Origin of the sequence: Rhodococcus sp. ACPA4 (genome assembly GCF_002300185.1) — a bacterium.
Taxonomy (GTDB): domain Bacteria; phylum Actinomycetota; class Actinomycetes; order Mycobacteriales; family Mycobacteriaceae; genus Rhodococcus_F; species Rhodococcus_F globerula.
This window is the reverse complement of sequence record NZ_NSDY01000001.1, coordinates 3,293,653-3,349,980: the sequence shown is the minus strand read 5'-3', so window position 1 is coordinate 3,349,980 and position 56,328 is coordinate 3,293,653. Positions and strand designations below refer to the sequence as shown.

Below are 56,328 nucleotides of genomic sequence, written 5' to 3'. Positions count from 1 at the left end.
TTTCTCCGTTCGCGGATTCGCTCATGCCCACGGCTCATTGCCGAGGATGGTGGTGCGGTGCATCGTTCGCTCCGACTTGGGGTCGTAGGGAAGTGCGCGGTGCAGCATTCCGGTGTTGTCCCAGATGACTACGTCGTCGACCTCCCACGTATGGCTGTAGGAGAAGCGCTCCTGAGTGGTCCATGCGAGCAGTTCGTCGAGGAGCGCCCGGCTTTCGTCGGGCTGCATTCCGACGACGTGGTCAGCCGTTGCGCCGAGGACGAGTGACTTGCGTCCGTCGCGGTGTTCCCAGACCAAGGATGATTCATGGGTGGGCAGACGGCGCCAGGATGCAAGTTGCTCGTCCGTGGGGTTCGGCTCGATAAGTCGCTGCGCAGCTTCGAAGCTGTGTACGACGCGAAGATCGTCGTAACGCTTACGTTCCTGCTCCGGCAGGTTCTCGTAAGCCGCGTAGGTGCTGGCGAATTCGGTGCCACCGCCAGTCATGGCCACGTGCCGTGCCGTCAGCATTGTCGCCTTGGCCGGCACGTCGTTGGTGGTGTCGTCGATGTGCCAATTGAACGTGCCCCGAAGGTATTCGGCCGACGGGTTCTTGGCCGGGTCGAGCGTGACCTTGAAAATTTCCTTGCCCGCGGGGGCCAATACCGGTCCGAGCTTGCGGCTGAATGCGACCTGAGCCTCGTCGTCGAGGTGCAAACCGCGGATGAGCAGTACCCCGCGCCACTTCAATGCCTCCAGGCATCTCGCAACTACAGCCTCGTCGTCCAAGCTGTCGATACCGATGACCTCTACGCCCAATGCCGGGCTGAGCGCCTTAGTCTCCATCAGAAGAATCTCCCTTCAATTTATGAGAACCATACTCTCGCCTTCATGATGCCCGCAAGAGTCGAAGAAGGGCAGATCACTCGGGTGGAAGTCCGGCGATCGGGGAACGCGGTTCGTTCCTGTGGGGCTATGCGAGAGTCTGTCTGATTGCTACAATTCCCGGAGCGAGAATGCAGTATTCTCATTTGTGAGAATGACGTATTCAAATCAGAGGGAGGCGAGATGCACTCGATGGATATCAGGAGTGACCTCCTGATTTACCGCGTACCTGCTCTCGCTTGAAGTTCTGAGCGATTTTCACGATTACGGGGAGACTGGCATGTCATACATCGCTTCGATAGGGACGTACCTACCGTGCTGGGGAACGTCGGATTCCCGCGTGCCGGGTGACGACGAGGACGCGATTACTCTCGCGGTCGAGGCCGGCAGAGCGGCGTGTAGCACCAGCACCTCCGTAGAACACGTCATTCTGGTGAGCCGGGATCTGCCGCTGCTGGAAAGCAGTAATGCCGCGGTTCTGCTGGCCGGACTCGGACTCGATCCAGAGCTGGAGGTGGTCGAGCGCCTCGGCGGCGCACCCGCAACGCTCGACGCCGTCAGTAATGCTCGGCCGCGGACACTGATCATCGGCGTCGACCTTGAACCGGCAGGGGCAGCCGCCGTACTGACGTCGGACCACGGACTGCGAGTCCGCACCGCTGCTCGGGTGTCGCGCAGCCTTCCGGTGCGTACTCGTAACTCCATTGGCGTTGTACATGATTACGGCGATCCGCGGTTGCTCAAGGAACGCGGATTTGTTGCATCGCTGTCAGCTGCGTGGGTGGATGCACCGGTTGCGGTAGCCGGTGTCGAGCACAAGCAGGCCACGACGTTGTGCGCGGCAGAGCCGGTTCGGCTACCGACACTCGGCGCGAGTTCGGGTCTGTTTGCCCTTGCTGCCATGGTCGATTCGGGAAGCACCGGATCGCTCGTCGGTGTCGAGCAGGCCAGCCTCTCGGGAGTCCGGGTCGCGGACGGCACTGCTGAGGTACACCGCCGGGAGCCCGCGCCGCGTCCCAAAGTGGAAGGCCAGTTCGTGCCGGGCGCCGATATTCCGATTTCGCTGGCAGCCTATGAGCGTGCCTTCGACGCAAAAGTCCGGTGGGAAGCGGGAAAATACGAGGACAGCGACGACCTGGACTTTCCCCCTCGCTATCGGGTCGACAACGACGGCACATTGCAGACGGACTACACGTTTGTGCCACTACCACGAACCGGGTCGGTGTATACCGAAGTAACCGTGCATGTTCCGGTTCCCGGACTGAAGACTCCCTACTCCTTGGTGATCGTGGAACTCGACGACGTCGACGTTCGAGCGCTCGTCAAGGTGACCGGCGTCGAACCGGGAACTGTTGATCTCGGCGATCGTGGCCGGATGGTTCTACGCCGGGTGGCGATCCGCTCCGGGGTGCCGGACTACGGATACGCATTCGAACCGGAAACAGCATTTCTGATCGAGCAGGAGGCGGTATGAGAAACGTGGCGATAGTCGGCGCGGGGATGACACCCTTTGCCGAGCATTTCACCCTGGGTATCAAAGACCTGTTGCCCATGGCGTTCTCCGAATGCGCCGCCAGTATCGACAAGGGCTTGGACAAGTCCGATCTGCAGGCGGCCTGGTTCGGTGCGATGGGAACTCCAGACGGCTTTCCGTCCGGCATTCTCGCGGACACTCTCGGCCTGGCAGACATCCCCGTAACACGCATCGAAAACTCCTGTGCAACAGGCCATGATGCCGTGCGCAACGCGCTGTTCGGAATCGCGTCCGGTGCCTTCGACGTCGCAGTGGTCGTAGGAGCGGACAAACTCCGCGAGAGTGCGTCCAAAGACATGCTGTGGGAGTGGGAAGCTATGGCCCGCGACATGGCGTGGGATTACCCGCTCGGTCTGGTGGCTCCGGCCGGCTTCGCCTTGCACGTGCGTCGCTACCTGCACGAATCTCCTGCCACCCGGGAGCATATGGCCATGGTGGCCGTCAAGAATCATCTTCACGGCGTCAATAACCCGAAGGCCTGCAAGCGGTTCGAGATCACCATCGAGGAAGCTCTGAACGCACCGACCATCGTGACGCCGTTCAGTGCCTACGATTGCGCTCCACAGAGTGACGGCGCGGCAGCGTTGGTGCTGGCGGCAGAAGACGTCGTGGAGAGATACACCGATCGTCCGGTCTGGATCCGCGGCGTCGGCTTGGGCCTGGATTCCGTCATGCACCAGCACAAGCGTGACATGACGTCGTTCCCCGCCACGGTTCGCGCTGCGAAGCAGGCCTTTTCGATGGCCGGCATGACCCCTTCCGACGTGGATGTCGCAGAGGTACACGACTTCTTCACCGGCATCGAGTTGATCAGTTACGAGGATCTCGGCTTCGCCGACCGGTTCGAGGGGTTCAAACTCATCGAATCGGGAGCTACCGGAATCGGCGGCTCCATACCGGTGAATCCGAGTGGAGGTCTGATCGCCAAGGGGCACCCGCCGGGAGCAACCGGTGTCGCGCAGTGCGTCGAGTTGTTCGAACAGTTGCGCGGTGATGCCGTCAATCAGGTTGACGGTGCCCGGATCGGTTTGGCACACAACGTCGGTGGACCGACAGCCGTTGCAGCAGTGACCATTTTGGAGGGGCCGAACGTCTGACAGTAATAAGTACCGAGAACTTCAGGCAGTGGGCGAGCGTCGAGCGACGCTCTCCCGCTGCTGCCCAGAAGGCGACGCGCGAATCACCGACATGGTGTGTGAGCGCGTCGTCAATGGTGCTCTTTTGCAGTGCAACTGAAAGCTGATCGACTGTGTCGATAGCTCGAGATTTGCCGTAGCCGCCTGTGTTCACACGCCAGGCGGCTGGTCTTGTTGTCGTGGCCCGTGTCGGGCGTTTTCACCAGTGGCGCCGAAGATCTCGATAATCGTCTGTGTGTTTCTTCCTTCCTGGGTACTCGATTCCGGTGACGTGGGCATTCATCGACGTGCGGACCTGCGCAGAACCATTTTCCTTGACACTTTGCGCAATAGTGTCTAGTTTTATGATCGCTCAGCCAGGTGCCGCTCAGCCAGATTTACTGCGGCAGGGTTTGCCGTTGCAAGCCGAGCCCGGGTGGGTTGATCTCCGTTCCGCGCATTTCTCGAGGGGGTAGCAGTGTCCGTGGGTGACGTGACGGAATTTTTTCTGGGCCGGCGGCGGGCGCCGATTTTACCGATTGCCTTGCAATAGACACTGATTCATTGCAGTGATCGAGGTGGGGTCGCGCTCCTGGTGTCGATTCGCCTTGTGAGAGTCGGTGTTTCAGTGTGTTCGACGGGGGAAATACTGTAATGCGCACTCGGCGACGAAGGTTCGGTACCCACTGTGATCTTGACCTCATTCGGCAACTCGTGCTAAGAAGGTGCTCAGCATTTTAGTGTGAAAGCTGAGATCCGCACAGGTGGTCATCATCTTTCGGGGGCAATGCTCAGTTCGGAAGGTGGAAGATCACTCGGTAGCGGTGACGGCAGGTTCGACGCAATGCGTGCCCACTCTCGTATGCGGCGGCGGACTGAACTTGTGGGCGAACGGAAAGTGGAAGATCCATGGAGATCCCAGATCGAAGTTTTGGCCAGAAGCGTTCTGCATCAAGTGAAATCACGAGTTGGATGCACGGGTATACGCGACGGCATCCCGTTGCCGCACTGGAAACGGTTGGTGGACAATGCGTTCTCGGGCTTCGTGCGATCCAGTACTTGGTGATCGACATCGCGACATTCCGCTTTCCAGTAGCGGAGTTCGTGCGTCAGACGGCCTTCATGGCGTCGGCATCCGCCGTTCCGACTCTGTTTGTCGCTATACCGATCGGCGTGACATTGTCGATTCAATTCGGCTTGCTCGCCGGACAGGTCGGTGCGACATCCCTGGCGGGCGCTGCCAGTGGCCTCGCGGTGATCAGACAGGGCGCTCCGATGGTCGCTGCATTACTCATGGCATCGGCAGCGGGATCGGCGATATGCGCTGACCTCGGATCTCGCAAGATCCGCGACGAGATCGATGCGTTGGAGGTCATGGGGATTTCGGTGATCCGCAGGCTTGTGGTGCCCAGGCTTGTAGCGGCGATTACGGTTGGTGTTGCACTGACGGGGCTCGTCTGTTTTGTGGGATTCTTTTCCGGCTACCTGTTCAACACCTTTGTCCAGAACGGCACTCCCGGCAGTTTCGTGTCGACATTTGCATCCTTTGCCACCGTCGGTGATTTCTTCCTGACGATGATCAAGGCAGTGCTCTACGGCGCGATCGTGGCAATCGTCGCCTGCCACAAGGGACTTACCACTCGCGGTGGACCCGCCGGCGTTGCCAACTCGGTCAATGCCACAGTGGTGGCGTCGATCTTGCTCCTCATGGTCGTGAACGTGGTCCTGACACAGTTGTACGTGTTGATGTTCCCGCGGACGGGTTTCTAGATGGCATCGCGGTATTACCCGCCGGGTATGAGGTCAGCGGTCAAGGTGGTCTCGGCGCAGGCAACAGTTGTCATGCGTCTGGGTCACATGGTCACCTTTCTGGGCCGGGCACTGGCCGCAGTTCCCTGGACCTTGAGGCATTACCGGAAGGAATTTCTGCGGATTCTTGCCGATGTCACATGGGGCAACGGTTCGATCGTAGTTGGCGGCGGAACGGCGGGTGTGATCATCGTTCTGGGTGCCGCGGCGGGGGCGATCGTGGGAATCGAAGGCTACAACGCGTTGCATCTGCTCGGTTTGGAGCCGGCGACCGGGATGATCGCGTCGACCGCAACAACGAGGGAACTGGCACCCATCATGGCGTCGTTGGCTTTTGCCGCGCAAGCAGGATGCCGCTTCACAGCGCAACTGGGTGCGATGCGGATCTCGGAGGAGATCGACGCGATGGAAGCGCTGGCGATCCGTCCTATCCCGTATCTCGTGACAACGAGGCTGATGGCATCCGTGGTTGCGGTGGTGCCGCTGTATCTACTCTGCCTCGCCTTGAACTACGTTGCGGTGAAGGTAGTCATCGGGCTGTCGGGTGGGGTGTCGACAGGTACCTACGAGCACTACTTCCGCCTGGTTCTCAGCGCGACGGACATCGGTTACTCGTTGGTGAAAGCTGTTGTCTTCGTGATTATTACCTCTACCATTCAGTGCTACTACGGTTTCTTCGCGTCCGGTGGCCCACAAGGGGTAGGGACTGCCGCCGGCCGAGCGATGCGCGCCAGCATCTCCGCGATGATTGTCGTCAATCTGCTACTGACAGTAGCGTTCTGGGGCATCGGGTCCGGGGCAAGGCTCGGTGGGTAGCTGATGCCGATACTGTTCGAAGCCGACGGCCGAGGCCCCTCTGCGACAACACTTCTCCTGCACGGTGTTGGCGCGCTGATGGTCGTGGCGCTGCTGATCACCGGGCTGATCGCGAAAATGAACGGCGTCTTCGACAAGGCATTCGAGGTTACAGCGGTTCTTGCCGATGTCGGTGACGGATTGCCTGCGCGTTCGGATGTGAAATTTCGGGGCGTGCTGGTCGGAGTGGTGAACAGTGTGGATACATCGAGCGGCGGCGAGTCGAAGTATGTCGACATCGCTCTGAAACCGGAGTACGCGGCCGGGATTCCGGCAACCGTGACGGCTCGTGTTGTGCCCAGCAACGTCTTTGCCGTGTCGTCCGTTCAGTTGGTCGACAACGGGAGCGGCCCCCCGCTGTCGCCCGGCGCGGAAATCCCGCAAGACGAAAGTCTGTCGACGGTACAGTTGCAGACCGCGTTGACAAAACTCCGTGAAATCGTCTCTGCTACAGCACGTATCGGGACGGATCGCACACTCGGAATGCTCGCGGCCGTTGCGGCGGCAACAGACCGTCGGGGCGCCGATATCGTCACTGCGGGTGAGCAACTCCGCCGAATTGCCGCCGAACTCGGTGAGTTGACCACACCGAACGGTGAACCTTCCAGCTTGGGTGCGTTGTCCTCTGCCATCCGCGGTCTCCAAGAAGCTGCACCCGACCTTCTTGATGCCGTACACCATTCCGTCGTACCCATGCGGACCTTGGCGCAGAAGGATGCCGCGTTGACCGCGCTGCTGACTGCCGGTTCGACAACACTGTCGGAAGTCGGTTCCGTTCTCGACAACAACACGGACAAGATCGTCGCTATCACCACACAACTTTCACCGGTTCTCAGCGTAGTTGCCGACGGCAGTACGGAATTCGCGCCCATCGTCACGCGGATGAAAGTCATATCCGACAAGTGGTTCAGCGAGTTCTGGCCGGTGGGTCAGCAGAACGCGACGGGAAAATTCCTGTTCCAATTCACACCGCACAAGATGTACACCCGCGCCGATTGTCCCCGCTACGGTGAGTTGGCCGGTCCGAGTTGCGCGACTGCGCCGGAGACCGCCGCGCCACCTGTGGTAGCTGACGGCGTTGCCCGTCAATTCGACTTTGCCCCGACGTCCGGAGGGAATGTCGGTCCGGTCGGAAGTGCCCAGGAGAAGGAACTTCTGGGCGATCTTCTGGGAGGCGAATCGACCCCTGCCGACGAGTTCATCCTCGGACCGTTGGCCCGGGGCAACACCGTGCAGGTGACACCCGAACCCGACGTGCCACTCGAACTCGAGCAGGGGATCCGATGAGCTATCGAAAACCCTTGATCGGAATCGCCGTGTTCCTGCTGATCTCCTGTGGCCTCACATGGACGGTGTTCGTCACACTGCAGCGCGGTGTTCAGGGCGAGACGAAATCCTTTACCGCGGTCTTCACCGACGTATCGGGATTACGCGCCGGCGACGACGTGCGGATGGCTGGGGTTCGGGTGGGGCGCGTCGATTCGGTCAGTCTCGACGGAACGCTTGCGCGGGTGGCTTTTCGGATCGAATCGGACCAAGCGCTGTACGGCAACACCAAAGCCGCGATCACGTATCAGAACATCATCGGACAGCGCTATCTCGGGTTGTCCCTCGGTGAGCAGGGGGAACCTCGAGTTTTGGTGAGTGGGGACGAGATTCCGGTGGAGAACACGGAACCATCCTTCGACATCTCGATTCTTCTCAATGGTTTCGAACCGCTGTTCAGCGTGCTCGATCCGCAGCAGATCGACAATGTCACAACCGCGATTGTCAGTGCACTGCAAGGTGATTCCGGATCGATCACCACATTGGTATCCGAGACGTCGACCCTTGCCGAGTCGTTTGCCGGCCCGGACAAGATTCTGGGCGACATCATCGTCAATCTGGACGGCATCGTTCACAGCCTCGCACTGCAGAGCACCAACGTCGACACGATGATCACGCAGGCACGGACGATCTTCGAACAGCTGGCAGCCAGGCGCGGCGAAATGGTCGACTCGTTGGATTCGATCGCGCTCGTTGCCGATCAAGTAGCAACACTGTCGAGCGACGTCGCCCCAGACCTGAGCGAGTTCCTCACTCGGGAACCGGGTTTCGCCCAGCACTTCCTGGACAACAAGGACACCTTCGGATACTTCGGTTTCAACTTACCGCCGATGTTGAAAGGGCTTGCGCGAGCGAGCCAGGACGGAAGTTACATCAACACGTACCTGTGCAATCTCAATGTCACCCTCGTCCCGGCGATCAGTGCCGTGATCCCCGCGATCGTTGCGCAGTCGACGCCCGGTGGTCAGATTACCCAGTCGAAGATTTGCAGGTAAGCGAAAGATGATCAGAGAAGCCACATCGAATTACACTCGGAGACTGCGTAAGACCCTCGAGGATCGCAGTGCACTGGGGATCGGGGTCTTGACGGTGGCAGGTCTTGCCATCGCGATGGTCGTTGCCCTCTGGGTTACATCCGCAGGAATCGGCAAGGTCAGCCTCGACGCCGAATTCACTCAGGCCGCCGGAGTCAGCGCGGGCGACGCGGTCACCATCGCGGGTGTTCCAGTGGGAACCGTCGATGGTGTCCGACTCGCAGGAGATCACGTTGTCGTGACCATGCAGATCGACGAGGGGGTCTCACTGGGAGCCGGTACCGCAGCCTCCATCAAGTTGACGACGTTGTTGGGATCGCGCTACGTCGAGATCCGTCCCGGCGGTGACGGTGACATTGCCGATCATCGGATCGGGTTGGCCAACACCGAAGTTCCCTACGATCTGCAGCAGACACTGGATAATGCGACCACCACATTCGAGCAGGTTGACGCGGAGAAGATCGGGCAAACACTTACCACGTTGTCCGATCAACTGGAGGGCACACCTGCGCTCGTACCGCAGGTACTCGCGAACATCGAGAACTTGTCTTCGGTGCTGGCCGAACGGCGCGGACAGATCGGTTCGCTGCTGACCAGTACAAGTGAGGTGACAACTGTAATCCGCGGGCAGCAGAACAGTCTGGGTGAGTTGGTGCGCAACGGCCGTGACGTGTTGGCTGAAATCAACGCCAGACGGGAAGTAGTCGACCAACTACTCGTATCGACCACCGCACTCGTAGACCAACTGCACAACGTCGTTGTCAATGACAGTCCGGCAATCGACGAACTGATCAACAATCTGAATGGCCTGCTCCAAAGCCTGAGCAACAATGACGATCTGCTGCGCAACACATTGGAGATCCTGCCGGTTCCGTTGCGCAACTTCGCCAATACCTCCGGGACCGCCAACGAAGTCGATTTCACGGCCCCCGCTGGGCCTTTCATCGACTCGTGGATGTGCGCTGTCAGCGGCCATGCAAACGAGATGAACTTGCCGCCCTATCTGAAGGACTGCAAATGAGATCTCTCGTATCGATAGCGAAGGTCGCGTTGGTGGTTGTTCTCGCTACTGCCGGTTGTTCGGGTATTCGCAGCGCAACCTCGATGGACAATACGATCACCGTCACGGCGCAATTCGACAGTGGCGCAGGACTGTACGAAGGGAACTCCGTCTCGGTTCTCGGCGTCCCGATCGGTTCGGTGACCAGCATCGTCCCCCGCGGCACCGTGGTGGAAGTAACGATGAGCCTCGACAGCGGAGTCAAGATCCCGGAAACTGCGCAGGCAGTAACTGTGTCGACGTCGGTGTTGACCGACCGTCACGTCGAAATCACTCCGCCATATCGCGACGGCCCGGTGATGACGGACGGTGACATCATCCCGATGGACCGAACAAAGACTCCCGTCGAATTCGATCGACTGATCGCCATGGCGGACAAGATGGCGATCGAGTTGCAGGGCGATGGAGAGGGTTCCGGCCCGGTCGCTGACCTACTCGGGATCGGCAGCGCGATGGTCGACGGGAACGGGCAAGCCATCAAGTCGTCACTGAGCCAGTTGGCGTCGGCGCTGCAACTGGGTAGCGACGGCGGCGCGCAAACACAGAATGCCATCACGACTGTTGTGGACAATCTTGCAGTCTTGACTTCCGTTGCCGCGAACAATGATCAGGACATTCGTGAATTCGGTTCAGCCCTGGCGCAAGTGAGTGATCTGCTCGGTGAGGCGGACTTGGGCTCGGGGGACACCGGTACCAAGCTCAACGAAATCCTTGTCGAGGCAGATAAACTTCTCGCGGCCAACCAGGGAACTCTGCAATCGACAGTGACCAACGCAAACACCGTGGTGACCGCATTGGCCGACTATCGGCGTGAACTTTCTGAATTTCTTACTGTCACCCCACTTTTGATGGACAACGCTTACAACGCAATCGATCAGGAGAACGGCGGTGCGAGGGTGCACGCTCAGCTGGAAAAGGTCTTTCTCGACGGGCAGTTGGTCAAGGAGATCTGCAATGTCCTCGGTCTGCGTCAGCTTGGCTGCAGTACGGGAACACTCGAAGATTTCGGCCCGGACTTCGGGATCTCCGGGATGCTCGAGGGCTTGGCGGGGTTGCCGCGATGACGCCCCGAGGGTGGCGGGTTGTTTCCGCCGGGGCATGCGCCGGTCTGATGCTGTCCACGGCAGCGTGTGGTGTGGGGCTCGAGAGTCTCCCGTTGCCGGCACCTGGAGTTTCCGGGGACTACTACACGCTGTACGCGGTCTTCGACAATGCACTCAATCTGCCCGCCCAAGCGAAGGTGAAACTCCAAGGCGCAGACATCGGCGAGGTCGAAGCGATGAGAGTGCAGAACTACGAAGCGATAGTCACGATGCGGATCAAGGATGGAATCAGCCTGCCGGTCGGGGCCGGCGCGGAATTGCGGTCGGCGACACCGCTGGGAGACGTGTTTGTCGCAGTGGAACCCCCGCTTGGACCTGCGTCGAACGGTGCTCTTCTGTCCGACGGAGACAGCATCCCGATTGCGTCGACTTCGTCTGCGGCGACGATCGAAGAACTCCTCACCACATCGTCGTTCTTGATCAACGGAGGCGTCCTGCGCAACCTGACGAAGGTTGTCAACGGGCTCGGAGAAGCTGTCGGCGGACGAGGTGAGGAAATGGCGGACCTGATCGGTGAATCGACCGCTCTGATCGGGACACTGTCGAGCCGGAGCAACGAGATTCGTGAGACGCTTGCGTCGACCAATCAGCTTCTCGTGACGGTGTCGGAGCAGCAATCGTCGATCAACGACGCGATTTCGGCAGCCGGTCCCGCGCTCGGCACTCTGAACGCCAACACTGCGCAAATGCTTGATCTGCTCGCACAGGTGGCGCAGGTAAGTAGTCAAGTGGGAAAGTTCCCGTCGGTGAGCGGTACCGGCGCAGGCGGGATGGTCGCCGACATCAACACAATCGCTGCAGAACTCAACGACGCGGCAACCGATCCCAACGCGAGCCTCGCAGCCGTCAACAGGCTTTTGCCGCCACTCCTCAAGATCACCAACTCGACGTCCGCCCATGTCAATGCCGACCTGGAACAGCTCGCTATCGGGGCGATTGCGGATCCGAACCATCCCGCTGACCCTGGCAGCCGACTTCCGGATTCGAGCGACTGGGATGCGCTGGTGGGAACGATTACCTACACGCTGATGCGGTTGCAGGGCAGAGTGCTGGGGACCGGCCGATGAACAAGCAGATCCCTGACGGTGAGGGTGAGATGGGCCCGGTTGCGCGGCTGTCGGAAGTCCCCGCGGCAGCTCTCGTCGGCGCCGTCCGCTTCAGTAGCGCTCACCGACTCACAATGTCGGTGGTTGCACTCGCCGCAACGCTGGTTGTCGGCGTGGTGTACCTGACCTTCGGGGTCTTTCACCTGAGCCCGATCAGCTCGAAGATTACCGTGCGCGTGCATTTTTCGATATCCGGCGGGCTGCTGCCGCAGCAGGAGGTGATGCTCCGCGGAGTTCCTGTGGGAAAGGTGAATTCGGTCGAGTTGACCGACAGTGGTGTAGTTGCCGTCGCGGAGATCGACGGGGGTGTCGAGATTCCACTGGGCGGTGAGGTGCGTGTGGCGGGACTGTCGATGGCAGGCGAACAGTATCTGGACTTCAGGCCTACCACCGACAGTGGTCCGTATCTTGTCGACGGATCGGAAATCTCTTCCGACGAAACGTCGACCCCGGTGCCGCTGGCGTCCATGTTGGGAAACCTCGACGGCATGCTGGCCCAAATCGATCCTGCCGAACTCGAGATGATCGTCGCGGAACTCGGCGTCGGACCGGAAGGGCCGAAGAAACTGTCGGCGATACTCGACGGCGGCGCCTTCCTCGTCTCGACGCTCGATTCGGTATTACCGCAGACGGCAACCCTTCTGCGCAGCAGCAAGGTTTTGCTCGGCACACTTGGTGACAGCGGCCCTGGGCTGCGCAGTACTGCGAGCAATCTGTCGGAACTTCTGCTCGGCGTCGAAGCGAAGGACACGGGGCTTCGTGAGTTCCTCGACGGTACGCCGTCGACTCTGAAGTCGATTGACGCGCTCATCGCCGACAACTCGCCGACAATGGTTCAGCTCCTCGGCAATCTGACGACGGTAGCCCAGATGGCCTACTTGAACGTACCTGCGCTGCAAGAGTTCTTCGTCCCGACATACCGTCAAGGCTCCACACTCGAAGCACTCACATCTGTTTTTCACGACGGTGGAATCTGGGCGTTTGTCAACATCTACCCGCGCTATTCGTGTGACTACGACTTGCCACGTCTACCGGCGACGGTTCCGGATTTCCCGGAACCGTACCTGTACACGTATTGCGACAACGAGGACCCGTCGGTGCTTGTCCGCGGCGCTCGGAATGCGCCACGTCAACCAGGTGACGACACCGCCGGCCCGCCTGCCGGTGTTGCACCCGACACGCGAGCGTCGCCGACACCGATTGGGCCTCAATCGATTCCACTTCCCTATGGAGGTCCTGATCTCGAACAGAGTCCACCGGGGTGAACGCGGAAGAGCAGTTGAAACAGGAACATCGCAGCAGAGGAGAAGGAAAAATGAGCGAACGCGGTTCGACGACAACAATCGACAAGGCTGCAGATCTGGACCCGGAAGTAGACGAATCCGCAGCGGAGGGCAAGAGTGATGTGGGGTCGAGCGACACGGAGCCGGAGGTTCGCGTTCGCCGACGGGGGAGAGTAGTCGGAATCTCTGTGATTGCAGCCGTGGTGGCCATATCACTGTCCATGGCAGCAGTTTTCGGTTGGAAGCTACACGAAGCGCGCGCTGTCGACTCGGCAGCGGCCGCCGCACTCGATGCGGCGCGCCAGTACGCGGTGACTCTGACAAGTGTGAGTTCGGATTCGCTCGATCAGAACTTTGCGGCCGTACTCGACGGAGCCACCGGGGAATTCAAGGACATGTATTCCCAGTCCAGTGAACAGTTGAAGCAACTGCTGGTCGACAACAAGGCCGCAGCTCAGGGAGTTGTGATCGATGCCGGGATCAAATCGGCGACCGCTACGGAAGTCGAGGTCCTGTTGTTCATCGACCAGACCGTCAGCAATACCGTCGCACCTGATCCGCGGATCGACCGCAGTCGAGTCGTGATGACGATGAACCTGGTGGACGGTCGCTGGCTCGCCGGCAAGGTGGATCTACCGTGACACCGCGAGCGGGGAGCGGGGATGCCACTTGGACGGCCCCGCTCCGCACTCATTCACGTTCGGAGAGAGCAGCTCTGGGACATTGTGCAATCGACGTGCGAACTCGGTCTTCGGCGTCGTGCGGTACCTGGCCGGCAGTTACTTCCAATTCCTCGTTGGTGTCGAGGGCAAATACTTCCGGCGCGTTTTCCACGCAGAGTGCATTTGCCTCACACAGATTCTTGTCGACGACGACGCGCATCCGGAGTCCTCCCTGATCAAGTTCACGGCTCGAATCCATGCCGTGTTGCACTGAGTGCGCGAACGAAATTGGTTCCAGCGGATCGGAACGCATACCCGCGTGAATGTAAAGTCATCCACCACCTTGGATACTGTACCTTCGCAGAAGAGATTGCAAGCCCCAAAAGGGTTAGGGCTGTGTCTAATTCGTGTCTTCGAGTCGTTCGCCTTCGAGTCGAACCAAATACTCCTCGACCAAGGCGAAGGTCTCCGCGTGCCCACCGAAAACGCCGAGTGACTCTTCCATCACGAGTACGCGTGACAAGCTTGTGATCAATACCAGCGCTGCGGCAGGCGGGCATGTTTTCGGATCGATACCATACTCCTGCAACACATTTCCCATTATTTCGAGTTGAGCTGCGCGGAATCGCTCGGAGTAGTCGGCGATTTCCGCCCGGATGACTTTCCGATGATTGGCGAGGGCGACAAACTCCATAGTGAAGGCGGTGCCCTCCGCTGCGATGCTGAACTCCCACAGTGCTCTCAGGGGTTGTGGCGATTTCAGTAGTTCGGCCTGACGCTCGAGACCTTCTACCGCGCGGCGACGAAACAGTTCGAGAAACAGATCGTCCATCGTGCGGAAGTAGTAGTACACGAGCGGCGGCTTCAACCCGGCCTTCTTTGCGATGCGGCGAGAGCTGACCGCCGCATACCCCTCTTCCAGCATGACTTGTTCTGCGGCGTCGAGGAGGAGTGCTCGATTTTTTGCATCAGGTGCGCCGATTCTGCGTGGCGAAGTCATCCGTGGCTCCCTAAGCGTCAAAGGCTGGTCATGTGAACGGTTCTCGCTACAGCCTAATGCGAAGAAAACTCCGCTAGACCATTGCCTACACCCTAAGCTACGCATATGCTCAGCATTATGTTGATCGACTGATCAGCATTTGCCAGGCGACGTCGACAATTCGGCTCGCCTAGATGCCCGTCGACCCCGCCCGTCCCGAGGGTGCGCTGCCTTCCGACACACGTGCCCAGCCCCAAAGACGTCAATGCCCTGCTTTCCGACACAGGAGACCCGTAATGACTGAAATCGATCAGGTCGACTTCTTCACCGATCCGTCGATCGTGGATGATCCGTACCCGTACTTCGAATCCCTACGCGCGCAGTGTCCCGTCGTGCGAGAGCCACACCACGGTGTTGTTGCCGTGACGGGGTACGACGCGGCGACTGCTGTGTACCGCGACTCCGAGGTGTTCTCGTCGTGTGTTTCGGCAACGGGCCCCTTCCCCGGGTTGCCGTTCGAACCCGAGGGTGACGACCTCGGCGCTCTGATCGAGCAGTACCGCGATCATTTCCCGCTGCACGAGCATCTGGTGACCATGGACATGCCACAGCACGCGGCGCACCGGTCGTTGTTGAAGCGACTGCTGACGCCCAGGCGTTTGGCGGAGAACGAAGAGTTCATGTGGCGGCTCGCGGATCGCCAGATCGACGAGTTCATCGCCCGGGGCTCGTGCAACCTCATGAGCGACTATGCGCAACCGTTTGCGCTGCTTGTCATTGCTGATCTGCTCGGTGTACCGGAAGAGGACCATCAGGTATTTCGCGTGACGCTCGGCGCGCAACAGGCGGGCTCGATCGACGAGTCCGAGGCCTTCACGAGCAATCCGCTCGAGTTCCTGGCAGAGCGATTCACGTCGTACATCGAGGACCGTCGACGGGAACCGCGCGACGATGTTCTGACGGCCATCGCCACAGCCAAGTATCCCGACGGCTCGACTCCGGAGGTCGTCGATCTCGTGCACGTCGCGTGCTTCTTGTTCGCTGCCGGCCAGGACACGACGGCGCGGTTGTTGACCGCGTCCTTCCGATTCATCGCCGAGAATCCCGAACTGCAGCAACTGCTTCGCGACGAACCGGAACGTATACCCAATTTCGTCGAGGAGACACTTCGGATGGAGGGTCCGGTCAAGAGCGACTTCAGGCTTGCGAAGAGCCCGACAACTGTTGGCGACATGGATGTTCCGGCCGGGACCATCGTCATGATCTTGAACAGTGCGGTGAACCGTGATCCGGAAAGGTTCGAAGAACCCGACACGTTCGACATCGAACGGCAGAATGCGCGCGAGCACATAGCTTTCGGTCGAGGAATACACGCGTGCCCGGGTGGTCCGCTGGCCCGCGTCGAATCACGTGTCAGCATCACTCGACTTCTGGATCGACTGAAGGACATTCGGATTTCCGAGGCCGAGCACGGACCAGCTGACTCGCGGACGTACGAATACGAACCGACATACATTCTGCGGGGCCTCAAGGCGCTGCATCTCGACTACACCCCCGCGACGGAATCCTCGTCGGCGGAATCCGTGATGACTGAAACCCACTGACTAGCACCCACTGACTAGCACCCACTAACTAGCACCCGTTGACTGAAACTCGTTGACGAACAAGGAGAACAACATGACTTCATCCATTCAGGGGACCTCCGCGAACGACCGTGTGGCGGTCGTGACCGGCGCTGGATCGGGTATCGGGCTGTCTGTGGCTCAGGCTCTTTCGGAGCAGGGTCACCGAGTTGCATTGTTGGACAGAAATATCGACGAAGCGCAACGTGTTGCCGAGAAGTTGAGTGCGGACGGCACCGAGGCCATGGCATACCAAGTGGATGTCACCGATCGTGTTGGTGTCAGGGCTGCCATGGACGCGGTACGCGGTGAACTCGGCCCGATCTCGATCATCGTCACCAGCGCGGGTGTGGAGACGTTCACACCGGTAACCGAGATCAGTGCGGAGGAGTGGGACCATATCGTCGCGGTCAACCTCACCGGAACCTTCACCTCCATTCAGGCAGTTGTTCCCGACATGATCGAAGCCGGGTGGGGTCGAATCGTCACCATCTCGTCGTCGAGCGCTCAGTCGGGCGCGCCGAACATGGCCCACTACGTAGCGTCCAAAGGTGGGGTCATCGCACTTACTAAGGCACTGTCCTTCGAGCTTGCGCCGCAGGGGATTACCGTCAACTCGATCCCGCCATCGATCATCGATACCCCGATGGCTCGTAAGTCCGAAGCGGACGGAGATTTTCCCGGCGTCGACGTCATCGCGAGTATGACGCCGGTCCGTCGTGCCGGATTGCCCAGTGATGTGGCTGCGGCGTGCGCGTTCCTCTGTACGGACAACGCGGGCTTCATCACGGGACAGCTCATCGGTGTCAACGGAGGTTGGTATATGTAAATTGTCCGTTTCCTGGTTTCTTTTCCAGTGGCACAGTACGATTCCGTTCAGATTTCGACTTACTCGACCCTCGCTCGTCGGAGATCCACCGGCCACGGGGTTCGGTCCGAATCCATTTAGGCGCGCTGCCTCTCCCACCCGTGGCCTTGGCACTCACGCCGCCGGCGTCCGCCGGTCTCTTCAGCCTGTATCGGTCGGCCCGTGGGGCCAAGTAACGAGGAGGAACGGTTGAAACTACAGCGAATACTTGTTGCCGTCGCGGCGACAGCACTTCTTGTCAGCGGGTGTAGTGGCCGCGAGAGCGGCGGTGGCGAGAGCAGCGAAAGCGGTGGTGAGGGGGCTACCGCACAGTCTGCATCTGGCGACTTCGGTGATCTCCAGGACGTGTGCCAATCCGGGGACGCACAAAGTGCAACGGCCCAAGGTGTCACTGCTGACGAGATCGATGTTGGAGTCTTCTCGGACATGGGATTCACAAAGAATGCCGAATTCGAGGAAGCCGCAGAAGTTTTCACGTCCTGGTGTAACGACGCCGGAGGTATCAACGGTCGTAAAGTGGTCGCTACCACCCGCGATGCGAAGCTGATGGAGGTTCGTCAGCGAATGGTCGAAGCCTGCCGTGACGACTTTGCGCTCGTCGGTGGTGGCGCCGCCTTGGATGCTCTCGGCGTCAAGGACCGGCTGACGTGTATGTTGCCGAGTTTCCCAGCTCAGGCCGTCCAAGAGCGTTCTGCCGGAGCTGATCTCGAAGTCAGTGCGTCTCCCGCAAAGATCCCGGGGTATGACAATTACAATGGTTTCCGAACCTGGGTGGTGAACGAGGCGTATCCGGATTCGAAGGGTGCGGTGGGGATGATCAACGGCGATTCCGCTGTCACCAAAGCGATTGCGGGCGTTACCGCTGAGACACTCGAGGCCGCCGGTGCCACGCTGGTCTACAACGAGCTGTATCCGGCGATGGGTGTGTCGGACTGGACTCCGTACGCGCAAGCAATCAAGAGCAAGGGCGTCAAAGGGTTGATCTTCATGGGTGAGTTCGGTCAGTTGGCCAAGCTCGAAGAGGTCCTCACCAACATGGACTACAAGCTCGACTGGATCGATGCCAACAATAACGCCTACAACGCGTCGTTCATCGAACTGCTGGGGAAGTCCGCTGACTTCCAGAACAACCTCGTAGATCTCAGTGGTGTGGCGCCGTTGGAAAGTGACGAGCCTGCGGTGGCGGAGCTCGAGGCTCTGTACGAGAAGTACGCACCGAATGCGCAGATCACACTCCCGGCGATGCGGGCGATGTCATCGTGGCTGCTGTTCGCGAAGTCGGCTGCCAGTTGTGGCGACGAACTTACCCGTGCTTGCCTCTACAAGGCAGCGACGGCCGAGACTGCTTGGACCGGAGGCGGTTTGCATGCCGCAAACGATTTGGCGAATCCGATTCCTCCGCAGCCGTGCTTCAATGTCGAACAGGCCACGTCGGACGGTTGGCAGGCAGCAGACTTCAATCCCGACAACGGTCTCTACCGCTGCGATATCCCGGCTCGCAAGTTGGTCGCCGACTTCGGCACGCCGATGACACTGGCAGACGTCGGTATGAGCATGGGCGATTTCGAGTAATGGAACAATTCGTCACCTTCGGGATCGTCGGTCTGAGCACGGCCGCGATCTACGCGATCATCGGCAGCGGCTTGGTGGTCACCTACACCACCACCGGAGTGTTCAACTTCGCACACGGCGCGACCGGCATGATGGCGGCATTCTCCTACTGGCAGCTCAGTGTCGGGTGGGGTTGGCCGGTGTGGTTGTCGGTAGCCACCGTACTTCTGGTTCTTGCACCGGCTTTCGGGCTTCTCGTCGAACTGTTGGTGCGGCCGGTTCAGGCTCTCGGCGAGGCCGAGAAGCTGGTGATGACGATCGCGTTGCTGAGCGGTCTGATTGCGCTCGCCCGATGGATCTGGAATCCGAACAAAGCTCGCTCGCTTCCCAGGTTCTTTGCCGAGCAGAACTCTTTTCACATCGGGTCAGCAACAATCAGTTGGCATCAAGCCTTGACACTGGTGGTGGCGATCGCCGTTGCGGTGTCTCTGCGAATACTGATGCTGCGCACCCGAACCGGAACCGAAATGCGAGCGACCGTCGATGACCGTGCCTTGGTGGGACTTACCGGGGCAGATCCGGTACGGGCCAACCGGGTTGCTTGGATTCTGGGAACCGTGTTGGCCGCAATCGGAGGTATCCTCATCGCTCCGATGGTTGCGCTCGACGCGACCCAACTGTCGCTGGTCATCGTCAGTGCTTATGCCGCAGCGATATTCGGTCGGTTGAAGAGCCTGCCCATGACATTTGTCGGCGCAATTGTCGTGGGCTGCATGGAGGCGTATCTGACCGGCTACCTCCCGCAGAATCCGTACCTCCCAGGTCTGCGGCTGGCGGCGCCGGCGATATTGCTGTTGCTCGCGCTGTTGCTCTTTCCGCACGGGCGACTTCGAGGACGCGACCGTCACCTCAGTGCGGTTCCGCTACCGAGCGTTCGAGGGACGTTAGTCTTCGCCGGGGTGATCGTCGCGTTCGGTCTCGTCTTGGCCACAGTGCTGGGTGAAGGTGATCTGATCACCTACGGACAGATCTTCGCGTTCGGCGTGATCGCGTTGTCCTTCGTTCCACTTGTCGGTTACGCCGGTCAGATATCACTTGCGCAGTTGACCATGGCGGGGGTGGGTGCAATTGTCTGTGCACGCTTGGGCGGAAATGGGCAGTGGTGGGCACTTTTGGCGGTGATGGTCATCGCGGGCATTGTCGGAGCGGTCATCGCGATCCCCGCGCTCCGGCTCAATGGTGTCTACCTGGCACTCGGGACGGCGGCCATTGCGGCCGTCTTCGACCGATGGATATTCACGATCCCGTCCTTCGAGGTGTTCGGAGTCGAGATCGTGCTGTTCGACCAGGGCTCAGTGGATTTGGTCGGCCCACGACTGTTCGGATTAGACGTGAATACTCCGGCAGAACTGACGGTGTTCTCCGCGATCTGTCTTGCCCTCGTCACGATCGCCGTGGCCGCGTTGCGCCGCGGGCGACTCGGCCGCCGGTTGATTGCGCTGCGCGACAGTGAGGCTGCCTTCGCGACCCTCGGGGGCAGTCTGCTGTTGACCAAGATGCTGGTGTTTGCGCTTGCCGCTGGTATTGCGGGGCTTGGTGGGGCGCTGTACGGAATGCAACTGATGTCGGTCACCGCCGAACAGTTCAGTTTTGTTGCCGGGCTGGGTATTTTCCTGATCGCTGTCGTGGGTGGCCTGGGAGTTGTGGGTAACGGGCTCTTCACGGGCACGATGATTGCCGGCCCGTTGAACGCGATCGTGGCATTGTGGCCGGCGGCCGCCAACCTCGTGCAGACGCTGCCCGCTGCTGCCGGCCTCGCTTACAGTTCCGGAGCGGTCGACGACGGAGTTGTGCCGAGCTTGCGCCGGCGCTGGGAATCGGCTCTCCGGGACCGCCTTGTAATAGCGGTCTTGCTGGGTTGGATTGCAGCGCTGTGGGTTTTGCGTGTCAATGACGTCGTCAACGGGTACGTACTCGTGGTGGGCGTAGTGATCGGGGCATTGGCCGCCCGCAGTTGGGCCGAAGCGCGGCATCGTCAGGTTCCGGCGGAGCCGGAAATTCCGGTGGAGTTGTGGGGCATATCGCGCCCATGGACCGCCGAAGACGGGGAGGTGCTCAGTCGTGAAGTCGCAGCTCGAAGTTGAGGACATCACGGTGATGTTCGGCGGTCAACGCGCGCTCTCCGGGGTCTCGCTGAAGGCGGAGCGTGGTCACGTGACCGGACTGATCGGACCGAACGGGGCAGGCAAGAGCACGCTGTTCGACGTCATTTCCGGGCTCCGCAAGCCGGCCACGGGAAAGGTGTTTCTCGGTGGCCGCGACGTGACCAGAGCCGGGCCGTCCCGGCGTGCGAAACACGGTCTGGCGCGGACGTTTCAACGACTGGAACTCTTCGGCCGACTCAGCGTCCGCGACAACCTCCTGGTTGCCGCGGAACTGGGGTCGCAGCGACGCAAGGCCGGATCCGTCGCCGACGACATCATCGATCGACTCGGATTAGGACTGGTTGCCACGACAACCGCGGACTCCTTGTCCACCGGCATGGGTCGCCTCGTCGAGGTGGCCAGAGCAATGGCCGTGAATCCCACCACCCTTTTGCTCGACGAGCCCGCCGCAGGTCAGGACCGCGAAGAAACAGAGCGGTTCTCGCTGATTTTGCGCTCTCTGGCGGAGGAGGGGATGGCTGTCCTGCTTGTCGAACATGACATGGAATTGGTGATGAACGTGTGCGACCAGGTGTATGTACTCGATCTCGGGAAGATCATCTCCGTCGGCCCGCCCGAACTGATCCGCCGCGACGACGCTGTTCTGGCAGCGTATCTGGGGGGATCATGAATCCGATCCTCGAATTGCGCGGTGTGCGAGCGCGTTACGACGAGATCACGGTTCTGCACGGGATCGACCTCAGTGTGGCGCCTGGTCAGATAACTGCCTTGCTGGGGCCCAACGGTGCCGGGAAGACGACGACTCTGCGAGTCGCTGCCGGAGTTCATCCGATCACCTCGGGGCAACTGATGGTTGGCGGACGCGATGTCAGTGGGATTCGTCCTCGGGATCTGGCCAGATCCGGTGTCTGTCTGATCCCGGAAGGCCGTGGTGTGTTTCCCAACCTGAGCGTTCGGGACAACTTGCTCATGATGACGTTCACGGGTCGCACGCGCGAGGAAATCGAGGAGATCGCGTTTGCTCGGTTTCCGATCCTCGCCCAGCGCGCATCGCAGACGGCAGGCACACTGTCCGGCGGTGAGCAGCAGATGCTCGCGCTCGCCCGCGGTCTCGCGACGGACCCCGCTGTCCTTCTCCTCGACGAGTTGTCGATGGGGCTCGCGCCGTTGATCGTCGGCCAACTCTACGAGCAGGTCGCCCTGATTGCCAGAGCGGGTGTCGCCGTACTGGTGGTCGAGCAGTTCGCGAACACCGTGCTCGAATTTGCCGATCACGCAGCGGTTCTGGTGCGTGGCCGGATCCAGAAGCAGGGCAGCCCAGATGGCTCACTGCGCTCCGAACTAGCTGCCCTCTACCTTGGGAGTGTCACATGACCGCGACTGAAACCCGCGCCGACCGCTTCACTCGCGAGTTGGCCGAACAGAAAATTCCCGATCCCTCCGCCGGCCGATCCGCCCTTTGGCTCAGGTTGGGACTGGTGCTGATGGTGATCGGTCCGGCCTTGGGTATCGCGTCGTACTTTCTCTCGCACAACACTTCCGATCCCTTGGTGCAGCGCGACGCGATCATTCTTGCCCTCGTCGGGATTTCACTCGGCGTGAGCGGGTCGGCACTGTACATCCGCTATTCCATTACCGGATTCCTCAGGTTCTGGATGGCCAGGCAGTCCTACGACCTGAGCCTGGTGGGAGATCGACTCTCCGAGCACGATATTCAACCCTGACAGCCGCAGCTGCCGTTGTTCCTCGCGGCGGTTCGGTGCGGACGGGCGCGTCCGTGAGCTGGTGAAAGTTTTTTGCAACCACGGTGTTCCGAAACATCGTGGTGGAAAGCCCATGGTGGGTGGAACCCGTCCGCCCATCGGAGAGGATCCGTCATGCGCAATTCGGTAATTCGTCGAGTCGTGGCCGCCGCCGGTTTTGTTGCCGTCGTGGCCGCCACGGTCACAGGCTGCAGCAGTGATTCCGACAGCGACACCGCTGACACCACAACAACTTCGGCAGCGGCCTCGAAGGCTTCGGGCACGTCGTCTGCGGGGACCACCGCGGCGGCTGCGGCCGACGACGCGACGACAAAGGAGATCACGGACGTCTTTGTCACCTTCTTCAACGGAACTACTCCGCCCGCGGATCGTGCCGCTCTGGTCGAAAACGGTGACGTGTTCCTGCCGACTCTCGAAGCGCTGACGGCCAATCCGCAGGCCACGGCAACCACTGCAACGGTGCAAGGCGTCGAGGCCACCGGTACGAACGCTGCCGTCAAGTGGACGCTTCTGATGAACGGGGCTCCGGTTCTGCCGGACCAGTCCGGTGAAGCGCTAGAGCAGGCCGGTGAGTGGAAGGTGTCGGCCGCGACGTTCTGCACGCTGTTGGCGATTCAGGGCGGCGGGGCGCCGGTTCCCGGTTGCTGATCGCCCACAACGATGCGACGTCGACGCCGGTAGCACCGGCGCCGACGTCGCATGCACGTGCACGCCAACAGATGTCAGCTCAAGTATCGAACCAGATTTTGTGCGACACAGGCGGGCCGCTCGGACCCTTCGGCGGTGATCGTGACGGTGCGCTCCACTTGGATTCCGCCGTCGATGTCGGTGACGGATGTGAGCTCCACTGTTCCCCGCACCCGGCTGTCCACCAAGACCGGGCTGATGAACCGCACTTTCCCCAGTCCGTAGTTGAGCGCCATGCGGGCGCAACTGACGGCCATCACTGTCTGAACTATCGGTGCCAGCAACGACAGTGTCAGGAATCCATGCGCGATGGTGGCGCCGTACGGTCCGTCTGCAGCACGGTCCGTATCGACATGTATCCACTGGTCGTCGTCGGTGGCTGCCGCGAAGAGATCGATCCGTTTCTGATCGATCGTGATCCAATCACTGGTGCCGATCGTTGTCCCGACAGCGGCTCGGATATCGTCGAAGGTGGTGAAATCAGTCTGGTCCAAACCACTCTGGGTGCTCAACCGGCCAGCCTGAGTTCAACGGGGTTCAGTCGCAGATCGCAGATGTACGCGAGTTCTGCCGCGATCTCCGGTGAGAGGCCGCTCTGCTCTTCGACCTCCAGGATGCTGTGGAGGCGACGGAAGAATTGATCAGGCGTGATCCCGAATTGGACAAAAATGTCTTCGGCGGGTCCGCCGTTCCAATGCCGCCACTTCAGGGCGAACGTCAATATCGCATCATGGTCGTTCATTACACGCCTCCTCAATTCAAACGTGAGTTCGGTTATCTCAATTGGTCTTTCATGACTTTGCCAGTCGCATTGAGTGGCAGTGCGTCGAGGAACTCGACAGTGCGTGGAGCCTTGAACCCGGCCATCCGCTCGCGGCTCCAGGAGAGTAGGTCTTCCGCTGCCACAGGATGTTTGGTGACGACAAAGGCTTTGCCGACCTGCCCCATTCGTTCGTCGGGAACGCCGATCACGGCAACCTGATCGACTGCCGGGTGTTCGAGGAGGAAACCTTCGATCTCGGCTGGATATGCGTTGAACCCGCCGACGATGAACATGTCCTTCTTGCGGCCGACGATACTGAGCCGTCCCTCGTCGTCAAGCTTTCCGAGATCGCCCGTGTGCAGCCAACCGTCCGTGTCGATCGCTTCGGCGGTTGCCTGCGGATCGTCAAGGTATCCCTGCATGACGTTGTATCCGCGAATCAGTACCTCGGAATCATCTGCGATTCGCAATTCGATTCCGTCACATGGTGTACCGACGGTAGTTGCTATCTGCTCGAACGAGTCGCCGGGGCGCGACGCGGTTGCCGTTCCCCCTTCGCTCAAGCCGTAACCCGTCATGATGGTCTGGAACGGAAGTTCCTTTGCGACCCGGCGGATGAGTTCTACCGGAATGTCCGCCGATCCGGTGACCGCAGCACGTAGTGACGACAGATCTCGGGTGTTGGGAGCGGACAGCAGTGACTGGTAGAGCGTCGGCGGTCCCGGGAGCATGGTGATCTTCTCGGTCTCGACCAGTTCCAGTACCTGATCCACGTCGAGAACGGCTACGGGCAGGATGGTGGCGCCGCGAATCAACGACGCGACAACGCCTGCTTTGTAGCCGAACATGTGGAAGAACGGGTTGACGACCAGGTAGCGATCGCCTTCCCTCAGGTCTGCGAGATCGCACCACTCCGAGAACATTCGCAGTGTCTGGTGATGGTTCATCATGACGCCCTTGGGGCGGCCGGTCGTTCCCGACGTGTACATGATGTCGGCGATGTCGTCGCCGCTGATCTCGCATTCGAAAGGTGCACCGCTGGAGAGGAAATCCGACTTCAAGTCGATGACCGGTACGTCATCGGGTGCGCTGTACCCCCGGCCCAGGAACCCCTTCTGGACGAGTACGGCTTTGGCGCCGCTCCGTCGGATGATGTCGGCGGCCTCGTCGGCCTTGTACCGCGTGTTGACGGGAACCAGCACTCCGCCGGCGGTCAAGATACCGAATGCGGCGATGATCCATTCGGCGGAGTTGGGCGCCCAGATCGCCACTCGATCGCCCTTGTCCACGCCGATCGAGGCCAGAGCGCCAGCGGCCCGGCGGACCCGATCAGCGAGTTCGACGAAGGTGATCCGGACGGGCCCGTCGACGACCGCTTCGGCAGTGCCGAAGCGGTCGGCCGCACTCAGGACCATCTCAGGGATGGTCTGCCACTTCACAGCGAAAGGAGCCCTGCAAGGTTGCCGCCCATGATCTTTGCCTGATCCTTCTCGTCCAGGTGCCCGAGCATGTCCGCGAAGTGCCGCGGCTCTGCCAAGCCCTCCGGATGCGGGTAGTCCGAGCCGAAGAGCACTCGGTCGACTCCGACGAGATCGATCAGATCGGTCACGCCCTCCTCGTAGAACGGGCTGACGTGGACCTGGCGCTTGATCGCAGCGACGGGATCCTGCATACCGAAGCCTTCAGGTGCCTTCTTGAAGGTGTCGGCGAGGCTGTCCAGAAGTGGTCGCAGCCAGGCAGATCCACTTTCGATGACCGCAAGCTTGAGGTCAGGGAAGCGGAACAGTGCGCCGTGGCAGACCCACGATGCCACGGTGTCCTGTACGGGACGCCACTCGTTGACCATGCGGAACGTGTTGGTCTGGAACGGCAGCATCTCGCCGTCCGTGCCTTCCCACTCGGCGTCGAAGCGCGCGTATCCGCTGTCCGACGAGTGCATCGCGACGAGGAGGTCGAGCTCAACGACGCGCTTCCAGAAGGGGTCGAACTCCGGCATGGCAAACGAACGAGGGCCCTTGAATCCGGGGACGGGTGCTGGGCGCACGAGAATAGCCCTTGCGCCGCGCTCGGCAACCCACTCGAGTTCTTCGAGTGCCTTGTCGAGGATCGGCAGGCTGATCACCGGGGTGGTGAAGATGCGGTCCTTGTAGTTGAACTGCCATGTCTCGTACAGCCACTCGTTGAGTGCGTGCACAACAGCGTGAATCAGGTCCGGATCGTCACGCATCCGCTCTTCGACCAGGCTGGCGAGGGTCGGGAACATCAGCGTGCGGTCGACGCCCAACTCGTCCATGAGTTCCAGGCGCGGGCCCGGCTCGCTGAAGGCGGGGATTGCCTTCATGGACTTACCGAAGATCTCGCGACGGCTCTTGCCTTCGGGGTTTCCGTTCTTGAAGTACTCCTCCATGGAACCCGGGCGTGCAACGACGCTGAACGTGGGGTTGGGGATGTACTCACTGATCTGTCCGCGAATGGCGATCTTGGTGCGTCCGTCGACCTCGACGTACTTGATGGCGTCCTTGTACTTCGCCGGGAGGTACTTGGTGAGGGCCTCGGCAGTCTCGTACAGATGGTTGTCTGCGTCGAACAGCGGGTAAGGCAGGTCCTTCGGGGGCATGAGATTCTCCTTTGCGTTTGATGAGAACACTATTCTCTTTTTTAAACGGTCGCAATATCCTGGCGGACCAAAAACTTCTGAATCTTGCCGCTGGCCGTCCGGTGGAAGTCGTCCACCTGGTGCAATTCCTCCGGCCACTTCTGTTTTGCGACGCCGGCTCGGTCGAAGTGAGCGCGGAGTTCGTCCATCGTCGGCAAGCTGTGGCCGGGCAGCAGGCGCAGCACAGCGGCAACGTGTTCGCCGAGGCGCTCGTCCGGGGCGGATACCGCTGCGGCTTCGGCAACTCCCGGCATCGAGAGAAGGATTTCCTCGACCTCGAGTGCGCTCACGTTCTCGCCGCCACGAATGATGATGTCGGACTTGCGGTCCGTGATTGTCAGGTAGCCGTCCTCGTCGATTTCACCGATGTCCCCGGTGTGGTACCAACCGTCGGCGTCGAATGTCGCGTCGGTGAGCGCCTGGTCGGTGTACCCGATGCAGAGATCGGGTCCACGGCTGAGGATTTCTCCGTCATCGGCAAGCCGGATCTCCGCGCCCTCCATGACATTTCCGTCGGTGAACAACCGCTTGTCTTCCGGGGCAAGGTGGCTCGATCCCGTGATCGACGGATGTTCGGTGCTCCCGTACGAACGGAAGACGGTGATGCCGAAGTCGGCCAGTCTTCTCGTGACCGCCGCGGGGACGGACGAGCCGCCGAGTCCCGCATATTTCATGCACGCGAGATGTTCCGGCGTGAACTTCGGATGATCGAGCAGGCTGGTGAGGAAGTAGGTTGCGCCGCCGCCGACGGTGAGTTGATCGCTGGTCATCAACTCCAGTGCCTGTTCCGGATCCCACGCATCGGTGAGGTTGATCGGGGAGCCGTCGACGACTGGAATGAGGAAGGCATTGACCATGCCGATGAAGTGACCGACCGGGGCCGACGTGAGTTGCTTGCCACGGTCTTTCGGGTACAGGCCCAAGAGCTGGCGGGTTTCGTGCCCGAGTGTCTGATGGCTGTGGATGACGCCCTTGGGAGCGCGCGTCGTGCCGGAGGTGAAAGCGATGAGCACGGCGGAAGTGGGGTCTGTGTCGATGTTCTCCGCCAGTGGTACATCGCTGAGCAGATCTTCGAAATCACGTCCGACAACTCCGACGACGGGGATGTTCGCGCACAGATCCGGCTGGTACTCGGTGCGCCCGAACTTCTCGGCCGTGATGAAGACCTTCGGCTTCGTCTCGTCGAGGATGTAGGCAACTTCCTTGCGGCCGTAGAAGTGAACGATAGGAACAACCGTTGCGCCGAGGAAGGTCGAGGCCCAGAAGACCGCTGCTGCTTCCATCCAGTTCGGAAGCTGGAACGCGACGACATCACCCGCGCCGACGCCCCGTTCGCGCAGGCCGCCGGCCAACCTGCGTGCCACCAGGTCCACGTCGGCAAAAGTTCCGGTCCACGGACGGATCTTCGAGTGGATACGAAATTCGGTGTCGGGGGCGGCAGCGAGGCCTCGGGTGAGCATCGTGCCGATCGTGTCCTGAGTCCACCAACCCTCTTCGAGGTACCGGGTGGCAAGCGTGGTGGGAATGTGCCGCATATGAGCTCCAATGCAGGTAACCGGGCCGCTCCTAGGCCGAACTGCGGCACGAGACGGGAGCGGTCGAACTGGCTTCTGCCAGTCGTGAATATGTTATTCTCACAAAACAAGAATGCCAATATCGTAACGGAGAACATCTTGGTTATCGTTGAAATGGACGGCGAGTTGGCGATCATCACCATCGACCGTCCACAAGCACGCAATGCCATCGCGCCGGAAACGATGGACCAATTGGACGAGGCACTCGACTCGGTTCGCGGGGCCCGCGCCCTGGTGATCACCGGCGCTGGTGATCGTGCGTTTGTCTCCGGTGGCGATCTCAAGGAACTGGCCAAACTTCGGACGCTGGAACAGGCGGCGGACATGGCCCGGCGGATGCGGTCGATCTGTGACCGCATCGCACAATTCCCCGGACCCGTCATCGCTGCCTTGAACGGGCATGCGCTCGGCGGCGGCGCCGAAGTTGCCGTGGCGGCAGATATTCGAATTGCCGCGCACGACATCAAGATCGGCTTCAATCAGGTGAGTCTCGGAATCATGCCCGCGTGGGGTGGAGCCGAGCGGCTTGCCGCACTTGTCGGGCGCGGTCGGGCATTGATGCTGGCCGGTTCCGGAACGATCATGGGTGCTGCTGACGCGGAATCGCTCGGACTCGTCGATCGCGTCCTGCCCCGAGAATCCTTCGACGAGGGCTGGCGCTCACTGGCGAAGTCTCTTGCCAACGCTCCGGCCGAGAGCATCAAACGGGTGATGTCCGGGGTTGCTCCTCCCGAAGCCATCGACGCTTTTGCGCGCTTGTGGATTACCGACGAACACTGGGCAGCAGCAGACCGGGTTATGAACCGCAACAAGTGAACTGAAATCCTACGAGTGCGTGCGAATCGGTGCCGCACTTTCCGACCAGTTACGGACTCCACATGACTTTTGTGATCACTCAACGATGCTGCAACGACACCAGTTGCGTAGCGGTGTGCCCGGTCGACTGCATCCGTCCGCGGCCCGGAGACCCCGGATACACCACCGCTGAGATGCTGTACATCGATCCGGACACCTGCATCGACTGCGGGGCATGCGTCGACGCGTGTCCGGTGGATGCGATCTACTCCGAATACGATCTCAGTGAGTCGATGAGTCGGTACACGGAGATCAATGCGGCGTACTTCGAGCAGAATCCATTGGACACCGATGACGTTGCATTCCCCACTCCGCCGAAACGCCCGTCAGCGGATCTGCCTCGAATACGTGTTGCGATAGTCGGATCCGGTCCGGCAGCGTGCTACTGCGCTGCCGAACTGCTGGCGCGGGGATCAGTGGAGGTCGAGATGTTCGACCGCTTGCCCTCGCCTTGGGGGTTGGTGCGCAGTGGAGTTGCGCCGGATCATCAGGAAACCAAAGGCGTCGTGAGTGTCTTCGGGTCTTCGTTCAAATCGGAGTCGTTTCAGTTCTACCTCGACGTCGAAGTGGGCAAGCATATTTCGCACGACGAGCTACTGCGGCACCATGATGCCGTGATCTATGCCGTTGGCGCCGCAACCGATCGCAAACTGGGCATCCCCGGAGAATCATTGCCCGGCAGTCATTCCGCGACGGAATTCGTGTCCTGGTACAACGGGCATCCGGACTTTTCGGATCGTGAATTCGACCTTTCGGGGGAGCGCGCGGTTATCGTCGGAAACGGCAACGTGGCACTCGATGTCGCGCGTGTTCTCACGTGCGATGTCGACGAACTCGCAAGAACCGACATTGCTGACCACACGTTGGACGCCCTGCGCAACAGCAATATCCGTGAGGTTGTTGTTCTCGGACGACGGGGCCCACTCCAGGCCGCGTACTCCGCCCCGGAGTTTCTCGCGCTGGGTCACCTGAACGGTGTCGACGTCGTGATCGACCAACAGGACGTCGTGCTGGACGCGGCAAGCGCAGCAGCCCTGGATGATCCCGATGCGCTGCTGTCCGACAAACTCAAAGTTGACCTTGCACGTGAGTACGCACAGAAGCCGGCGGACGGAGGCAACAAGCGAATCGTCTTCCGGTATCTCGTCGCGCCCACCGAACTGCAGGGCACCGACCGCGTCGAATCGGTGACGTTGGTGCACAACACACTTGACGACGACCTTGCGGCATCGGCGACCGAGAAGGTCGAGACACTGGAAGCGTCGCTTGTTCTGCGATCGGTGGGATATCGCGGCGAACCAGTCGCTGACGTTCCGTTCGACGAAGCACGGGGAATCATTCCCAACCATCAGGGCCGGGTGGACGGCGCAGTCGGCGTCTACACCAGCGGCTGGATCAAACGGGGCCCGCGCGGTGTGATCGGCACCAACCGCGTCGACGCGAAGGAAACCGTCGCGCAACTACTGGCAGACTTCGACGCCGGATTGCTGACCGCGCCTGAACTCGACCGGACATCCTTGGTCGAACTGGTGACGGAACGTCAACCCGACATGATCGACAAGGCGGGGTGGGCGGCCCGGGACGCACAAGAGAAGGCGGCCGGTAAAGCTGCCGGCCGCCCTCGCATCAAGATCACTGCACGGACTGTAAGTCGTTAAGGGGGGTTACTTTCCGGAACCCAGGACCGACGTGGCGTCGGCGTAGCGCTGCGCCACGTCGTCCCAGTTGATGACATTCCAGTATGCCTTCACGTAGTCGGCCTTGACGTTCTTGTACTGAAGATAGAAGGCGTGCTCCCACATGTCGAGCATCAGGAGCGGGACAATGCCGATGCTGATGTTTCCCTGCTGATCTGTGAGCTGCTCGATGATCAGACGCTGACCGATCGTGTCGTAGGCCAGTACGGCCCAGCCGGAGCCCTGCAAAGTGGTTGCGACCGCGGAGAAGTGCGTCACGAACGCGTCGAATGACCCGAAATGTTCGTCGATGGCAGCAGCCAGTTCTCCTTCAGGTCGCTCACCACCGTTGGGGGAGAGGTTCTTCCAGAAGATCGAGTGATTGGTGTGGCCGCCGAGGTGGAAGGCGAGGTTCTTACTGAGTTGCGGAGCCTTGGCTGCGATCGTGCCGTCTTCTCGTGCGGCGGCCAACTGCTCGATTGCACTGTTTGCGCCGGCGACGTAGGTCGCGTGATGCTTGCTGTGGTGCAGCTCCATGATCTCGCCTGAGATGTGAGGTTCGAGGGCTGCGTAATCGTAATCGAGCTGGGGCAAGACGTATTCGGTCATTGTTGTGTGCCTTTCGATCGGTGATGAGTCGCTGGGGTGAGATGGTGGTACGCCCGGTTGTGGTAGACGAGTGGGGAGAGAGCACGCGTCGGCGCGATGACCTCGACAACTTCTGCCGTGACGATGAGCGCCGAACCACAAGCGGTGGCGCCGAGTGGGACCGCGCGGAGAGCATGCGCCGTTCCGTGTAGGAACGGTTCACCGGTCGACAGGAACGACCAGTCCATGTCCGCGCCGAATCGGACGGCGCCACGCGTGGCAAATGTTTCTGCCAGCTCTACATTGTCGGAATGCGCAAGGTGAACAAGGAAACTGGACGCGGCCGCGATCGCTGCAGCAGATCCTCGCAGGGATTGTAGTGAGAACGCGAGTACAGCGGGGTCGGCACTGATCGACATCACCGACGACGACGTAATCCCGACCGGTCCGTCTTCGCCGGCGGCAGTGATAATGGCGACACCCGCAGGATGTCGACGGAAGGCATCGACAAAAGATTCACGGATCGACGGTTCCGGTATCGAATCGGTATGCAGTCCAACTAGTTCCGTCGTCACGTGAGAGTTCACCTTCCGCTACTCGGGTAATTCCGCCGATGCACGTGGCCTGTGCTGTATTGACGGTAAAACCTCGAGCGCGCTTGAGATCAAGGTGATGTGACGGGGTTCACCGTCCTAGCTTGGCGGCCAATCTCTTGATGTATTCCACAACGTCGGTGGGAGCGGCGTCCGGCGTGCCGAACATTGCCTCGGTAACTCCGATGCTCTCCCAGTGAGCGAGCTTGTCCGCCTCGGGCTTTCCGGCGAGGACGGTGATTTCGGGTTCGCCGACTCGACCGGCTTCGGACCAGATCTTGCGAAACAGCTCTACGTTTTCCTCGATCTCTTGCTGGATCGGCGTCGTGATCCAGCCGTCGGCGGACTGTGCGATCCACTTGAAGGTCTTTTCGCTCGCACCGGCGCCGAGGAGGATGGGTGGACGCGGTTTCTGTACGGGCTTGGGCCATGCCCAACTGGCCCCGTACTTCACGAACTGGCCCTCGTAGGATGCCTCGTCCTTCGACCAGAGTTCACCCATTGCTTCGAGGTATTCGCGCAGAGCCGTACGACGTTTGTTCGGGGGTACCCCATGATCGGCGAGTTCCTCTGCATTCCAGCCGAATCCGACACCGAAGACAACACGTCCATCGGACAGGTGATCCAGCGAGGCGATGGTTTTTGCCAGAGTAATCGGATCATGTTCGAGGGGGAGTGCCACCGACGTGCCCAGGCGGATGGTGCTGGTGACCGATGCTGCAGTGCCGAGCGCAACCCAGGGGTCGAGGGTGCGCATGTAGCGGTCGTCCGGAAGTTCCGCGGATTTGGTCCCCGGATGATCCGACGCCCGTGATGCCGGGATGTGCGTGTGCTCGGGAACGTAGAAGGCGTCGAACCCGGCAGCTTCGGCGGCAACGGCCGCATCAGCAGGGCGAATGCCGCGGTCGCTGGTGAACAAGCTGACTCCGTAGCGCACAGGCTTCTCCTTCGGTGGTCCGTCGAAAAACTGTAACTTGTTGCAGGTTCGTTCGGGGTGGTTTTGGGCCTTCGGCCCTGTGCGCCTTTCTGGTAGTCGGCGCTACCAAAAAGGCGCACGGGGCGAAGCCCTACCCTGCGCGTCTGCCGCTACATGGTCACGTCGATAATGTGAAGGAGAACGTGCAGGACACGAGGAACTAAGGAGTGGTCATGGCAACTGAGGTGGAGTCCGGTGACCTCGTACAGGCGGCCGACCATGCGGGTCCGTGGACGGTAGTCGAAGTCCGGCAGGGTATGGCGTTGCTCGAACACGGTGACGGGCACAGGCTGTCGCTACGGACGACCAGTCTGACTGTCGTGCGTAAGGGTGGCGGCAAGAAGATCGCCCCCGCCGAAGGTGCTTCCGACGAGGGCGTGTCACCGACACTGTTCGACTGACGGTCAGGGCATATCGAACGGTGCCGCGTATTTGAACGTGCCCACCTGATCTGGGGTGTGCGCAGACAGGGTGCGAATCTGGAAATGGGCACCCCATTCGGCTTCCGGTGATTCGACGCCCACCTTCGTGCTGGTCACAAACCCGAACCGTGGGTAGTACTCAGTGCTGCCCAGTAGTGCGAGCATCGGCACGTCCAGAGCGTCCGCTGCACCGATGACCGCGTGCATCAACGCAGAGCCGACGCCGGACCGTTGGTTTTCGGGTGTCACTGCCAGCGGGCCTAGGCCCACAGCCTCCACCTCGCCGACCCATCCTCGGGTTCCGATGACGAAGCCGAGAATCTCGCCGTCTGCCTCGGCCACCAGGGACAACTTCGGCAGGTACTCGTCGGACGCAAAGAGTTGGCGCGTCAGTTCGATTTCGTACGGCGTTTCGCCCGGCGGTGCCTGATCCGCAAATGCAGCGTCGAGAAGTGAGTAGACGGCGTCACGGTCGGACGGGCATTCGCGGCGGATGTACATGGAGTACGAAGCTACCCGAGGTAGCTGCCGTCGTGCGACTCTATATTCCGCGTTCACCAACTCTTTGGCTCGAAATACTCAGTGATGCAATGGCTTTCTCAATGGCATCATCGCGACAGTAGTTCGGTGATCGACGCGGGTATCTGGCGGTATCCGCCGAAGCTGATGCGTTGGCAACCGTCGAGTTCGGCAAGAACTTGGGTTCCCCCGGAGCCGTCAGCTCGACGGAGATCGATCGACGCCACCTGTTGCGCGATCTGATCGCAGGGTGGGGCGATGGGTGCTGTGGACGCTGCGTGCATCAGGTCAACACCTTCTGCCAATGTCAGGCGGATATGCGAGGACCCCTGGCCCAGGTTGTAGCGGCATACCTGCAGTCGGCCGACGTCGTCGACGGGTGTGGCCAACGGACTGTCGAGAGGTGAGTATCCGGTGTTCTCGGAACGCACTGATCGCTCGACGTCGTCGGGGGTGGTGAGATCGAACAACGATCCGATCGACGTTGTGCAGATTCCCGGTTCGTCCGCCGATATGGCGTCGATCGGGTGCTGCTGACGGCTGACCTCATGCAAGGTGTCCAGCGTTTCGAGAGGTGCGTCCTGGAATCCGCACGGCGCTGACGGCCAAGCTGGACGAAATGCGTTACCCGACGCGTCGACGAACCACAGGCCGACGGGGACGATTTCCCGTATCGCGCAGTCAGCAGAGATGTTGTCGCGGAACCGGTGCGAGTCGGTTCGGAATGCTTCGACTACTGCAGATACGTCGCCTTCAAGGCGAACCGCGTCGATAGTCAACCCACCGGCGGCGTTTTCCCCGCGTTCGCACCGGATGAGCGCTACCGGTTCGAAATCCGATGGCGGATAGCCGGGTTCGGTTGTTGGCGGGAATTGTGAATCCATCTGAGCGAGCCCGCTGAGTGGTCCGGAGATATCGGGTGTAGTGCATTCCGCATGGTCGACTACCGACGCCACGGCAGGAGTGAACGCGACGCTATCTCCGCGCACGGAAAGGTACATCGCTGCCACTGCGAACACGCTCACCGCGACAATGAACGTGACAGCCAGGAATTTGCGCATTCTCAGACCAGGCCGGCGCGTTCGAGGAATGCCTTGGCGGTTACGGCATTCGGAAAAACGGCGCTCGAGGTGATGTGGAGCCCGCTGTCGGAGTTGGCGTACTCCGTGGTGCTGACGGCGTCTCGATACTCGATGCGGGCGGCTGCGGTACGCGAGCGGTTCTCAGTGATGAGTTCGGGCCGCTCGTTCTCGCGCCAGTCGATGAGTGTTTTACCAGCTTCGGTCTGGTTCACCCAGGTGATGAAGACGATGTTGTAGTCGGTTGAGACGCTCTGGGCGAGAGCTGACCCGGAGTCGACCGTGCAGAGTAGGTACAAGTCGCCGGTCGAGTTGAGCGAGCCCGGCGAGCAGATGCTCGCCTCGGCAAGGGCCGGCGGGAACGTCCCGACGATGGCTTCGGCGCTGTTGTGGGTTCCACCATTCGTAGCGGTGAGTGATCCTGATGCGGTGCCGGCTTCACGGTTGTCACCGCCGAGTGAGAGGACCGCGGAGATGACTACGCCGACGGTGGCGACTCCCATGAGTGCGGACCGGACCAACAACCCGCTTCGCGTTTTCGCCGACAGGGTAGTTGCTACTCGCGTTCCGAGTGGTGCCATCGCTGCATTATTCATCACGAAATTCTGGATGCGGGCACACGCAACATATTTGCCGCACGGTGCAAAGACGATCGGGCATACTCGAGTGACTTGGAGCGAGTCGATCGTGGAGAGGGTGACCGACCATGAAGAAGGACGCAGCAGGGGGTACCCCCTCGGAATTGATCGACGCGAGGATCGAGGAACTCGGTGACTGGCGAGGGGAGATGCTCGCTCGGATCCGGACTTTGGTCAAGGAAGCCGACCCCGATGTGGTCGAGGAGTGGAAATGGCGTGGAGTTCCGGTGTGGGAACACGACGGCATTCTCTGCACCGGTGAGACGTACAAGAAGGCTGTGAAGGTGACGTTCTTCAAGGGGGCCGCATTGGATGACCCGACGGGAATGTTCAACTCCAGCCTCGAAGGCAACACCAGGCGCGCTATCGACTTCAACGAAGGCGACACCATCGACGAGAAAGCCTTCACGGCCCTCATTCACGCCGCGATTGCGCTCAATACGGCATAGGTGCTCTAGCTCAACAGTGCTCGGAGCATTCCGCCTATTTCGACAACCGCCGCACGCGATCGGGCACTGGGGCCGAGAACATTCACGAACCCGTGGATGAATCCGGGATAGCGCCGCGCGACAACGCGAACTCCGTTGTCGCGCAGCAGCTGTGCGTATGCTTCACCTTCGTCGCGCAGTGGATCGAATCCAGCTGTCACCACAATTGCCGGTGGAAGATCGTTGTGGCTTTGGGCACGCAATGGAGACACCCACGGGTCCAGCCGATCCGAGTTCTCGCCGAGGAAACTGCGCTCGTAGAAGTTCATATTTGCCTCGGTCAGAAAGAATCCTTCGCCGAACGTCGTTCGGGACGGCCTTCTCTCGTGAAAGTCGGTGGCCGGATAGATCAGCAACTGGGCTGCCGGTGACGGATATCCGTCATCGCGGGCGCGGAGTGAAACAACAGCCGACAGGTGTCCACCCGCGCTGTCGCCACCCACCGCAATGCGAGCAGGGTCGACGGCGAACTCGGTTGCCCGAGAAACAATGTCGAGGTACGACGCATAGGCGTCGTGTACCGGTGTGGGGAAAGGGAATTCGGGTGCAAGTCGATATTCGACAGCGACGATTCTGGCCCCTGAGGTTTCAGCCAACAGTCGGCACGGTGCGTCATGTGATTCGAGATCACCCTGAACCCAGCCGCCGCCGTGGAAGAACACCAGCAGTGCCCCGGACTCGTGGGTGGGCACGTAGAGGCGAGCGCGAAGTGGGCCGTCGGCGCCTTGTACGGAGATGTCTTCCGTGTGCGCCGACGCCGGTCGGCCGGCCATCAACATCGCCGTTCGCGTCAATTCGGCGCGCGCGGCGGAAAGTACATGTGGCTCCGACGACAGTGCGGGCCGCGGGCGTGCTTTGGCGAGAGTTAACAACATGTGCGCGTCGGGGTCGAGAATGTGTCCGTCCCGGTGTACCGGCGGGCCGGTGATACGGCGTTTGACCGCTGCAGGCAGCGCGAATGCTGCTGCAACCAGGCCTGCCTCGGCGAGGCCCCGAACTGTGCGATCACTGGCGCTGTTCCACGATTCCGGCACGTGGCGCACACTACCAATCATGAGTACAAAGGCACTGTCGATTACGCGGATCGACAACACACACCTCGTTCGATGTGGGCACGCAAATTGGGTTCTCGTAGAGGAAGGCTCCGATCTCACTCTGATCGACGGTGGGTATCCCGCCAACGGCGGTGACGTTGAACGGTCGATCGAGCAGATCGGTCACAGCATCGGCGATGTGCGCGCCGTGCTTGTCACTCACGCCCATATCGATCACATCGGCGGGATCGCGGACATACTGACCCGCCACGACCTACCAGTATTGATGGACCCGTTGGAAGTACCGCATGCGCGACGCGAATACCTGCAGCAACTCGGGCCGGTCAAAGTTCCGTTACTGCTGTGGCGCCGGGGCGCGCCGAAGTGGCTGTTCGACGTGATCGGCGCCGGCGCGCTGAAGGGAGCGAAACTGCCTCAGGCACAGGCTTTTGCGGAGGGTAGCGCCTTGGATGTTCCCGGCCGTATCGTGCCGATTCCCACGCATGGGCATACCGATGGACACAGTGCGTACCTGATTCCCGGTGCCGGCGTCGTTGCTTCGGGTGACGCTCTGGTGACTGGCCATGCCACGTCCCGGCAGACGGGGCCGCAGTTCCTGGTGTGCCCGTTCAATCACCACCGGGAAGCAACGGACGAGGCGTTGGACGCCATTGCGGAAACCCCGGCCGGTGTCATTTTCCCGGGGCACGGGCCCGCGTACGAGGGGACGATGACGGCGGCAGTCGAGCAGGCCCGCGCGGGCCGGACAAGGATGCGACCATGACCACCTTCGAGACCGTCGACCGCGGTGAGCTGCAAGGATTCCTGCATCGGCCGGATACGGACCCGATCGCGACCGTGGCTCTGACACACGGCGCCGGAAGCAACTGCGACACGGTGCTCCTTCGCGCTGTTGCCGATGGTTTTGCCGAAGCCGGAGTGCAGGTTTTGCGATTCGATCTTGCCTACCGGGTGCGCCGCCCGAAGGGGCCACCGCACCCGTCCCGTGCCGCCGAAGACCGATCGGGAATCGCTGATGTTGTTGCGACACTGCGTAAGGACTACCCGAGCGATGGACCTCTACTTCTCGGTGGACATTCGTACGGTGGACGCCAGTCCTCGATGGCGGCGGCCGAGAACCCTGGTTTGGTGGATGGGCTGATCTTGCTGTCCTACCCATTGCATCCGCCGAAGAAGCCGGAGAAACTGCGCACCGAGCACCTTCCGGCACTGACCACCCCCACGGTGGTGGTCCACGGTTCGAAGGACGAATTCGCGACGACGGACGAGATGCAGTCGGCACTTGACTTGATCCCCGCAGCAACGACGTTGGTGGAGTTCGACGGCGCCAAACACGACCTCGGAGTGACCAAGTTTCCCGTGGTCGAACAGACTGTCGCGGCGGCATTCGGGCTCTTCGGAATCAGGCCACGCTGACGCCGGTTGCTCCTGTCGGTGGCACCTGGTGAGATCGAACTATGAGTGCCCAGCAATATCAGCCCAGTGCCCTGTCCGACGTGACGGTAACCGTCGACGGCGACGACACGGTTGTCACCTTCCCGAGAACGTTGCCTTATCCCGTGGATCAGGTGTGGGCGGCGGTGACCGATCCGGAAATGTTGGCCCAGTGGACTCCGTACACGGCTGATCGCAACTTGGGCAGCGTCGGCGAAGTGGTCATCGCCATGCTGTCTGAGGAAGGCGATCCGGAGATGTCGTTTCCGGCGTCCGTCCGCGTGGTCGACGAAGCTCGTCGACTCGAACACGAATGGGGCCCGGACGAATTGATCTGGGAGCTCACTCCGGTCGAGGGCGGAACCAGGGTGGTTCTGACGCAGCGTTCGCGCGCCGAGGGAATGGCATCCGCGTTGGCGGCGGGGTGGCACCTGTGTTTCGACGTTCTCGACGGGCTGCTTGCCGGTTCGCCGTTCGGCCCGATCGTGGGAGCAAAGGCACGCGAGTACGGCTGGGACGATCTCAACTCGCGCTACGCCCGTCAGCTGGGGATCGAGGAATCCGAAGTCTGGTAGCGCGTCGATGCCCGCACGATCAGTTCGATCGGCAGCTTTACAGATTCGACGCTCCGTCCTGCCATGAGGGCGAGCAGATTCTGCACCCCGGTTGCGCCGATCTTGCGGGCGGGTGAGCGAACCGTAGTCAGTGGAACCGGAAGTTGCGAGACCACGGGAATGTCGTTGTAGCCCACCAGCGCAAGGTCGTCCGGAATGCTCAGGCCCAGATCGCGGGCAACACCGAGAACGCCGATGGCGATGGTGTCGCTGACTGTGAAGATGGCGTCGGGACGCGTCGGGGTGCTCAGCAGTTGTGTTGCTGCTCGAACGCCGCCCTCCACTTCGAAATCGGAGGCAACGATCCGGTGCGGCGGTAATTCCAGGCCTGCTTCGGCGAGTGCGTCGCGGAATCCGGCGACGCGTTCGCGCGAGGTGCTGGCGTGATCCGGCCCCGCGATCACGCCGAGGTCGCGGTAGCCGCAATCCAGCAGGTGTCTGCCTGCGAGGTATCCGCCGCGTCGGTCGTCGCCGCTGACATAGGGGAGCCCGACGTCGATGTGGCGGTTGAGGAGCAGAACCGGGAGCGAACGGATGGGGAGCGAACTGACAAAATCGGTGCCGGGCAGGTGGATGCTGCTGAGCATGAGGCCGTCGACCTGACGGCTGATCAGGAATTCGACGGCTTTGCGCTGGGCATCGAGATCGTCGGGCGGGCTGGACAGCAGAACCGAATAACCGGCTGCCGTCGCGGCTTCCTCGATGCCGCCGAACATGGTGGCGACGACGCCGTCGGTGAGTCTCGGCATGACCACACCGATGGTTGTCGTCTTGCGTGTTCGTAGACTTGCTGCCCAGAGATTTGGCTGGTAGCCGAGTTCTTCGGCGACCTGACGCACACGCTGAGCCGAGTCCGACCAGCCGTCGACGGGTTCGGGTTGGCGCAGGACGCGCGATGCCGTCGAGATGTGGACGCCCGCCTTGTCTGCGATCTCACGCAGCGTCGGTGGGCGTCCGCTGCTGCGGGTCGACGGGTCCGGCGACATCAACTCGGGGGCTCCTGAGACTCATTTTGGGGATTGACGTGATGCTAGGTCGGTCCCTACTCTAGGTGATGCAAACGATTGCACAATCGTTCTCGCATACCTGATGAATCCCGTACGTACATCCTTGGAGGCAACGTGAACACGCCGCAGTCCCTGTCCGAACTGTTTTCCATCGACACGCTGCTCGACGCCGAGGAAATCGCGATCCGCGACACGGTGCGCGCGATGGTCGACAGCCGTATCCGCCCGAACATCGGTCAGTGGTTCGAGGACGCGGCACTGCCGGTGCGCGAGTTGGCTCAGGAACTCGGATCGTTGGGTGTGCTGGGAATGCACCTCGAGGGATATGGCTGCGCCGGAACGAGTGCAACCGCCTACGGTCTGGCGTGCCAAGAACTCGAAGCCGTCGATTCAGGTATCCGCAGTCTGGTTTCCGTTCAGGGTTCGCTGGCGATGTTCGCGATTCACCACAATGGCAGCGAAGAGCAAAAGGAAGAGTGGCTTCCGCGGATGGCGGCGGGCACGGCCCTCGGCTGCTTCGGTCTCACGGAACCCGACTTCGGTTCCAATCCCGGCGGTATGCGCACCAACGCCAAGCGCGACGGTGACGACTGGATTCTGAACGGCACCAAGATGTGGATCACCAACGGATCCGTCGCTGACGTCGCCGTGGTCTGGGCGCGAACCGAGGACGGTGTGCGCGGATTTGTAGTTCCGACAAACACTCCCGGGTTCTCGGCCCCCGAAATCAAGAACAAGATGTCGCTGCGTGCGTCCGTTACCTCCGAACTCGTGCTCGAGGATGTACGACTGCCCGCGTCTGCGATGCTGCCCAAGGCCCGCGGACTGTCCGGGCCGCTCGGGTGCCTCAACGAGGCCAGGTTCGGCATCATCTTCGGCGCGATGGGCGCTGCCCGCGACTGCCTCGAAACTGCAATTGCCTACGCCCGCGATCGACAGGTTTTCGACAAGTCACTGGCGGCTTACCAGCTCACGCAGGCCAAGATCGCCGACATGGCAGTCGAATTGGGTAAGGGGCAGTTGCTCGCGATTCATCTCGGACGCCTCAAGGATGCCGGCACAGTACGTCCCGAGCAGGTCAGTACCGGCAAACTGAACAACGTGCGTGAAGCCATCAAGATTGCCCGACAGTGCCGAACGATCCTGGGCGCCAACGGCATCACCTTGGAGTATCCGGTCATCCGTCACGCCAACAATCTCGAATCCGTGCTCACGTACGAAGGCACCTCCGAGGTTCACCAGTTGGTGATCGGCCGGGCACTGACGGGTGAGGAAGCATTCCGGTGACAACGCCTGGCGCACTGGACGGACTGGTGATCGCCGACTTCGGCCGGGTACTCGCCGGACCGTACGCCACCATGATCCTGGCGGATCTCGGCGCCGAGGTGATCAAGATCGAGCGTCCCGGTGTTGGTGACGACACCCGCAGTTGGGGTCCACCGTGGGTGGGTGAGGAGTCGAGTTACTTTCTCTCCGTGAACCGCAACAAGAAGTCGGTAACCTTGGACTTGCGCGACGCTCAGGACCTGGAAGTTGCACAGGACCTGGTGCGCACGGCGGATGTTGTGGTGCAGAACTTCCTTCCCGGGACCATGGACCGGCTCGGATTGGGTTACGACGCTGCGCGAGAGATGAATCCGTCGATCGTGTACTGCTCGATCAGCGGATTCGGTGGAAACAACTCACTACCGGGATACGATTTGTTGATTCAGGCCGTCGGCGGGTTGATGAGCATCACCGGGCCGGACCCGCGCTCGCCTACCAAGGTCGGTGTTGCGGTGGTGGACGTCATCACCGGACTGCATGCCAGTGTCGGAATCCTTGCCGCGCTGCGTCATCGGGACCGGACGGGTGAAGGTCAACACGTCGAGGTCAATCTGTTGTCCTCCTTGCTGTCGGCACTGGTCAATCAGTCGTCCGGCTACGTCGCTGCCGGGGTGGTTCCGCAGGCGATGGGTAACCGTCACCCCAGTATCGCGCCCTACGCACTGTTCGACACGGCTGATCGGCAGCTCGTCTTGGCGGTGGGAAACGATCGTCAATTCGCTTCTCTGGTAGACGTTCTGGGAAGGCCTTCACTGGCGACCGACGCACGTTTTATGACCAACCGTGAGCGGGTTGCGCATCGCGAGGAACTGTTCGACGCGTTGACACTCGCGTTGGCGTCTCACACCGCCGACTACTGGTTCGAGAGATTGACGGCGCGCGGTGTTCCGTGCGGTCCACTCAACAACATTGCCGACGCGATGGCGCTGGCCGAACGCCTGAACCTCGATCCGGTTGCCACTATCGATGATCCGCGCCGTGCGGCACCGATCCGGCAGGTGGCCAATCCGATTCGGCTCAGCGCCACTCCGGCCACCTACCGCACCGCGCCGCCGCGCCTGGGGGAGGATTCGGCTACACCCGCAGAACCAGCTTTCCCGTGTTAGCCCCTGCGAAGAGGAGATTGAGGCTGTCACCAAACGCATCGATGCCACCGTCGACGATGTGTTCGCGAGCCGTCAACTGACCGCTCTTGATCCACTTCCCGATCTGTTCCTGGGCTTCGGAGTACCGATCGAGATAATCGAAAACCACGAATCCGGCCATGGTTGCCCGGTTTACGAGAAGCGACAGATAGTGCGACGGGCCCGGCTGCGGCTCGGTGGCGTTGTAGCCGGCAATGGCGCCGCAGATGACAACGCGAGCGCCCAGACGCAGGCGGGAGAGTGCGGCGTCGAGGATTTCACCGCCGACGTTGTCGAAGTACACGTCGATTCCGTCGGGCGCCGCAGCGCGTAGGGCCTTGTAGACGGATTCGTTCTTGTAGTCGATCGAGACGTCGAATCCGAGTTCGTCGGTGAGCCAGGCGCACTTCTCGGGGCCACCGGCGATGCCGATCACCTTGCAGCCGTGGATCTTTGCTATCTGGCCGACGAGACTGCCAACGGCACCAGCGGCGCCGGAAACGACCACGGTGTCGCCGTCTTTCAGCTTTCCGACCTCGAGGAGGCCGAAATAGGCTGTCACACCCGGGAATCCGAGTGCGCCGAGCCAAGTGGGCATGGGTGCGATCGATTCGTCGACCCGCGTGACGTCGGTACCGTCGGAGAGCCCGTACTCGGCTGCGCCGAAAGCTCCGGCGACAACATCTCCGACCTTGAACTCGGGATGCTGAGTTTGCGTGACGTGGCCGACGCCGTGAGCGCGCATGACGGAACCGAGTTTCACCGGCGGAACGTACGACTTGACGTCGTTGAGCCAACCACGCATAGCGGGGTCGAGCGAGAGGTATTCGACCTTGACGACAAACTCGCCCGGCCCGGCAACGGGGATGTCGGAATCGACGTATTCCCAGGTGGAAGCGTCGGGGAGTCCCGTCGGTCGGGCGGCGAGGCGTACTTGGCGGTTCGGCATGTGTCCCTCTCGGTTGAACAATTGAACTTGAGGCCGGATTCAATATAGGCGATGTTGTGGTTACAGGGGAAGGGCTCCGAAGGGATCGAGACGGGTGGGTTATGTTCAGGAAATGAGCAACACGAGCGTCGAAGAGGCGCAGCAGGCGCCGGAGTGGTTCACGAAGGCGTTGTCGACGCCCGCCGAAACAGGCTCGGTTGATGTCGAGGGTGTAGCCGTACGATTCCGCGCCTGGGGGCCCGTCGGGCCGGGAATCGTGCTGGTTCACGGCGGCGCCGCCCACAGTCGGTGGTGGGATCACATCGGCCCGCAGCTGGCTGCCGATCGCAGAGTTGTCGCACTCGACCTGACCGGGCACGGAGACAGCGGCACCCGGGAGAGTTACGGACTGGCGATGTGGGCGCGCGAGATCGTCGAGGCTGCGCGAGCCGGCGGGATCGAGGGAAAGCCGATCCTTGTTGGGCACAGCATGGGCGGGATCATCTCGTTCGTGGCCGCGGACCTGAACGGCGACGAACTGGGTGGTGTCGTCATCATCGATTCGCCGGTGCGGGCATTGACCCCGGAAGAAGAAGCCAGCCGAAAAGAAAACGCCTTCGGTCCGAAGAAGGTTTATCCGACTCGTGAGGACGCGAAGGCGCGCTTCCGCTTTGTTCCGGCACAGGACACCGGATTACCGTGCATTCGAGACCACGTTGCCGAGACCTCGATGGAAGCCGTCGACGGTGGTTGGTCGTGGAAGTTCGATCCGAGAGTGTTTGTGCGCGAGGGTACGGGCAACGTCACCGATCACCGTCCACGTTGCCGCACAGCATATTTCCGAGCGGAGAACGGAATTGTCTCCGAGGAACTGATGGCCGACATCCGAATCCTGTTGGGACCGGAATCCATCGTCGCGGAGATTCCCGAGGCCGGCCACCATGTGATGATCGATCAGCCACTTCCGTTGGTAACCGGAGTGCGGACCGTGCTCGGTGCGTGGGCTGCGGCCGACAGATCGACAGCTCCGATCTAGGCCCGCGCGGCTGCTACGAATCTCTCGATCAACGCGTGGTCTTTGACCCCGCGCGAGGACTCGACGCCACTGGACACGTCGACACCCCAGGCTCCAGTGGCGTCCAGCGCGGCACGGACGTTGTCGGGGCCGAGACCGCCGGCCAGAATCCACTGGCCGGCGGGCCTGGACTGCTGCTGCGCCCAATCCCAGGCCACTCCGGAACCGGCGTCGGCTCCGTCGATGAGGAGTTCGTCCTCGCCCAGGTCGAGGCTGTAGCCGTCGCGAACCCGGCCGGAGACGACGGCACGAATCACCGTGAGACCCGCGTCGTGTAGTTGCTTCACCTGCTCGGATGACTCGAGATCATGGACCTGGACATACTTCAGCCGCGTGGACTTGGCGATCTCGAGGATCTGGTCGAGCGGGTTACCGAGAAACACGCCGACAGCTCTGATGGTGTCGGGAACTCGGGCAATGAGGTCGGCGGCAAGCTCGGTGTCGACTTTGCGGACGCTCTCGGCAAAGACAAAACCAATGGCATCGACGCCGAGTCGGACGGCGAGGTCGACGGTATCGGCGTCGCGGAGGCCACAGATCTTGATGAAAGTCACCTGCTTCAGGGTACTAGCCGTACCCGAGAACCCCTCGATCGTGGCGAACCCTCGATTACGGCTCTAGGCTTTCGACGGACAGGCGTAGCGGCATTACGAGAGGCGACACGTGGACTGGCTCTACCGGACGAGTGTGATCTCTGGACCCGTGCCTGTGGTCCTGACGATTCTGGGCGTACTCGGCGGAGTGTGGTTGCTCAGCGGGAAGCCTCGGTGGTTCTACCGCTACGCGATCTCGGTGTGCGGTGTTGCGGCGCTGGTGATCATGGTGGCGGCGTGGATTCTGGTGGAGAAGGTGATCGTGCCTTTCCCCGATCCGATTGCGATGTCGATCTACGTGTGGATCGGTTTTGCCGTGTACGGGCTGTTGCTTCTCGGCCCGCGCATCAAGGCCGGGGGCAGTATCGCTAGCGCAGTGCTGTCCGTGGTGGCAGCGCTGCTGATGGTGCTTACGGCCGCGGTACAGATCAACCTCGAGTTCTCCGCATATCCGACCGTGGGAATTGTGTTGGGCCACGACGATTTCGACCGGATCGAGCTCGCGGACGTACCCGGTCCGACCGATCCTGTTATCAGCGGTGATCCCACGGATTCGGTCTGGAAAGCCCCGGAAGACATGCCGAATCGTGGCCGGGTGACGACTCTGCCTGTCCCCGGCGCGATTTCGGGATTCACCGCGCGCGATGCCGAGGTGTATCTGCCACCGTCGTACTTCACGAATCCTCGTCCGCTGCTTCCGGTTCTGGTCCTGATGGCCGGGCAACCCGGAAGCCCGCAGGACTGGCTGCAAGGCGGGAAGATCGCCGCCACAATGGAATCCTTCGCCCGCGAGCATTCCGGGCTGTCGCCGATCGTCGTGATGGCGGACGCCACCGGGACGCAGTTCGCCAATCCTTTGTGCACCGACTCGCCGGCAGGAAATGTGGCGACGTATCTCGCCAAGGATCTGCCCGCGGCAGTCACCTCGGCATTCCAGGTCGATACCGATCCCAAAGCCTGGGCCATCGGCGGACTCTCGTACGGCGGGACATGCTCGCTCCAGATGGCGACCAATTTCCCGGAAATCTACCCGACGTTCCTGGACTTCTCCGGGCAGGTCGAGCCGTCGCTCGGCGATCGGCAAAGGACAGTCGATCAGATCTTCGGCGGCAACGAGGCCGCGTTCGAGAAGGTCAATCCGATGGACATCATGGCGAACCGGAAGTTCCCCGATTCTGCCGGCATCGTGGTGGTCGGAACCGACGACAACGACTTCAAATCCGGGCAGCAGAAGATCTACGACGCGGCCAAGGCGGCGGGAATGAACGTCAAGTATCTGGAACTGCCCGGAGCCCACAGTTTTGTCGTGTGGTCGGCCGCCATGAAGCAGGAATTGGAGTGGCTATCGCAGCGGATGGGACTGATCGGCTGAGTTTCATCCACTCAGTTCTACCCCACCAATTGGAACGTGTTCTATATTCGGAGTGAGGCTGCTTTTCCGGCAGCCAACCGTTCAGCGAGTGGAGTGCACGCACATGTACGAGTGGTCCGACACCGACCTGATGTTCCGCGACGCCTTGCGGGGCTTTATCGACAAGGAGGTGCGGCCTCACGTCGACGAACTCGAAAGCGGAGCGCTCCCGCCCTTCGACATCATCCGCAAGCTGTACTCGACATTCGGTTTGGCCGACATGGCACGCGAGGGCCTCGAGAAATCATTTGCCCGTGAGCGCGGAGACGCACCAGCCGGTGACGGTGAGAAGGGCAGCGCCTTCAGCGGGGCCGGGAGCATGGGCGTCGTGCTCAACAGTGAACTGGCCGGCGTAAGCCTCGGCCTGGTCGCGTCGCTTGGCGTCAGCCTCGGGCTCGCGGCCGGAACGATCCGCAGCCGCGGCACCCTCGCTCAGAAGGAACGTTGGCTGCCCGGACTGGTCACCTTCGAGACCGTCGGCGCCTGGGCGATCACCGAACCCGACTCGGGATCCGACGCTTTCGGCGGCATGAAATCCTACGTTCGCCGCGATGGCGACGACTACATCCTCAACGGCAACAAGACGTTCATCACCAACGGACCGTACGCCGACGTCACCATCGTCTACGCCAAACTCGACGAAGGTGACGCCTCCGTCGACCGCCGCGACCGTAAGGTGCTCGCGTTCATCCTCGACAAGGGCATGGAAGGGTTCACCCAGAGCCCGCCCTTCAAGAAGATGGGCATGAACTCCTCACCCACCGGCGAGCTGTTCTTCGACAACGTCCGCATCACCAAGGACCGCCTGCTCGGCGAAACGGAAGACAGCGGAAAATCCGACGGAAAGTCCAGTGCCAAGGAAAGCTTTGCCGCCGAACGCATCGGCATCGCATCCCTGTCCCTCGGAATCATCAACGAATGCCACCGGCTCTGCATCGACTACGCGAAGTCCCGCAAACTGTGGGGCCGCGAAATCGGACAGTTCCAGCTCATCCAACTCAAGCTCGCCGAGATGGAAGTGGCTCGAATCAATGTGCAGAACATGGTCTTCAACGCGATCGAGCGAACCGCAGCAGGCGACAAGGTGACCCTGGCGGAGGCGTCGGCGATGAAGCTGTACTCCTCGCGCGCGGCAACCGAAGTTGCCATGGAGGCCGTCCAGTTGTTCGGCGGAAACGGCTACATGGCCGAGTATCGCGTCGAGCAGTTGGCTCGCGACGCGAAGTCGCTCATGATCTACGCCGGCAGCAACGAAATCCAGGTAACGCACATCGCGAAGGGACTGCTCGGCTAGTGCCGGCGCAGAAACGGAATCAACGACGCTAGAACGGCGTCAGAGGCCACGACGGCGCTGGCGTGGTCGGTGCCGTCGATGACAGTCAACGAACAATCCGGAATCAGGGATGCGGCGTGCTCGGTATCGGGCCGCCGCTCCCGGTCTTTGGACCCGACGAACATCAATGTCGGAGTGATCATCTCGCGAAGCACGGTGTCGTCGATACCTGGTTCGACGTCGGACCGTCGCATGTACGCGGCGAGAGCGAGCGGATCGTTCCGACGAAACGCCGCCGCAGTCTGCGGATCAACCGGCCTGCCGCGCCTAGCGCCCCATCCGTCGAGAAAGCCTTCGATCCCACCGTGCTCGAGGGCGTCGACGCAGCCTGGGAAGAACAGTGCGTCGAACGCGCCTGTCATGGGCCGGCTGCTCCCACCGCCGACGGTCAACGACCGCACCCGTTCGGAGTGCTCGATTGCCAACGACAGTGTGGCGCGCCCGCCGAACGAATACCCCAGGACGTGGGCGGGTTCGAACGGCGACTCGGTGTCGAGGATCTCGAGGAGATCGCCGACCACCAGATCCATCGCGTACGAATCGGGCGTGTGCGGCTTCTCGCTGCGACCGTGCCCGCGCATGTCGACCAGGATCATCCGGTACCGATCCTGCAGGGCTTTGACATAACCGAAGCCGCGCCAGATCGAATGTGACAGAGCACTGCCGTGAACCATCAGCAGGGGGATGCCCGTCCCCACAACCTGATACGCGATCCGGGTACCGTCAACGGGGTTTCTCGCGTCCTGCATCACCGATCCATTATGGACGTGTGAATGGCGTCATTGCCATTCGGGATCGATTTCCTGAATTCCGTTCTCGTCCATCCTGATCCATCGGGTGATGTTGATCTCCCGCAGAAACGGCAGATCGTGACTGACAACAACGAGTGCACCCCGGAAATCGTGAAGCGCTTGCGTGAGATGGGCAAGGCTGGGGAGATCCAGATTGTTGGTCGGCTCGTCCAGGATCAGGAGTTTGGGTGCGGGCTGCGCGAGGAGGATGGTCGCCAGCGCTGCCCGGAGACGTTCGCCGCCGGACAGGGCGGAGGCTGTCACGTCGGAATCTGTTCCACGAAAAAGGAATCGAGCCAGTTGGCCACGAATTTCCTCGCTGGTTGCGTGTGGCGCCGCCAGTGCAACGTTGTCCGCAACCGACAGATTTTCGTCGAACACGTCTAACCGCTGACGCAGTGCGCGGCAGGGAACAAATGGCTTTTTCTCCACCAGGGCGTCGAGAAGGGTTGTCTTCCCAATTCCGTTGGGCCCCACAATCGCGATCCGTTCGGGACCGGTGACATGCAGCGACACAATCTGGCCGCTGCGCAGCACGACATCCTCGAGCGTCACTACCTGCTGGCCCGGATGTACCTGTGTATCAGGAAGATCCAATCGTATTTCGCGATCGTCGCGAAGCAGCTTCTCCGCATCGGCAAGAGCGGACTTCGCGTCGTCGACCTTGCCGATATGGTTGACCGACAGTTTTCCCGCTGAAACTTCGGCTTTTCGCTTGCGGGTCTGCGCCAGGATCGGCGGTAGCCGCTTCTCGTCTTGAATCTTCTGGCCGTATCGCTTGCGCCGATCCAGTTTGGTTCGCGCCTCGATCAATTCGCGGTTCTGCTTTGCCAGATCGGTTTTGGCGTCGCGAACCGCAGCCAAGGCGTTTTCCTGTTCCGCCGTTGTCGCCTCCTGGTACAGCGAGTAGTTGCCGCCGAATGTCCGAAGATTTCCGCGACGCAGTTCCACGGTGGATTCCATGCTGTTCAACAACTCCCGGTCGTGGCTCACCACCACGACGGTGCCGGGGAACTGTTGGACAGCGGCATGAACCCGGGCGCGTGCCATCCGGTCCAGATTGTTGGTCGGTTCGTCCAGTAGCAGTACCTGCGGATTTTTCAACAGGGTCGCGGTGAGGCCGAGGAGCACCGTCTCGCCGCCGGACAGTGTGCCGACGGTGCGTCCCAAGGCTTCGATGTCGGGTACAACGCGTTCGAGCCCAAGGCGGTGCAGCGTCGAAATCGCACGTTCCTCGATGTCCCAGTTGCCTTCGGCCACAGCGAAGTCTTTCTCTGTGCCCTCACCGGATTCTATGCGGTGCAAGGCAATACGTAGATCGCCGATCTCCAGGATGTCGTCGACTCGAACATTCGGGTCGAGGGTGATGTCCTGGCGCAGATAGCCGATCTCGCCGGAAGCGTGGACGGAACCGGCATCGGGTGTCAATCGACCGGCGATCAGGCGCAACAGCGTGGACTTCCCGGATCCGTTCAATCCCACCAGACCGATTCGGCCGCTGGGGAACACAAAGCTCAGACCGGAGAAGACAGGCTCGCCGTCGGGCCAGGTGAACGTGAGGTCGGACAGAGACAGAGAGGAATGAGAGTGGGTCATGTGAACTCCAGAGGGTGCGGGGACCACCCGGCTCAGCCGCAACTGATGGGTGTGGATGCCTTCGCGTAATGAACCTCTAGATGAGCAACGGCCCGTTTCCTGTTCGTCGGGGATGATTCGACGTCGACGCTACTCGATGACCGTTGACATAGGCAATCGAATTAACGTGTGATGTGCATCGTCAGATCTTCGGTCCCTCCGTCCTCAGATCGTCGACCTTCTTCATCGCGTCCCGCAGTTCCGCGAGCCACTGTTCGCTGTGCTGACCGGCCAGGCGGACAGTCCACTTGAGTGCGTCGGCCCGCGACCTGGCAACACCCGCATCCACCAACGTGTCGAGTACCTTGCGCTCGGGTTGACGCAATCGCGTCATCACCGGCACCGCGAGATGTGTGAACAGGACCGTCTTTTCGTCGAGTTTCACCCCCCATGCCACCTTCCGGCCGTATCGGGCCTCGGCCTCGTCGGCGATGCGCATGCGATCGGCGCGCGTGGTTTCACGGAAGCGTGAGATACGACCTTCCGCTGCCGCAGACCCACCCTCGACGGGTGGTAGTTCCCCGATGACAACGATCTCCTCGCGGTCCACCTGGACGTCGGCCGGGCCGGTGAACCAGGTGTCGGGGAGCCTGCCGGCAAACCAGTCGCCTGCATCACCCGCGTCGGGAACCGATGCTTGTTGCCAACCTCCGGGGCGTCCGAATCCGCGCTCGCCGGGGCCGTGTGAGTTCTTCATGACGTTCTCCTGAAAGTCGTCGGGAGCATTTATTGCTCTGATTACATGATTACACCGATATTCCGGCGTTCGCCACAATTTCGGGCATGATCGAGAAGGTGCGCCCATCGAGAGTTGATATTCGCCACCCGTTGATCCGAAGAATCACCGTGTTCACGGTGATGGGAGTAGCCGCCGCGAGCAGTATCGTCGCGTGCAGTAGTGGCCCTGACCAGCCGCGATCAGTGGCTGAGCAGTTCGCAACTGCCCTCACCGACGACGATGTGTCGGCGGCGGCAAACCTCACTACCGATCCCGCGGCGGCTTCCACCGCGATCACCGCCATGATCGACGGACTGGGGAAGGACGAGGGAACGTTCACGGTTTCCGAAGCCGAACAATCCGGCGATGACGCCGGCACCTTCACTCTCGATGCGGCCTGGAACTTCGGAGAAGGCCAGGACTGGACGTACTCGACACACGGGAACGCATCGGCCAGTGGTGATCAGTGGTTGATCGAGTGGGATCCGGCATTGCTCGCACCGGATCTGAGGGCGTCGACCACCCTGCGGTACACACCCACTACCGGTGCACCGCCGTCGGTTCTCGATTCGGCCGGGCAGCCCGTCATGGAGCAACAGGTGGTGACACTGGTCAATCTCGAGCCCACAGTTGATGCCGCTGCCGTGGCGGCGCTCATCTCCCCGATTGCCCCGACAATCACGGCGGATTCGTTACGCAGTGACCTCGCCGCGGCTGCCGGAAAACCGATCACTGCCATCACGCTTCGTGCGGAAGATCTTGCGCCCATTGAAGATCGGTTGGCTTCCCTGCCCGGAGTGACGCTTGCGCCACAGGCCCGGTTGCTGTCCGTCGACAAGGCTTTGACCTCGCCGACCTTCACCGGACTGAGCGACCTGTGGCAGGAAGGGCAGGACAAATCCGCCGGCTGGGCGGTGCAGATGGTGAAGGAGAACGGGTCGGCGACCACTATCGCCGGACAGGACGGCCCGGTTGCGCCGAATATCGCGACAACAATCGACCGCAACCTTCAACTGGGCGCGGAGAACGCACTCGCCGGGGTGACACAGCCTGCGGTGATCGTGGCGCTGCAACCGTCGTCCGGCGCTGTTCTGGCCGTGGCCCAGAACTCGGCCGCCGATGCTCAGGGGCCGATCGCGCTCACAGGTCTGTATCCGCCCGGTTCGACATTCAAAACCGTGACAACGTCGGCGGCACTGCAAGCCGGGGTGGCGACCCCCGACACAATTCTGCCGTGTCCTGGCACCGAGAACGTCGAGGGACGACAGATCCCCAACGACGACGAATTCGATCTCGGCTCGGTGCCCCTGCACACCGCATTCGCGCATTCGTGCAACACGACGATGGCGCGCCTAGCCGTTGGTCTGCCTGCGGACGCACTGCACAATGCGGGACTGCAATTCGGATTGGGCGTCGACTACGTCACTCCCGGCCTGACGACGGTGACCGGAAACGTACCGGACGCGAACACTCCGGCCGAACGCGTCGAATCGGCGATCGGGCAGGGAACTGTCACTGCCACGCCGTTCGGGATGGCGTTGGTCGCGGCGTCGATCGCACACGGTGAAACGCCGACCCCGATGCTCGTGAAAGGGCAGCCAGGGGTTGCCGATCAGACCGCGGCGCCCACTCCCGCGGTGGTGACCGAACAGTTGCGGACCATGATGCGTGAGACCGTCACCGGTGGTACTGCGACGACTCTCGCAGATATCGACGGACTGCTGGGCAAGACCGGAACAGCCGAAGTTGACGGCGGTCCAGCGCATGGATGGTTTGTCGGAATCAAGGGAGATCTGGCGTTTGTGGTTTTTATCGCCGGGGCAGACAGCTCCGCTCCTGCAGTGCAGGTCGCGGGCACTTTTCTGCGGTGAAACCTGTTTTCGATTGCAGTTCGATGACACCGCCGTGGCTCAACCGTGACACGTTCGTAGGCATCCCGTGCTTGTTACGGCTGTGACAGAAGTGAAGAGTTGCACCAATGGGGCCCGGAGCACAGAAAAGCAGCCGTGGAAAATACGTCATTGCTTCGATAGCTGCTGTTGTCATGACAGTGGCACTCGCGTCGTGCGTCGTCGGGGGAGAAGAGGAAACTGACGCCGCGACGGTCGTCGAAGACTTTGTCACCGCACTCAACAATCACGACGTGGACGCGGCCGCAAACCTCACGTCGTACCCCAATGCCGCACGCGCATCCATCTCGCAGATGTTCGACGGATTGGAAGCACGTTCCACCGACTTCGACGTCGCCCAGGTCATCGACCTCGGTAGTGACTCCGGATTCTTCACTCTCGACGCGGCCTGGAACTTCGGCGAAGGCAAGGACTGGACATACCAGTCACAAGGTGAGGTCCGAGACCTCTCCGTCGGTTGGCGAGTGTCCTGGGATCCGTCAGTCATCGTCCCCGGCCTCGGCAGCGGACGCACCGTCGACTACACCCGGACCGACGCCGCCCCGCCCAAGGTGGTCGATGCAGGCGGGACTCTGCTCATGAACGAGCAGACCATCAATGCCATCACTCTCGACCCGGCATCCATGCCCGATCCAGTCGACTCGACGCGCCGGCTCGCGAAAGTCATCGAACCCGTCGCTCCGCTGGTGACCAGCGAATCGATGCTCGCTGATCTCGCGGCGCACCCGGGGCAGTCGATTACAGCAGTTCTCCTGCGCGACCCCGACTATCTGTACCTCGAAAGCGACTTCGCCATTCCCGGAGTTGTTGTCGTGAAGACGCCCAAGCTCATTGCGTCGGATCGCCGGATCAATTCGCCGCTCCTGGACCCGTTGCGTACCGCGTGGCAGGCAAACCGCGACGCCACCGCAGGTTGGGCGGTCAATCTTGTCGACCAAAACGGAGCAGCAGTCAAACAAGCCGGTTTCCAGGGACCTTCAGGACCCGACGTTGCCGCGACCATGGACTCGCACACACAACTCGCGGCAATCGAAGCTGTGGTGAGTGCCGGAACGCCCGCGGCGATAGTCGCGATCCGACCCTCGGACGGCGCGATTCTTGCTGCTGCACAGAACAATCAGGCCATCGAGCAGGGGCCGATCGCCTTCACCGGGCTTCGTCCGGCAGGCGGCGCGCTGGACCTCGTGCGGTTGGCTTCGTCGATGCAGAACGGCGTCGAGCCGCGTGCCGTGTCCGGCGAACAGCTGGCCGACACGGCGCGGCAACTCGGTCTGGGCAACGGATTCCACATCCCCAGCCTCGAGCAGCAGACGGCCACGTTTGCGTCGGATGGTTCCGGCGGAAACGAGTCGGTGAACAATATCGTGGCTAATCGGACATCCTCCGGTGCCGGTGAACCTCAGGTCACGCCATTCGGTATGGCTATGCTCGCGGCGTCCATTGCCCGCGGCAGTGCGCCGACGCCGATGATGGTGTTCGGTCAGCCCGCGACCGCCGATACCGCGGCGTCAGCGCTGCCGGAGGACGTGACCAACCGACTCCGTGATTCCATGCGCGGCGCGGGCGGCTTGGTCGGATACCCGGATCTGATCGCTGCCGGTGCGGCAAGTGGTGACGATCGCTGGTTCTTCGGATCACGTGGTGACCTGGCCTTTGCGGTCTTCGTCGCTGATGCCGACGGCAATGATCGGGCACAGCAGATGACGGAGAAGTTGTTCCAGGAGTTGGCAAAGCCTGCCGACAAATAAATGAGAGCGTGACTTTCAAATATGTAATCGCTATTCTCATCTCTGGAAGAGTATCTGCCAGAGAGGGCGCACTCGGTGACAATGCGATTCATCTACCACTACCCGGAAATAAGCGGTCTGGACGGAGACGTCCTCGATCCAGGGCCGTTGCGGGACGTGGCCGTTGCCGCTGAGCTGGCGGGATTCGACACGCTGTCTCTCAGCGAACACCCGATACCCGGCGCAAAATGGCTGGCCTCCGGCGGGCACCAGACGCTCGATCCATTTGTTGCGCTCGGCTACGTCGCCGCCGCAACCGAACGGTTGCGGTTGCTCACGTATGGCGGTGGCGCCGTACCGAAACCCCTTCCTGCTGGCAAAATCCGCGTCGACCCTCGACAAACTGTCGGGTGGCCGCCTCACGCTCGGGCTCGGAACGGGATATCAGAAGAGCGAGTTCCATGCTCTCGGAATCGATTTCGACGAGCGCAACGAACTCTTCGACGAGGCGCTCGATGTGCTTCCGCTGCATTGGAGCGGTGAACCGTTCACGTATCGAGGCAAGCACTTCAGTGCCCTCGACGTCATCGCCCGGCCGAGGCCGATCCAGAATCCGATCCCCATCTGGATTGGCGGCAACTCCAAGCTGACTCGTCGCCGAGTAGCCGAGCGCGCACAGGGCTGGATGCCGATGTCCGGTGGGGCAGAGTTGAGCGCTACCGCGCGAACACCCACGCTCGGATCGGTTGATCAGATCGGCGGCCACATCACCGAACTGCGAAATGCGGCGCTCGCCGCCGGACGCGCCGAGCCCATCGACGTTGTGTACTCCTATCACGGCGACGGGATACACACCCCGACAGTCGAATCTGACCGGCACCGCGAAGTATTCTCCGACCTCGAAAAATCAGGCGTCACCGCAGTGGTGGTTTCCGGTCCCATCGACGGTTTGGCCGCCACCGTCGAATTCCTCGAAGCGTTCGGGTCCACGTACCTGTCATGAGCACACGATGGTTCGAAGATCGGGCCGGGTTCGACGGATGCGTAGCCGTCATCACCGGCGGCGCCGGTGGGCTCGGCAGTGCGATTGCCGCTGATCTTGCCGCGAACGGAGTGCGGCTTGCCGTCGTCGACATCGATGCAGAGGCTGTCGAGCGTCTGCGTCGTGAGTTGGCGGAGGGCGGATGCGACGCCGTCGTACATCACGGTGACGCGCGTGATCCGGACGAGTTGAACTTGTTGTTCGAGGCTGCTCACGAGCGGTGGGGCAGGCTCGACATCCTGGTCAACGTTGTCGGTGGCACCTTCCGAACACCATTTGCGGAATCGACACCGAAAGGGTGGGACGCGCTTTTGCGCACGAACTTCCATCACGTCCTACACGCGTGCTCCCTCGCGGTGCCGATGATGAAAAGCGGTGGCAGAGGCGGCAGC

General features: G+C 61.3%; 56 protein-coding genes and 1 pseudogene (1 of these 57 only partly in view). 36 read left to right on the top strand and 21 right to left on the bottom strand.

Going from position 1 to position 56,328, the window contains the following annotated elements:
- Positions 1-21 precede the first annotated feature (21 nt).
- Positions 22-825, bottom strand: a complete 804-nt coding sequence (locus CJ178_RS15055; RefSeq protein ID WP_080711616.1) for a TauD/TfdA dioxygenase family protein — start codon at positions 823-825, stop codon at positions 22-24.
- Between the two features lie 319 nt (positions 826-1,144).
- Here CJ178_RS15055 and CJ178_RS15050 point away from each other — a divergent pair, with 319 nt between their 5' ends.
- The 11 genes from CJ178_RS15050 to CJ178_RS15000 all read left to right on the top strand — a co-directional run bounded on the left by CJ178_RS15050 (position 1,145) and on the right by CJ178_RS15000 (position 13,730).
- Positions 1,145-2,338: an OB-fold domain-containing protein gene (locus tag CJ178_RS15050; RefSeq protein WP_033231773.1), complete on the top strand. Its 1,194-nt coding sequence runs from the start codon at positions 1,145-1,147 to the stop codon at positions 2,336-2,338.
- On the top strand, positions 2,335-3,495 hold the full coding sequence (locus CJ178_RS15045; protein ID WP_033231772.1) for a thiolase C-terminal domain-containing protein: 1,161 nt from the start codon (positions 2,335-2,337) through the stop codon (positions 3,493-3,495). Before CJ178_RS15050 ends, CJ178_RS15045 begins: the two co-directional genes overlap by 4 nt.
- Before the next feature lie 927 nt (positions 3,496-4,422).
- Positions 4,423-5,283 (top strand): MlaE family ABC transporter permease, encoded by an 861-nt coding sequence (locus tag CJ178_RS15040; protein ID WP_033231771.1) that lies wholly within the window; start codon positions 4,423-4,425, stop codon positions 5,281-5,283.
- Positions 5,284-6,138, top strand: coding sequence for an ABC transporter permease (locus CJ178_RS15035; RefSeq protein ID WP_033231770.1), 855 nt, complete (start codon positions 5,284-5,286; stop codon positions 6,136-6,138).
- Positions 6,139-6,141: 3 nt separating this feature from the next.
- A complete protein-coding gene (locus CJ178_RS15030; RefSeq protein WP_095887046.1) occupies positions 6,142-7,464 on the top strand; it encodes an MlaD family protein in 1,323 nt (440 codons plus the stop codon).
- Positions 7,461-8,498 carry an MCE family protein gene (locus CJ178_RS15025; RefSeq protein ID WP_033231769.1) on the top strand — a complete coding sequence of 346 codons (1,038 nt, stop codon included), beginning with the start codon at positions 7,461-7,463 and terminating at the stop codon, positions 8,496-8,498. The genes CJ178_RS15030 and CJ178_RS15025 overlap by 4 nt, the downstream gene beginning before the upstream one ends.
- A gap of 7 nt (positions 8,499-8,505) precedes the next feature.
- On the top strand, positions 8,506-9,558 hold the full coding sequence (locus CJ178_RS15020; protein WP_095887045.1) for an MCE family protein: 1,053 nt from the start codon (positions 8,506-8,508) through the stop codon (positions 9,556-9,558).
- On the top strand, positions 9,555-10,661 hold the full coding sequence (locus CJ178_RS15015) for an MCE family protein (protein WP_179300759.1): 1,107 nt from the start codon (positions 9,555-9,557) through the stop codon (positions 10,659-10,661). The genes CJ178_RS15020 and CJ178_RS15015 overlap by 4 nt, the downstream gene beginning before the upstream one ends.
- On the top strand, positions 10,658-11,767 hold the full coding sequence (locus tag CJ178_RS15010) for an MlaD family protein (protein ID WP_095887044.1): 1,110 nt from the start codon (positions 10,658-10,660) through the stop codon (positions 11,765-11,767). Before CJ178_RS15015 ends, CJ178_RS15010 begins: the two co-directional genes overlap by 4 nt.
- Positions 11,764-13,071 carry an MlaD family protein gene (locus tag CJ178_RS15005; RefSeq protein ID WP_257013176.1) on the top strand — a complete coding sequence of 436 codons (1,308 nt, stop codon included), beginning with the start codon at positions 11,764-11,766 and terminating at the stop codon, positions 13,069-13,071. Before CJ178_RS15010 ends, CJ178_RS15005 begins: the two co-directional genes overlap by 4 nt.
- A 50-nt stretch (positions 13,072-13,121) precedes the next feature.
- A complete protein-coding gene (locus tag CJ178_RS15000; RefSeq protein ID WP_172936614.1) occupies positions 13,122-13,730 on the top strand; it encodes a hypothetical protein in 609 nt (202 codons plus the stop codon).
- A 49-nt stretch (positions 13,731-13,779) separates the two neighbouring features.
- Here the strand turns inward: CJ178_RS15000 and CJ178_RS14995 are convergent, their stop codons facing one another.
- Positions 13,780-14,010, bottom strand: coding sequence for a ferredoxin (locus CJ178_RS14995; protein ID WP_371851286.1), 231 nt, complete (start codon positions 14,008-14,010; stop codon positions 13,780-13,782).
- A 141-nt stretch (positions 14,011-14,151) separates the two neighbouring features.
- Entirely contained in the window at positions 14,152-14,751 is a 600-nt protein-coding gene (locus CJ178_RS14990; protein ID WP_095887043.1) for a TetR/AcrR family transcriptional regulator, read from the bottom strand.
- A gap of 275 nt (positions 14,752-15,026) precedes the next feature.
- Here CJ178_RS14990 and CJ178_RS14985 point away from each other — a divergent pair, with 275 nt between their 5' ends.
- The 8 genes from CJ178_RS14985 to CJ178_RS14950 all read left to right on the top strand — a co-directional run bounded on the left by CJ178_RS14985 (position 15,027) and on the right by CJ178_RS14950 (position 23,347).
- Complete coding sequence (locus tag CJ178_RS14985; RefSeq protein ID WP_095887042.1) at positions 15,027-16,334, top strand: cytochrome P450; 1,308 nt, start codon at positions 15,027-15,029, stop codon at positions 16,332-16,334.
- Between the two features lie 73 nt (positions 16,335-16,407).
- Positions 16,408-17,181 (top strand): SDR family NAD(P)-dependent oxidoreductase, encoded by a 774-nt coding sequence (locus tag CJ178_RS14980; protein WP_095887041.1) that lies wholly within the window; start codon positions 16,408-16,410, stop codon positions 17,179-17,181.
- A gap of 228 nt (positions 17,182-17,409) precedes the next feature.
- Complete coding sequence (locus CJ178_RS14975; protein ID WP_257013175.1) at positions 17,410-18,792, top strand: ABC transporter substrate-binding protein; 1,383 nt, start codon at positions 17,410-17,412, stop codon at positions 18,790-18,792.
- Complete coding sequence (locus CJ178_RS14970) at positions 18,792-20,915, top strand: branched-chain amino acid ABC transporter permease (RefSeq protein WP_095887040.1); 2,124 nt, start codon at positions 18,792-18,794, stop codon at positions 20,913-20,915. Before CJ178_RS14975 ends, CJ178_RS14970 begins: the two co-directional genes overlap by 1 nt.
- Positions 20,893-21,606: an ABC transporter ATP-binding protein gene (locus CJ178_RS14965; RefSeq protein ID WP_230590008.1), complete on the top strand. Its 714-nt coding sequence runs from the start codon at positions 20,893-20,895 to the stop codon at positions 21,604-21,606. Before CJ178_RS14970 ends, CJ178_RS14965 begins: the two co-directional genes overlap by 23 nt.
- A complete protein-coding gene (locus tag CJ178_RS14960; RefSeq protein ID WP_095887039.1) occupies positions 21,603-22,310 on the top strand; it encodes an ABC transporter ATP-binding protein in 708 nt (235 codons plus the stop codon). Before CJ178_RS14965 ends, CJ178_RS14960 begins: the two co-directional genes overlap by 4 nt.
- On the top strand, positions 22,307-22,660 hold the full coding sequence (locus tag CJ178_RS14955; RefSeq protein ID WP_033231762.1) for a hypothetical protein: 354 nt from the start codon (positions 22,307-22,309) through the stop codon (positions 22,658-22,660). The genes CJ178_RS14960 and CJ178_RS14955 overlap by 4 nt, the downstream gene beginning before the upstream one ends.
- 153 nt (positions 22,661-22,813) lie before the next feature.
- Entirely contained in the window at positions 22,814-23,347 is a 534-nt protein-coding gene (locus tag CJ178_RS14950; RefSeq protein WP_095887038.1) for a hypothetical protein, read from the top strand.
- Positions 23,348-23,421: 74 nt separating this feature from the next.
- Here the strand turns inward: CJ178_RS14950 and CJ178_RS14945 are convergent, their stop codons facing one another.
- From CJ178_RS14945 to CJ178_RS14925, 5 genes are read right to left on the bottom strand one after another with little or no spacing between them, the layout of a single operon-like run.
- Positions 23,422-23,898 carry a MaoC family dehydratase gene (locus CJ178_RS14945; RefSeq protein WP_033231760.1) on the bottom strand — a complete coding sequence of 159 codons (477 nt, stop codon included), beginning with the start codon at positions 23,896-23,898 and terminating at the stop codon, positions 23,422-23,424.
- The gene (locus CJ178_RS14940; protein WP_095887037.1) at positions 23,895-24,128 is read right to left on the bottom strand and encodes a DUF3263 domain-containing protein; all 234 of its coding nucleotides are present in this window, start codon (positions 24,126-24,128) and stop codon (positions 23,895-23,897) included. Before CJ178_RS14940 ends, CJ178_RS14945 begins: the two co-directional genes overlap by 4 nt.
- A 32-nt stretch (positions 24,129-24,160) precedes the next feature.
- Complete coding sequence (locus CJ178_RS14935; protein ID WP_095887036.1) at positions 24,161-25,588, bottom strand: FadD3 family acyl-CoA ligase; 1,428 nt, start codon at positions 25,586-25,588, stop codon at positions 24,161-24,163.
- Positions 25,585-26,766 (bottom strand): amidohydrolase family protein, encoded by a 1,182-nt coding sequence (locus CJ178_RS14930; RefSeq protein ID WP_033231757.1) that lies wholly within the window; start codon positions 26,764-26,766, stop codon positions 25,585-25,587. The genes CJ178_RS14935 and CJ178_RS14930 overlap by 4 nt, the downstream gene beginning before the upstream one ends.
- Positions 26,767-26,807: 41 nt before the next feature.
- Positions 26,808-28,340 (bottom strand): AMP-binding protein, encoded by a 1,533-nt coding sequence (locus CJ178_RS14925; RefSeq protein ID WP_033231756.1) that lies wholly within the window; start codon positions 28,338-28,340, stop codon positions 26,808-26,810.
- A 90-nt stretch (positions 28,341-28,430) separates the two neighbouring features.
- On the opposite strand from CJ178_RS14925, the gene CJ178_RS14920 reads away from it, so the two are divergent.
- Both CJ178_RS14920 and CJ178_RS14915 read left to right on the top strand, forming a co-directional pair.
- On the top strand, positions 28,431-29,195 hold the full coding sequence (locus CJ178_RS14920) for an enoyl-CoA hydratase/isomerase family protein (RefSeq protein WP_045064706.1): 765 nt from the start codon (positions 28,431-28,433) through the stop codon (positions 29,193-29,195).
- Between the two features lie 62 nt (positions 29,196-29,257).
- Positions 29,258-30,892, top strand: coding sequence for an FAD-dependent oxidoreductase (locus tag CJ178_RS14915; protein WP_033231857.1), 1,635 nt, complete (start codon positions 29,258-29,260; stop codon positions 30,890-30,892).
- Between the two features lie 6 nt (positions 30,893-30,898).
- Here CJ178_RS14915 and CJ178_RS14910 read toward each other — a convergent pair whose 3' ends face one another.
- The 3 genes from CJ178_RS14910 to CJ178_RS14900 all read right to left on the bottom strand — a co-directional run bounded on the left by CJ178_RS14910 (position 30,899) and on the right by CJ178_RS14900 (position 33,028).
- Positions 30,899-31,519 carry a superoxide dismutase gene (locus tag CJ178_RS14910; RefSeq protein WP_033231754.1) on the bottom strand — a complete coding sequence of 207 codons (621 nt, stop codon included), beginning with the start codon at positions 31,517-31,519 and terminating at the stop codon, positions 30,899-30,901.
- Positions 31,516-32,073: a flavin reductase family protein gene (locus tag CJ178_RS14905; RefSeq protein WP_257013174.1), complete on the bottom strand. Its 558-nt coding sequence runs from the start codon at positions 32,071-32,073 to the stop codon at positions 31,516-31,518. Before CJ178_RS14905 ends, CJ178_RS14910 begins: the two co-directional genes overlap by 4 nt.
- A gap of 109 nt (positions 32,074-32,182) precedes the next feature.
- Positions 32,183-33,028 carry an LLM class F420-dependent oxidoreductase gene (locus CJ178_RS14900; protein ID WP_033231753.1) on the bottom strand — a complete coding sequence of 282 codons (846 nt, stop codon included), beginning with the start codon at positions 33,026-33,028 and terminating at the stop codon, positions 32,183-32,185.
- Between the two features lie 212 nt (positions 33,029-33,240).
- Here CJ178_RS14900 and CJ178_RS14895 point away from each other — a divergent pair, with 212 nt between their 5' ends.
- Positions 33,241-33,468, top strand: coding sequence for a hypothetical protein (locus tag CJ178_RS14895; protein WP_033231855.1), 228 nt, complete (start codon positions 33,241-33,243; stop codon positions 33,466-33,468).
- Positions 33,469-33,471: 3 nt separating this feature from the next.
- Here the strand turns inward: CJ178_RS14895 and CJ178_RS14890 are convergent, their stop codons facing one another.
- From CJ178_RS14890 to CJ178_RS14880, 3 genes are all read right to left on the bottom strand, one after another.
- Positions 33,472-33,990 carry a GNAT family N-acetyltransferase gene (locus CJ178_RS14890; protein WP_095887034.1) on the bottom strand — a complete coding sequence of 173 codons (519 nt, stop codon included), beginning with the start codon at positions 33,988-33,990 and terminating at the stop codon, positions 33,472-33,474.
- Between the two features lie 107 nt (positions 33,991-34,097).
- A complete protein-coding gene (locus tag CJ178_RS14885) occupies positions 34,098-35,069 on the bottom strand; it encodes a hypothetical protein (protein WP_095887033.1) in 972 nt (323 codons plus the stop codon).
- A 2-nt stretch (positions 35,070-35,071) separates the two neighbouring features.
- The gene (locus tag CJ178_RS14880) at positions 35,072-35,683 is read right to left on the bottom strand and encodes a hypothetical protein (RefSeq protein ID WP_143547521.1); all 612 of its coding nucleotides are present in this window, start codon (positions 35,681-35,683) and stop codon (positions 35,072-35,074) included.
- Between the two features lie 110 nt (positions 35,684-35,793).
- On the opposite strand from CJ178_RS14880, the gene CJ178_RS14875 reads away from it, so the two are divergent.
- A complete protein-coding gene (locus CJ178_RS14875) occupies positions 35,794-36,174 on the top strand; it encodes a DUF1801 domain-containing protein (RefSeq protein WP_033231749.1) in 381 nt (126 codons plus the stop codon).
- 5 nt (positions 36,175-36,179) lie between these two features.
- Here CJ178_RS14875 and CJ178_RS14870 read toward each other — a convergent pair whose 3' ends face one another.
- The gene (locus CJ178_RS14870) at positions 36,180-37,247 is read right to left on the bottom strand and encodes an alpha/beta hydrolase (protein WP_257013172.1); all 1,068 of its coding nucleotides are present in this window, start codon (positions 37,245-37,247) and stop codon (positions 36,180-36,182) included.
- Between the two features lie 19 nt (positions 37,248-37,266).
- Here CJ178_RS14870 and CJ178_RS14865 point away from each other — a divergent pair, with 19 nt between their 5' ends.
- Genes CJ178_RS14865 through CJ178_RS14855 form a run of 3 tightly spaced genes read left to right on the top strand, consistent with a single transcriptional unit; the run spans position 37,267 to position 39,277 of the window.
- Positions 37,267-38,031 (top strand): MBL fold metallo-hydrolase, encoded by a 765-nt coding sequence (locus tag CJ178_RS14865; protein WP_095887030.1) that lies wholly within the window; start codon positions 37,267-37,269, stop codon positions 38,029-38,031.
- A complete protein-coding gene (locus tag CJ178_RS14860; RefSeq protein WP_033231746.1) occupies positions 38,028-38,684 on the top strand; it encodes an alpha/beta hydrolase family protein in 657 nt (218 codons plus the stop codon). The genes CJ178_RS14865 and CJ178_RS14860 overlap by 4 nt, the downstream gene beginning before the upstream one ends.
- A gap of 41 nt (positions 38,685-38,725) precedes the next feature.
- Entirely contained in the window at positions 38,726-39,277 is a 552-nt protein-coding gene (locus CJ178_RS14855; RefSeq protein WP_033231745.1) for an SRPBCC family protein, read from the top strand.
- Here CJ178_RS14855 and CJ178_RS14850 read toward each other — a convergent pair.
- On the bottom strand, positions 39,244-40,302 hold the full coding sequence (locus CJ178_RS14850) for a LacI family DNA-binding transcriptional regulator (protein ID WP_095887029.1): 1,059 nt from the start codon (positions 40,300-40,302) through the stop codon (positions 39,244-39,246). The two genes, CJ178_RS14855 and CJ178_RS14850, sit on opposite strands and share 34 nt — an antisense overlap.
- 135 nt (positions 40,303-40,437) lie before the next feature.
- Here CJ178_RS14850 and CJ178_RS14845 point away from each other — a divergent pair, with 135 nt between their 5' ends.
- Positions 40,438-41,610 carry an acyl-CoA dehydrogenase family protein gene (locus CJ178_RS14845; RefSeq protein ID WP_033231743.1) on the top strand — a complete coding sequence of 391 codons (1,173 nt, stop codon included), beginning with the start codon at positions 40,438-40,440 and terminating at the stop codon, positions 41,608-41,610.
- A complete protein-coding gene (locus CJ178_RS14840) occupies positions 41,607-42,755 on the top strand; it encodes a CaiB/BaiF CoA transferase family protein (protein ID WP_033231742.1) in 1,149 nt (382 codons plus the stop codon). The genes CJ178_RS14845 and CJ178_RS14840 overlap by 4 nt, the downstream gene beginning before the upstream one ends.
- On the opposite strand, the gene CJ178_RS14835 is transcribed toward CJ178_RS14840, so the two are convergent.
- Positions 42,724-43,722 carry an NADP-dependent oxidoreductase gene (locus CJ178_RS14835; protein ID WP_095887028.1) on the bottom strand — a complete coding sequence of 333 codons (999 nt, stop codon included), beginning with the start codon at positions 43,720-43,722 and terminating at the stop codon, positions 42,724-42,726. The genes CJ178_RS14840 and CJ178_RS14835 overlap by 32 nt on opposite strands.
- Before the next feature lie 112 nt (positions 43,723-43,834).
- Here CJ178_RS14835 and CJ178_RS14830 point away from each other — a divergent pair, with 112 nt between their 5' ends.
- Complete coding sequence (locus CJ178_RS14830; protein WP_045066682.1) at positions 43,835-44,737, top strand: alpha/beta fold hydrolase; 903 nt, start codon at positions 43,835-43,837, stop codon at positions 44,735-44,737.
- Here CJ178_RS14830 and CJ178_RS14825 read toward each other — a convergent pair.
- Positions 44,734-45,330 (bottom strand): phosphoribosylanthranilate isomerase, encoded by a 597-nt coding sequence (locus CJ178_RS14825; protein ID WP_045064679.1) that lies wholly within the window; start codon positions 45,328-45,330, stop codon positions 44,734-44,736. The genes CJ178_RS14830 and CJ178_RS14825 overlap by 4 nt on opposite strands.
- Before the next feature lie 109 nt (positions 45,331-45,439).
- Here CJ178_RS14825 and CJ178_RS14820 point away from each other — a divergent pair, with 109 nt between their 5' ends.
- Positions 45,440-46,741, top strand: a complete 1,302-nt coding sequence (locus tag CJ178_RS14820; protein ID WP_095887027.1) for an alpha/beta hydrolase — start codon at positions 45,440-45,442, stop codon at positions 46,739-46,741.
- Positions 46,742-46,844: 103 nt separating this feature from the next.
- Complete coding sequence (locus CJ178_RS14815; RefSeq protein WP_095887026.1) at positions 46,845-48,074, top strand: acyl-CoA dehydrogenase family protein; 1,230 nt, start codon at positions 46,845-46,847, stop codon at positions 48,072-48,074.
- On the opposite strand, the gene CJ178_RS14810 is transcribed toward CJ178_RS14815, so the two are convergent.
- The 3 genes from CJ178_RS14810 to CJ178_RS14800 form a co-directional block, all read right to left on the bottom strand.
- Positions 48,071-48,862 carry an alpha/beta fold hydrolase gene (locus CJ178_RS14810; protein ID WP_095887025.1) on the bottom strand — a complete coding sequence of 264 codons (792 nt, stop codon included), beginning with the start codon at positions 48,860-48,862 and terminating at the stop codon, positions 48,071-48,073. The two genes, CJ178_RS14815 and CJ178_RS14810, sit on opposite strands and share 4 nt — an antisense overlap.
- 30 nt (positions 48,863-48,892) lie before the next feature.
- On the bottom strand, positions 48,893-50,500 hold the full coding sequence (locus tag CJ178_RS14805) for an ABC-F family ATP-binding cassette domain-containing protein (protein ID WP_095887024.1): 1,608 nt from the start codon (positions 50,498-50,500) through the stop codon (positions 48,893-48,895).
- Positions 50,501-50,681: 181 nt separating this feature from the next.
- Complete coding sequence (locus CJ178_RS14800) at positions 50,682-51,236, bottom strand: hypothetical protein (protein WP_033231734.1); 555 nt, start codon at positions 51,234-51,236, stop codon at positions 50,682-50,684.
- A gap of 86 nt (positions 51,237-51,322) precedes the next feature.
- Here CJ178_RS14800 and CJ178_RS14795 point away from each other — a divergent pair, with 86 nt between their 5' ends.
- The 5 genes and pseudogenes from CJ178_RS14795 to CJ178_RS14780 form a co-directional block, all read left to right on the top strand.
- Positions 51,323-53,128: a penicillin-binding transpeptidase domain-containing protein gene (locus CJ178_RS14795; protein ID WP_095887023.1), complete on the top strand. Its 1,806-nt coding sequence runs from the start codon at positions 51,323-51,325 to the stop codon at positions 53,126-53,128.
- A gap of 107 nt (positions 53,129-53,235) precedes the next feature.
- Entirely contained in the window at positions 53,236-54,915 is a 1,680-nt protein-coding gene (locus tag CJ178_RS14790; RefSeq protein ID WP_095887022.1) for an NTF2-like N-terminal transpeptidase domain-containing protein, read from the top strand.
- 81 nt (positions 54,916-54,996) lie between these two features.
- A pseudogene (locus CJ178_RS33280) lies at positions 54,997-55,173 on the top strand (LLM class F420-dependent oxidoreductase); the annotation flags it as partial.
- A gap of 67 nt (positions 55,174-55,240) precedes the next feature.
- Positions 55,241-55,897 (top strand): TIGR03619 family F420-dependent LLM class oxidoreductase, encoded by a 657-nt coding sequence (locus tag CJ178_RS14785; protein ID WP_257013170.1) that lies wholly within the window; start codon positions 55,241-55,243, stop codon positions 55,895-55,897.
- Positions 55,894-56,328, top strand: the 5' portion of a protein-coding gene (locus tag CJ178_RS14780) for an SDR family NAD(P)-dependent oxidoreductase (protein WP_095887021.1). 426 nt of this gene lie beyond the right edge of the window; only the first 435 of its 861 coding nucleotides appear in the window; the start codon lies at positions 55,894-55,896; its stop codon lies beyond the right edge, outside the window. The genes CJ178_RS14785 and CJ178_RS14780 overlap by 4 nt, the downstream gene beginning before the upstream one ends.

What these genes read in the sequence shown, in the direction of transcription:
- CJ178_RS14805 (WP_095887024.1), bottom strand. Translation starts at nt 50,500, where the DNA reads ATGACCCACTCTCATTCCTCTCTGTCTCTGTCCGACCTCACGTTCACC.
- CJ178_RS15055 (WP_080711616.1), bottom strand. Translation starts at nt 825, where the DNA reads ATGGAGACTAAGGCGCTCAGCCCGGCATTGGGCGTAGAGGTCATCGGT.
- CJ178_RS14860 (WP_033231746.1), top strand. Translation starts at nt 38,028, where the DNA reads ATGACCACCTTCGAGACCGTCGACCGCGGTGAGCTGCAAGGATTCCTG.
- CJ178_RS15030 (WP_095887046.1), top strand. Translation starts at nt 6,142, where the DNA reads ATGCCGATACTGTTCGAAGCCGACGGCCGAGGCCCCTCTGCGACAACA.
- CJ178_RS14865 (WP_095887030.1), top strand. Translation starts at nt 37,267, where the DNA reads ATGAGTACAAAGGCACTGTCGATTACGCGGATCGACAACACACACCTC.
- CJ178_RS15020 (WP_095887045.1), top strand. Translation starts at nt 8,506, where the DNA reads ATGATCAGAGAAGCCACATCGAATTACACTCGGAGACTGCGTAAGACC.
- CJ178_RS14970 (WP_095887040.1), top strand. Translation starts at nt 18,792, where the DNA reads ATGGAACAATTCGTCACCTTCGGGATCGTCGGTCTGAGCACGGCCGCG.
- CJ178_RS14985 (WP_095887042.1), top strand. Translation starts at nt 15,027, where the DNA reads ATGACTGAAATCGATCAGGTCGACTTCTTCACCGATCCGTCGATCGTG.
- CJ178_RS14910 (WP_033231754.1), bottom strand. Translation starts at nt 31,519, where the DNA reads ATGACCGAATACGTCTTGCCCCAGCTCGATTACGATTACGCAGCCCTC.
- CJ178_RS14880 (WP_143547521.1), bottom strand. Translation starts at nt 35,683, where the DNA reads ATGAATAATGCAGCGATGGCACCACTCGGAACGCGAGTAGCAACTACC.
- CJ178_RS14940 (WP_095887037.1), bottom strand. Translation starts at nt 24,128, where the DNA reads ATGAACGACCATGATGCGATATTGACGTTCGCCCTGAAGTGGCGGCAT.
- CJ178_RS14815 (WP_095887026.1), top strand. Translation starts at nt 46,845, where the DNA reads ATGTACGAGTGGTCCGACACCGACCTGATGTTCCGCGACGCCTTGCGG.
- CJ178_RS15050 (WP_033231773.1), top strand. Translation starts at nt 1,145, where the DNA reads ATGTCATACATCGCTTCGATAGGGACGTACCTACCGTGCTGGGGAACG.
- CJ178_RS14810 (WP_095887025.1), bottom strand. Translation starts at nt 48,862, where the DNA reads ATGCAGGACGCGAGAAACCCCGTTGACGGTACCCGGATCGCGTATCAG.
- CJ178_RS14915 (WP_033231857.1), top strand. Translation starts at nt 29,258, where the DNA reads ATGACTTTTGTGATCACTCAACGATGCTGCAACGACACCAGTTGCGTA.
- CJ178_RS14990 (WP_095887043.1), bottom strand. Translation starts at nt 14,751, where the DNA reads ATGACTTCGCCACGCAGAATCGGCGCACCTGATGCAAAAAATCGAGCA.
- CJ178_RS15000 (WP_172936614.1), top strand. Translation starts at nt 13,122, where the DNA reads ATGAGCGAACGCGGTTCGACGACAACAATCGACAAGGCTGCAGATCTG.
- CJ178_RS15015 (WP_179300759.1), top strand. Translation starts at nt 9,555, where the DNA reads ATGAGATCTCTCGTATCGATAGCGAAGGTCGCGTTGGTGGTTGTTCTC.
- CJ178_RS14795 (WP_095887023.1), top strand. Translation starts at nt 51,323, where the DNA reads ATGATCGAGAAGGTGCGCCCATCGAGAGTTGATATTCGCCACCCGTTG.
- CJ178_RS15045 (WP_033231772.1), top strand. Translation starts at nt 2,335, where the DNA reads ATGAGAAACGTGGCGATAGTCGGCGCGGGGATGACACCCTTTGCCGAG.
- CJ178_RS14955 (WP_033231762.1), top strand. Translation starts at nt 22,307, where the DNA reads ATGACCGCGACTGAAACCCGCGCCGACCGCTTCACTCGCGAGTTGGCC.
- CJ178_RS14920 (WP_045064706.1), top strand. Translation starts at nt 28,431, where the DNA reads ATGTTATTCTCACAAAACAAGAATGCCAATATCGTAACGGAGAACATC.
- CJ178_RS14875 (WP_033231749.1), top strand. Translation starts at nt 35,794, where the DNA reads ATGAAGAAGGACGCAGCAGGGGGTACCCCCTCGGAATTGATCGACGCG.
- CJ178_RS14835 (WP_095887028.1), bottom strand. Translation starts at nt 43,722, where the DNA reads ATGCCGAACCGCCAAGTACGCCTCGCCGCCCGACCGACGGGACTCCCC.
- CJ178_RS15010 (WP_095887044.1), top strand. Translation starts at nt 10,658, where the DNA reads ATGACGCCCCGAGGGTGGCGGGTTGTTTCCGCCGGGGCATGCGCCGGT.
- CJ178_RS14895 (WP_033231855.1), top strand. Translation starts at nt 33,241, where the DNA reads ATGGCAACTGAGGTGGAGTCCGGTGACCTCGTACAGGCGGCCGACCAT.
- CJ178_RS15005 (WP_257013176.1), top strand. Translation starts at nt 11,764, where the DNA reads ATGAACAAGCAGATCCCTGACGGTGAGGGTGAGATGGGCCCGGTTGCG.
- CJ178_RS14830 (WP_045066682.1), top strand. Translation starts at nt 43,835, where the DNA reads ATGAGCAACACGAGCGTCGAAGAGGCGCAGCAGGCGCCGGAGTGGTTC.
- CJ178_RS15035 (WP_033231770.1), top strand. Translation starts at nt 5,284, where the DNA reads ATGGCATCGCGGTATTACCCGCCGGGTATGAGGTCAGCGGTCAAGGTG.
- CJ178_RS14930 (WP_033231757.1), bottom strand. Translation starts at nt 26,766, where the DNA reads ATGCCCCCGAAGGACCTGCCTTACCCGCTGTTCGACGCAGACAACCAT.
- CJ178_RS14925 (WP_033231756.1), bottom strand. Translation starts at nt 28,340, where the DNA reads ATGCGGCACATTCCCACCACGCTTGCCACCCGGTACCTCGAAGAGGGT.
- CJ178_RS14890 (WP_095887034.1), bottom strand. Translation starts at nt 33,990, where the DNA reads ATGTACATCCGCCGCGAATGCCCGTCCGACCGTGACGCCGTCTACTCA.
- CJ178_RS14995 (WP_371851286.1), bottom strand. Translation starts at nt 14,010, where the DNA reads ATGGATTCGAGCCGTGAACTTGATCAGGGAGGACTCCGGATGCGCGTC.
- CJ178_RS14885 (WP_095887033.1), bottom strand. Translation starts at nt 35,069, where the DNA reads ATGCGCAAATTCCTGGCTGTCACGTTCATTGTCGCGGTGAGCGTGTTC.
- CJ178_RS14850 (WP_095887029.1), bottom strand. Translation starts at nt 40,302, where the DNA reads ATGTCGCCGGACCCGTCGACCCGCAGCAGCGGACGCCCACCGACGCTG.
- CJ178_RS14980 (WP_095887041.1), top strand. Translation starts at nt 16,408, where the DNA reads ATGACTTCATCCATTCAGGGGACCTCCGCGAACGACCGTGTGGCGGTC.
- CJ178_RS14855 (WP_033231745.1), top strand. Translation starts at nt 38,726, where the DNA reads ATGAGTGCCCAGCAATATCAGCCCAGTGCCCTGTCCGACGTGACGGTA.
- CJ178_RS15025 (WP_033231769.1), top strand. Translation starts at nt 7,461, where the DNA reads ATGAGCTATCGAAAACCCTTGATCGGAATCGCCGTGTTCCTGCTGATC.
- CJ178_RS14950 (WP_095887038.1), top strand. Translation starts at nt 22,814, where the DNA reads ATGCGCAATTCGGTAATTCGTCGAGTCGTGGCCGCCGCCGGTTTTGTT.
- CJ178_RS14960 (WP_095887039.1), top strand. Translation starts at nt 21,603, where the DNA reads ATGAATCCGATCCTCGAATTGCGCGGTGTGCGAGCGCGTTACGACGAG.
- CJ178_RS15040 (WP_033231771.1), top strand. Translation starts at nt 4,423, where the DNA reads ATGGAGATCCCAGATCGAAGTTTTGGCCAGAAGCGTTCTGCATCAAGT.
- CJ178_RS14790 (WP_095887022.1), top strand. Translation starts at nt 53,236, where the DNA reads ATGGGGCCCGGAGCACAGAAAAGCAGCCGTGGAAAATACGTCATTGCT.
- CJ178_RS14800 (WP_033231734.1), bottom strand. Translation starts at nt 51,236, where the DNA reads ATGAAGAACTCACACGGCCCCGGCGAGCGCGGATTCGGACGCCCCGGA.